The sequence below is a fragment of the Arthrobacter sp. APC 3897 genome (assembly GCF_030407495.1).
GTDB lineage: Bacteria > Actinomycetota > Actinomycetes > Actinomycetales > Micrococcaceae > Arthrobacter_B.
On sequence record NZ_JASDDG010000023.1, the window covers coordinates 1 to 57,045 of the forward strand.

A 57,045-nucleotide genomic window follows, 5' to 3' on the forward strand; every position below is an offset into this window, starting at 1 on the left:
GGCCGGGGCGGCGCTGTTACGTTGCCCATGATTGAGGCCGGCGGCGGGGTGAACGGGTTGGCCTCGTACTGGCCCGGAATCCGGTCAATGAAGTTCTTCCAGGACGGGCCGGCAATCTTGGAGCCGTCAATCTCCGGGTAGACCTGTCCGCCGATCTGCTTGCCTTCCATCGAGCCGCGCGCGTTTCCCCAGACATGGTTGCCGAGCCAGGAAGCCGTGACCATGCCGGTGCTGTAGCCCATGAACCAGGTCTGGGAGCGGAAGTCATTGGTACCGGTCTTGCCTGCTATCGGCTTGCCGTTCTGCAGGTAGTATCCGGAACCCTTAGTCATTACCTGCTGGGTAGCTGCGTTGACGCCCTGGGCAACTTCCTTCTTCATGACCTGCGTGCAGTCCTGGCCGGGTACCTCGAACTCCCGTCCGTCCGCTGCCGTGACCGATTCCAGGGCGCGCGGCTCGCATTTCAGTCCTTCGGCTGCAAACGTGGCAAAGCCGGTGGCCATGGACAGCGGCGAAGCGTCGCCGCCGCCGCCGAAGGACGACGGCGGGTTGACGCCGAGCATCTCATTCTTGCCCTCGGAGCTCTTGCCGTTGTGGATGCCGGAGGCAAACGCCATTTCCTGGAACTTGCACAGGTCCAGCTGGTTGATCTCCGCCATGGTGATGGTGTTCAGGGAGTTCGCCAGACCGTCGATGACGGTGGTGGTCTTGTAGTTGGTGTCACCGTAGTTGATCGGGGTCCAGGGTTCCGGGATGCCGTAGCGTCCACCCGGCAGACAGCTGGCGTTCCAGGTGTATCCGGCCGGATAGGTGCGCTTGCTGCCGTTCAGCGTGGTGTTGAGGGTCTTGCCGGCATCCAGCCAGGCGGCCACGGTGAAGGGCTTGTACGTTGATCCGGGCTGGAACCCGCCCATGCCGCCCAGCGGCTTGTTCGGGTCGCCGTCCTGATTCAGGTCAACGTTGAAGTTGATGACGGAGTTGCCGGCACCCTGTTCCGGCGAATAGCGCGTGTTCTGCGCCATGGAAAGGATCTTGCCGGTGCGCGGTTCCATCGACACCATCGAATGGCCAATCTCGGGGTCCGTGGTGTCGGGGTTGGCGGTTTCGTTGATGGCCGTCTGTGCGGCATTCTGAATTTCCGGGTCAAGGGTGGTCTTGATGCTCAGGCCGCCCCGGTAGAGCAGCTTCTGCCGGTCCTCCGAGGTGGCACCGTACCTCTCATCATTGAGAACCAGATGCATGACGTAGTCGCAGAAGTAGGGTGCCTGGACGGCGCCGGTGCAGTTGCTGGGGACCGGTGTGATGTCCAGTCCCAGATCCGTGGCAACAGCGGCGTCGTGCTCTTCCTGCGTGATGCGGCCCTTGTCAAGCATGGCGCGGATGACGATGTTGCGCCGCTGCATGGCGAGCTCGGGATTGCCGGTGGGGCTGTAGACGGACGGGCCGTTGACGACGCCGGCCAGCAGGGCTGCCTGCGGGATGTTCAGCTCCGAGGCATCCACGTTGAAGAAGTACTTTGATGCGGCCTGGACGCCGAAGGTGGTACCGCTGAAGGGCACAATGTTGAAGTAGCCCTCCAGAATCTCATCCTTGGACAGCTGCTTTTCCACGGCAATGGCCAGCTTCATCTCACGCAGCTTGTCCCCGTAGTCCTTGCTGCCGGACAGCACCACTTCCTGCTTGTTCTGCAGATTGGTGTCAATGATCACGCTGTTCACATACTGCTGCGTGATGGTGGACGCGCCGCGGTTGGTTCCGGACGTGAGGTTGGAGGCCAGGGCTCCGATGACGCCCTGGACGTCCACGCCGCCGTGTTCGTAGAAGCGGTCATCCTCAATGGCAAGCATCGCGTCGATCATGGTGGGGGAAACCTGGTCCAGCTTGATCGGCTGGCGGTTCTCCTCATACATGGTGGCAATGAGCGAGCCGTCATTGGCGTAGATTTTGGACGGCTCGGCCAGCGCGCCGGCCTGCAGTTCCGACGGGAGATCGTCAAAGAACTGGATGGAACCGGACGCGGCTGTTCCCGCGGCGGCGGCGGCGGGAACCAGAAGACCCGCGGCCAAAACACCACACAGCGCGCTGACGCCGAAGAAGGCGACGATCTGGCCGAGGGTGGTAGCCGTATCAAAGAACGGAGATTTGCGAGCTGCCATGCGCATCAGTCTACAAGCACGGGTTAGTCTTTGGATTATGAGCAAATGGGAATATTTCATCACGCCGCTTCCTCTTCACACACCGGGAGCTGTCCTTAACATGCACGGCGAAGAAGGCTGGGAACTCGTCCAGATCACGCCCGCACCCAACGGAACGGGTGCCGTGGCGTACATGAAACGCGAGAAATCGCAGTGACGGAGCTGAACGGGGCGGTCTCCGCCGTTGAGCGCAGGCTGGCGGAACTGGGCATTGAGCTGCCCGGCGTCGCAGCGCCTGTGGCCGCTTATGTCCCCGCCGTCGTCACCGGGAACTACGTCTACACCTCCGGGCAGTTGCCTTTCGTGTCCGGCGTGTTGCCCGCAGCCGGCAAAGTTGGAGCCGGGGTGTCTGCCGAGGACGCCGCGGGGTACGCCGCAACCTGCGCCGTCAACGCGCTGGCTGCCATCAAGGCCCAGATCGGAGATCTGGACCGCATCAGCCGCATCGTGAAGGTGGTGGGCTTCGTGGCATCGGATCCGTCCTTTACCGGGCAGCCAACCGTCATCAACGGTGCATCAGAACTGCTGGGGAAGGTCTTCGGCGAGGCGGGCGCGCATGCCCGCTCCGCCGTCGGGGTGGCCGTGCTGCCGCTGGATTCCCCCGTCGAAGTAGAAGTGATCGCTGAATTTGCCTAATCCATCTGTACGGCTTTTCCCGGTTCCCCCGTATCTTCGGGGAGCCGCGGAAAGCTGGCTTGAACACGGTGACCGTGCACCGCGCAAGCCCCGCCTGGCGTCCTCAGTGGTGCTGGTGCGGGACTCGCCGCGCGGCGCCGAGACCTATCTTGCGTACCGGCGCGGCGAATCGCCGCTGGGCCGGGTCGCGTTTCCCGGCGGCAGCATCGACCCGGAAGACGACGACGCCGTCACATGGTTCGGTCCCGCACCGGCCGCCTGGGCCAAGTCGCTGGGCATTGACGATCCCAGGCTGGCCCGCAGGCACGTGGTGGCAGCCATCCGTGAACTGTTCGAGGAAACCGGCATCCTGTTGGCCGGGCCGGACGAATCAACGCTGCTGGAGGCTAACCGGGGTCCGGACTGGATGTCCGCCCGGGTGGCGCTGGCAGCCGGAGACAAGTCGTTTCCGGAGCTCCTCACCCGCCGGGGACTGGGCCTGCGCACCGATCTGCTCCGGCCGCTGGCCAACTGGCAGACGGCTGATTTTGCGCTGCGCCGGTTCGACACCCGCTACTTCGCGGTTGTCCAGCCGATGGGGCAGGGAGCCTCGCTGCTGGAGGGCAAGGGCAGCTGGGGACAGTGGCGGCCCGCTGCGGAGGAGATCGCAGCCCGGAACACCACCGCCCTGGGCGATGAGATCGGGCTCCCGGACACCACCGGACTCACACTGTCTGAACTGACGGTGCCCCCGGTGGAACTGGTGCTGGAGAAGCTGGCCGGCGCCCGCGGCTGCATTGCGTACCTTGCCTCCCGCCGCCCGGCAGCCGTCTTTCGGCCCGAGCTGGTGGAAGCCGACGGCGGTTACTGGCTGTCCGTTGCACTCAGCGGCGCCGGGGAAGGCTCCGCCCAGCACGGGCGCTGACGCAGGCACGGAAACTGGTCCCCGGACATCGTCAAACTAAACACAAACGACGGCGCCGCCCCCGGTACAGGGGAGCGGCGCCGTCGTTTGCTGTCTTACGGTCGGGAAAGACCTAGCGTGAGCGCTGGCGCAGGCGCTGTACGTCCAAGATGACGACGGCGCGGGCTTCCAGACGCAGCCAGCCGCGCTGGACGAACTCGGCCAGAGCCTTGTTCACCGTTTCACGTGAAGCGCCAACCAGCTGGGCCAGTTCCTCCTGCGTCAACTCGTGAGCCACCAGGATGCCGTCAGTGGCAGGGCGGCCGAAGCGGTCCGCCAGATCCAGCAGTGCCTTGGCAACGCGGCCGGGAACGTCCGAGAAGACGAGGTCCGCAAGAGACTCGTTGGTGCGGCGCAGCCGGCGGGCCAGGGCCTGCAGCAGCTGGACGGACACCTCGGGGCGCGTTTCCAGCAGTGCCTTCAGGTTGTCGTGCCGCAGTCCGGCCAGACGCGTTTCGGACACGGCGGTGGCGGTTGCGTTGCGCGGACTCGGATCAAACAGTGCCATTTCGCCGAAGAGCTCGCCCGGGCCGAGGATGGCCAGCAGGTTCTCACGGCCGTCCGGTGCCGACCGGCCCAGCTTGATCTTTCCGGACACGATGAAATACAGCTGGTCGCCCTGGTCACCTTCGCGGAAGACTGATGCCCCGCGCGAAAGGTCAACCTCAGTCAACTCGTCGGTCAGAGCTGCGAAGACGTCGTCTCCCAATGAGGCGAACAGTGGCGCACGGCGCAGTACCTCGATATCCATGAAATCTCCTGTAAATAGTTGTCCCTTTCATTATCTTCTCGCACTACGGCCCCATGTGACACCTGTAATAGCTTTGTTCGCCCACGGATGATAAAAAGGACGCCCCTGCGCACTGCCCTACCGGGTCCGGCGCGGACGGAGTCTTCAGTTTGGGCCGCTAAACTCGGGAGGCAGGGACAGTCTCGAAGAGTCCCCGGAACACCCCCTAGACTGCGCTTGGAGCTGTTTGTGCTCGGATTTTCACTGCTAGACATCATCCTGCTTTTGGCGCTGCTGTTTTACCTCCTCGCAGGGCTAAGGAACGGTCTTGTGGTGACGCTGGGCGGCATTGTCGGCTTTGTGGCCGGAGCCGTGGCGGCGTTCTTCGCGATACCGATGGTCACCCAATGGGTGCCCGACGACGGCTGGCGCCTGACCGCCGTCATCGCCACCATTGTGGTGCTGGTCCTGGGCGGGCATGCCGCCGGCGCTGCGCTGGGCGGATCCATCCGGCGCTGGATGAACTTCCCGCCGCTGCGTTTCCTGGACCGGCTGCTGGGCGGGGGCGTGAACCTGGCCGTCTCAGCCCTGGTGATGTCCGTGCTCGCTTTCAGCGTCAACACGCTCGGTGTGCCCTTCCTGTCGCAGCAGATTACCTCCTCGAAAGTGCTGAACGGCATCGAGGAGGCCACTCCTGACCGGGTAAAAACCTGGACTGCAGAGGTGCGTTCCTTCACACTCGCGGAAGGCCTGCCCACCATCCTGGACAGCGCCGCCCCGGACACGGTGGTGGCTCCCGATGAGGCGCTGTCCTCTGCAGCACTGCAGAAGTCGTCGGAGTCTGTCGTGAAGATCACGGGAACGGCCTATCAGTGCGGGCAGAACCAGACGGGCTCGGGTTTCGTGGTCGCCGATGACCGCGTGATCACCAACGCCCACGTGGTGGCAGGGGTGTCCCGGCCGGTGGTGCAGGTCCCCGGCGGCGGGGCGCTGCCGGGGGAGGTGGTCTATTTCGACAGCGCCCGTGACCTGGCCGTGCTGGCAGTGGACAACCTCGACGCCGCGCCCATTCCGGTGGGCGATGTCCTTCCCAACGGCACCACCGCGGCGTTTGCCGGGTACCCGGCCGGCGGTCCGTTCCGGCTGCAGGCGGCGAACGTGGAACGGCTCTCCGACGTCTCGGTGCGTAACATCTACGGATCCGACCCCGAGGTGCTGGAGGTCTACACCCTCGCCGCGAACGTGCAGCAGGGCAACTCGGGCGGGCCGCTGCTGGACATCGACGGCCAGCTGGCCGGCGTCATCTTCGCCAAGACCACCGGCGACCAGCCGATCGGCTATGCGCTGTCCCTGAGCGAGGTTGGGCCGGTGGCGGAGGCCGCCGCCGGGTACTCCGCACCGGTCTCTCCCGGACAGTGCATCTCCGGCGAGTAAAGGACCGGGAGCCGGCTTACGCCTGCGCTTCTCCGTCCAGCCGCGCGGCCAGGTAATCCACAGCCAGCTTGTATCCGGCAATTCCGGCACCGCAGATCACAGCGTCCGCCACCGCTGAGACGTAGGAGTGGTGCCGGAATTCCTCCCGCCGGTGAATGTTGCTCAGATGGACCTCAACCACGGGCAGCCCCACACCGGACAGCGCATCCGGGATGGCAACTGACGTGTGGCTGTACGCCGCCGGGTTGATGATGATCCCGTCAGCCAGCCCGGGGGCTCCGTGGATCGCATCGATCAGGTCGCCCTCATGGTTGGACTGGATGCAGTCCGCGGTCCAGCCGTGGGATTCCGCGGCGTCCAGCGCCAGGGCCTCCACGTCGTCGAGCGTTGTGGTGCCGTAGATTCCGGGTTCACGGGTGCCCAGCAGGTTCAGGTTGGGGCCGTTGAGGATCAGCAGGTTGCGGGTGCGGGAGACTGTCATGGCTTAACTATGCGCCAACCTGCGCCTGCGCCGCGGCCTCATCCTGGCGGCGCGTCATGCGTCCCGCCGCCAGGGCGCCGGCAATGGTCACCACGGACATCAGCGCCAGCACGACGCCGGGATGCCACCACGCGCTGTCCGTTGCCTTGGCGAACGCCTGCGTTGCGGCCGGAGCGAAGCCGGCCAGGATCCCGGCGAAGCTGTAGGCCAGGGACAGGGCGGTGAAACCGGTGCGGGCCGGGAAAAGATCAGCCATCAATCCGCCCAGGGCCGCCCACGCGGCGGTCGGGGCAATCCCGCCGATGAGGATGGTGAGGATATACGTGGTCTGGTCCGCGGTGCTGATGAGCCAGTACAGGGGGAAGGAAATCAGCAGGGTGGCGAAGGCACCGGCGGCAACCATGCGGGCCGAACCGATCTTGGTGGCCAGCCAGCCGAACGCCGGGATGGTGGCCAGCTGCAGGACCGAGCCCACCAGTGCCGCATTGAGCACGGTGGTGCCGGACAGGCCCAGCTGTTCGGTTCCGTAGGCCTGGGTGTAGGTGGTCATCAGGAAGTAGGAGCCGATGCCCAGCAGGGACGCTGACGTGGCAACCAGGACTGCCAGCCGCTGGGTCTTCAGCACGTCCAGGACCGGAACGCGGGGAACGGCGCGGTGGCCGGCAACATCCTTGAAGACGGGGGTTTCCTCGATGGCAAACCGCAGGTACAGGGCAATGGCCATGAAGGGGAAAGCCAGCAGGAACGGAACCCGCCACAGGCCGGCTTCCATGGTTTCCTGCGGGACGCTGGTCAGCAGCAGGAAGATCCCGGTCACCATGATGGTTCCCACGGGGGAGCCGATCTGCGGGATTGCTGCGTACAGGGCCCGTTTGCGGGGTTCAGCGTGTTCGGTGGCAATCAGCACGGCTCCGCCCCACTCACCGCCCACGGCCAGGCCCTGGAGCAGCCGCAGCGTGACCAGCAGTGCCGGGGCCCAGATGCCGATGGCGTTGTAATCCGGCAGCAGGCCGATGATCCCGGTGGCCGTGCCCATCAGGACGATGGTCCAAATGAGGGATTTCTTGCGGCCGATGCGGTCGCCAAGATGACCAAAAATGACGGCGCCGAGCGGGCGGGCAATGAAACCGATGCCCAGGGACAGGAAGGACAGCAGCGTGCCGATCAGCGGATCGACCTCCGGAAAGAAGATCCGGTTCAGGATCAGGGCAGCTGCGGTGCCAAAAACGTAGAAGTCGTAGGACTCCAGGGCTGTTCCGACAAACGACGCTCCGGCGACCTTGCGTGCCATGCGGCGGGATTGCGGCGTCGGGTCCGGCAATCCGGAGGAAACGGGAGTGGACAGCGGGGAGGAAGTGCTGGAAGTGGACACGAGCACTGATTCTGCTACCCCGTGCCCGGTGGTGCCAACTCAATGAGTTCCATCTCACCCGCCGGGTCACTGGGGAAGCTGGAACTGCAGCAGGCTCCGCCTAGCGCACGAGGCTGCCGAGCAGGGCGCGTCCGCCGCTGAGCAGCGCTGCTGAGACTCCCGCGGGGTCCGCCACATAACCGTGGACCATGGCGCCGTCGCGCAGCATCAGCAGCTGATCCGCCAGGGCATCCGGGTCCGCGGCTCCCAGCTGCGCCACCCTGCTGCGGACCTCGGCGTGCAGCCACTGCCTGTGATCAAGGACCACGGCACGGACCGGGGAGGCGGGGTCCGGATACTCTGCGGCGGCATTGATGAACGGGCAGCCGCGGAAGCCGGGAATGCAGGCCTGCGCGCCCATGACCTCCGCCAGTTCCAGCAGTCCGGTGCAGGGGTCGGGGCTCAGCGCCGCGGCGGCTTCACGGGTCCGCTCCGACTGTCCCTGCAGGTACGCCACCACCAGCTCTTCCTTGGTGCGGAAATAGCGGTAGAACGTCACTTTGGTGGTTTCCGCCGCAGCGATAATCCGGTCCGCGCTCACGGCACGGATGCCTTCGGTGTAGAAGAGCAGGGCGGCGGCATCCAGGATGCGGGTGCGCACCGGCGCAGTGGCGGCCATGGGTCCTCCCGGGGTTGCGGTTTGCGGCGAAGGCGCGTTTACTTGGGGTCCAAGTAGACGTACTAGTTAGTCTACCTGATACCCCCGACCCAGAGGAGTTGCCATGAGCGCTTTGTACACCGCAGTTGCCACCGCGTCCGGAGACGGCCGCAACGGAGAAGCCCAGACCAGCGACGGCCAGCTGAAGGTCAACCTGGCCACTCCCACGGAGATGGGCGGCTCCGGCGACGGCACCAACCCGGAGCAGCTCTTCGCCGCCGGCTATGCCGCCTGCTTCCTGTCCGCCCTCAAGATGATTGCGCGCGCTGAAAAGGCTCCGATCGCCGATGCCGCCATCACCGCCGACGTGAGCATCCACAAGCAGGAAGTCGGCTTCAAGCTGGGCGTTGCCCTCCATGTGGAAATGTCCGGCGTGGACCAGGCCACGGCCGAAAAGCTGGTGGACGCCGCTCACCAGGTCTGCCCCTACTCCAATGCGACCCGCGGCAACATTGACGTGGAACTGGACGTCACCACGGCCTAACAGCCGTGGCGGGACAGCCGCGTCCCCGAACACACAAAAGGTGCACGCCCCGGTCCGGGGGCGTGCACCTTTTGGTTGAGCTGGTGTTTCGGTGCCGGAGACTACTTCCGCATCGACTCCGCGATCTGCTGCATCACGGTGTTGTCCGCCAGCGTGCTGGAATCCCCGGCCTCACGGCCCTCGGCCACGTCCTTCAGCAGGCGGCGCATGATCTTGCCGGAACGGGTCTTGGGCAGCTCCGGCACCACCAGGATGTGCCGCGGCTTGGCAATGGGACCAATTTCCTTGCCCACGTGGTTGCGCAGGGTGGTCACAATGTCGTCGTCGTCCTTGGCACTGCCGCGCAGGATCACGAACGCAACCACCGCCTCGCCCGTGGTCTCGTCGGACGCACCGACGACGGCGGCTTCCGCCACCGAGGGATGGCTCACCAGTGCGGACTCAATCTCCGTGGTGGAGAGCCGGTGTCCTGACACGTTCATGACGTCGTCCACCCGGCCGAGCAGCCAGATATCGCCGTCCTCGTCCTTCTTGGCGCCGTCTCCCGCGAAGTACATGTTGTCGAACCGCGACCAGTAGGTTGCCTTGAAACGTTCCGGATCGCCCCAGATTCCGCGGAGCATGGCCGGCCACGGCTCCTTGACCACCAGGAAGCCGCCGGAGCCGTTGGGCACCGATTCGCCCATCTCATCCACCACGTCGATGGAAATGCCGGGGACCGCCACCTGAGCGGAACCGGGCTTTGTGGCGGTCACGCCGGGCATCGGTGCAATCATGTGCGCACCGGTTTCGGTCTGCCACCAGGTGTCCACAATGGGGGCCGGGACCTCCTTTTTGCCGCCGTTGCCGCCGATGACGGTGCGGTACCACATCCAGGCCTCGGGGTTGATGGGCTCGCCCACGGACCCCAGGACTCGGATGGAGTCCAGATTGAACTTTCCGGGAATGTCGCGGCCCCACTTCATGCAGGTGCGGATGGCGGTGGGTGCGGTGTAGAGGATGGAAACCTTGTACTTCTCCACCAGCTCCCACCATCGGCCCTGGTGCGGGGTATCCGGGGTGCCCTCATAGATGAGCTGCGTGGCGCCGTTGATCAGCGGTGCGTAGGTGACGTAGGAATGCCCGGTGACCCAGCCAATGTCCGCGGTGCACCAGTAGACATCCGTCTCGGGCTTCAAATCGAAGGTGTTCAGGTGTGTAAAGGCGGTCTGCGCCAGGTAGCCGCCTGTGGTGTGCAGGATGCCCTTGGGCTTGCCCGTGGTGCCGGAGGTGTACAGGATGAACAGCGGGTGTTCGGAATCATGTCCCGCGGCGGTGTGCTCGGCGCTCGCGGTGCCGACGACGTCGTCCCACCAGAGATCCCGGCCCTCGGTCCACTCAACCGGCTCGCCGTTGCGCTTGACCACGACGACGCTGGTGACGGTGTGCCCCTCCTTCACCAGGGACTCGTCCACTGCCGGCTTGAGCAGGCTGGGCTTCCCCCGGCGGTAGGATCCGTCCGCGGTAACGACGAGCTTGGCCTCGGCGTCGTCGATCCGGCTGCGCAGGGCATCGGCGGAGAACCCGCCGAAGACCACCGAGTGCACCGCACCGATGCGGGCACAGGCGAGCATGGTGATGACTGCTTCCGGGATCATCGGCAGATATACGGCCACCCGGTCGCCCTTGGAGACGCCCAGGGATTCGAAGGCGTTTGCGGCTTTCTTAACCTCTTCGGTGAGCTCGGCATAGGTGTAGGTGCGGGTGTCGCCGGGCTCGCCCTCGAAGTAGATGGCCACGCGGTCTCCGCGTCCCTCTTCCACATGCCGGTCCAGGGCGTTGTAGGCCGCGTTGATTTTTCCGCCGCCGAACCACTTGGCAAAGGGGGCGTCGGACCAGTCCAGGGTTTCGGTGAAGTCTTCGTCCCAGGTCAGGAGGCTGCGGGCCTGGCGGGCCCAGAACTCGGGACCTTCGGCTGCCGCTTCGTCATAGACCGATTGCCGGGCAACCGCGCCCGCGGCGAAATCCGCGCTGGGCGGAAAACTGCGGCGCTCATGGAGCAGGTTCTCCAGTGCGTCGCCTTGCTGCTTGACGGGGGACTGTTCAGACATCATGAACCCTTTCGCTTAGCTGTCGCCCACGGTCCAGCCCGGATCGAGGGGCTGCCGTAGCGTTGCCATTACCCTAACGCCGATCGGCCGCCCGTGTGTCAACCGTCACATCCACGCCCGGCAACGGGGGTATTTGTGCGGTGAGCGGTAGATCACGGCCTGTGTCGCCGCGGCAGTTCGGCTAGTCTGCGGTGCCGGCGTTGACTAGGCTGTGCAGAGAAGCAACCGCTTTTCACCCCTGCAGGCGGCTCGTCCTGCCGCGGACAGCAGATGTTCCGCGGCCCGCAGACGGCGGCCGCGAATGGAGAAACGAATGAACCAGCCCCCCGTTGAGAACGACGCCCGAACGGCGACGGAGACTCCGGCACCGTCGGAGGTTTCCTCCGCCGGCGAGGACAACGCCCGGACTGCAGTCCTTGGTCCGTTTGGCCTGCGCGACACAGTGGTCGGGGGGGCCGTCCTCCTGATGCTGATTGGTTCCCTGCTGCCCTGGAGCTTTGCCTTCGGCCTCGAAGCCACTTTCTGGTCCCCGCTGACCCCGTTGTTCTTCCTCGGGATCGGCATCATCCTGCCGCTGCTCGTCGCCGGGCTCTTTGCCGCCCGCCGGATGGCCCCCGAACTGAAATACCGCGTTGGCTCGCTCTCCGTGGACCAGTTTGGTTCCGTTGTAGCGGTTCTGGCGGTGGCCTTCTTCTTCCTGCAGGTGGTCAGCGTGTTCTCGATTGCCGCCCTGGTTACCCTCATTGGAGCCCTGGGCCTGGTGGTTTCCACTACGCTCGCACCGCACATCCCGCCTTTCTCCCGCGAATTCGGTGAGCGCCCCGAGGCGCCGGCCCACGTCATGGCCCGCGACGCGGTCCGGCTGCGCCGCCGTCCGGCCAAGCCCGCATCTGAGGGGACCGCATCCGAGGGGAACGCAGCCGCCGCGGCTGTTCCCGAAGCCGGTAAGAACGCCGACAACAGTGCCGAGCCCGCAGAATCCCGCTTCGCAGGAATGGGCAAGGGCATGGGCAAGCTGGCCCCGGCCGGATTGTTTGGCCGCAAGGCTAACGACGGGCTAACCCCCAACGCTGATGCCCCCGACGCCGGTGCCCCCGCCGTCGACGGCGTCCCGGCAGATGCTGCAGCCGCCGGTTCCGGGGCCGCCGCGTCGGACGCAGCACCCGCCAACCCGGCCCCGACGGAATCCGCCGCCGGCCGGAACGCCGCAACTTCCGCGGCGGCAGCTTCGGCTCAGGGTCCCGGTTCGGACCAGGCCCCGGCTTCGGCTCAGGCGGCAGCATCGCAGGCCCCTGCAGGGTCGCAGGCCCCTGCAGGGTCGCAGGCTCCCGCTGCGTCACACACCCCCGCACCGGCGCCGGGCAACGGGGACGCCCTCGCGGCCACCACGGTCAACCCCGTGGTTCGGGCAAAGTCCGAGGACGCTGCACCCGCCACACAGGCATCGGCCCAGGTGCCGTCGTCGGGCAATGAATCCATCAGTGCCACCCGTGAAGAGTCCGAAAACGTGGTGGAAGCCTTCTGGTTTGCCGTGGGAACCCCGCGCCAGATCGTGGACGAACGCACCGGACTGCCGCTGTTCATGTTCCATCCCGGCGACTGGGAACTGGGTCTTGAAGACCGCGGCACCGAATTCCTGGTCCAGGACAAGCGCACCGGCCGCATCGGCGTGCTGCGGGACCTGAGCAACATTGAGCGCGTTGGTGAGGATTCCGGCGAGTAGCCCGGAAACCTCCATCACCCGCCGCAGCGCAACAGAAGGACACCAACCACGTGGCAAAGGCAACCGGGAGCGATTCCTCCCTGCTGGCACTGAAACGCAGGGCCCGGAAAATCAACCGGATGCTGGGGGAGCTGTATCCCTACGCCGTGGCGGAACTGGATTTCACCAACGCGTTTGAGCTGCTGGTGGCCACCGTTCTGTCCGCCCAAACCACGGATATCCGGGTCAACGCCGTGACTCCGAAGCTCTTTGCCCGTTATCCGGATGCCAGGGCGCTGGCCGAGGCGGATGAGGCGGAGCTGCAGGAGCTGATCCGGCCCACCGGGTTCTTCCGCGCCAAGGCCGCCAGCATCAAGGCCCTCTCCACCCGGCTGGTGGACGAATACGACGGCGAGGTGCCGGACAAGCTGGAAGAGCTCGTTACGCTGCCGGGAGTGGGCCGGAAGACGGCCAACGTGGTGCTCGGCAACGCCTTCGGCATCCCCGGAATCACGGTCGACACGCACTTTGGCCGGCTGTCCCGCCGGTTCGGTTGGACGACGGCGAAGGACCCCGTAAAGGTCGAGGAAGATGTCGCCGAGTTGTTTGAACCCAAGGACTGGACGCCCCTGTCCAACCGGGTGGTCTTCCACGGCCGGCGGGTCTGCCACGCCAAAAACCCCGCCTGCGGCGCCTGCGCCGTGGCCGCGCTGTGCCCGTCCTACGGCGAGGGCGAAACGGATCCGGTAAAGGCGAAAAAGCTGCTGAAGTATGAGCTGGCTCCGGGCCGCGAAGAACTGCATGCCCGGATGATGGCCGCGGAAACCCGCGCCCAGCTGCGCGCCGCAGGCTACGGACTCGAAGCATGAGCGCCTACGCTGATCTGAAGGAGCTGGGCGTTTCGGCCTCGGCCCGCAGCACCAGCTTCGATGCGAATCTGGAGCTGTTGCGGCGCAGCGTGGATCCGGCCACGGCCCGCCGTGCCGCGGTGCTGATCCTCTTCGGCAACCTGGACGACAAACCCTCGGACTTCCGTTCAGCCGGTGTTCCGGAAGAATTGGACGTGCTGCTGGTGGAACGGGCAGCCACCCTGAATGACCATCCCGGCCAGGTGGCTTTCCCCGGCGGATCCGTGGACCCGGCGGATTCCGGCCCGGTGGATGCTGCCCTGCGTGAAGCGCAGGAGGAAACGGGACTGGACCCGGACGGCGTCGTTGTTCTGGGCACCTTGCCGGAGGTGGGTCTGCCGGTCAGCAACTTCCTGGTCACCCCTGTGTTGGGCTGGTGGGACCGGCCCACTCCGGTGGACGTGGTGGACTACGGCGAGTCTGCGTCCGTGTTCCGGGTGCCGGTGGCGGACCTGCTGAACCCCGAAAACCGGCGTACCGCGGTGATGAGCCACGGCCGGAGCAGGCACCGCTCACCGGCGTTCCTCGTGAACGGTGTCCTGGTGTGGGGTTTCACCGGAATCATCCTCAACGGGGTGCTGGAGGAACTGGGCTGGACCCTGCCGTGGGACGAAAGCCGGGAGATCATTCCGGCTCTGTAAACAGCACGGCGGCGTTCAACCGGAAGCACTTAGGCCTAACCGGTCCTTTCTGCAGCAGGAGGCCGGGACGGCGAAGGTGATTCGAGGACAGTCACGGCCAGCTGGACACGGTTGGTGACGTTCAGCTTCGTGAAGGCATTGGCGATGTGGGTTTTGACCGTGGCAATGCTGACATAGAGTTCAGCGCTGATTTCGGCGTTGGTCAGCCCCCGGGCAACGGATTGGGCAATGAGGTGTTCGCGCTCGCTGAGGACCGCCAGCGGATTGTGCTGCGAGGCGGGCTCTGATGAGGCGGGCTCCGTTGAGCCGCCGGATGAGGCCGCTGCGGCCGCAACGATCCGTTTCAGGACGCCGGGGGAGAAGCGCAGGTTGTCGCCGGCTGCCGCCCTGACAGCCGAGACCACGTCTGCCGGAGGTGTGTCCTTGAGCAGGAATCCGCTGGCACCGGCACGCAGCGCGGACAGGATGAAATCATCAGTGTCGAAGGACGTCAGGACGATCACCCGGGGCGGCTCCGGAGCCGCAGTGATGCGTTCCGTGGCGGCGATGCCGCTGAGGCGCGGCATCCGGATGTCCATGAGGACGACGTCGGGCGACAGCTCGGCGGCAAGCGGAACAGCGGTGTCGCCGTCGTCCGCTTCACCGATGATGGAAATATCCGGCACTCCGTCGAGGATGAGCCGGAGCCCTGCGCGGATGAGGGGTTCATCGTCCACAATCAGGACCTTGATAGGCACGGCGCTCACCAGGGAACCTGCACGGCGGTGGTGTAGACCCCGCGTTGAGCACCCGACACAAAGGAGCCGCCGGAAAGCCGGGCACGCTCAGCCAGTCCAATCAGGCCAAGTCCCTCAGATGAAGCAGGCCTGGATCCGGAAACCGGATTGCTGACCGTCACGGTGATGCCCTCCCCGGGTGCACCCCTGAGGGACACGGCCACGGGATGGCCGGGCGCATGTTTTTGGGCGTTGGTGATGCCCTCCTGTGCCACCCGGTACAGATGCCGGGAGGCGGCCTCGGCAGGACCATCCGTTCCCGCTGCCAGCAGCGCCGGTTCGATGCTCAGCGTGATGTCGGTGCCGGCGGCCCGGGCTGATTCCACGAGCGCCGGAATGGAGGAGATGGTGGGCTGGGGCGCGGCGGCCTCCGGCTCCTCACGAAGAACGGTCAGGACCTGCCGCAGCTCCGACGCGGCTTTGGCAGCGGTCTCCCGGAGGACACCGGCCGTGGACCGGATGGTCTCCGGATCCAGATCGGTGCGGTACTCCAGGGCGCCGGCGTGCATGCTGATCAGGCTCAGGCGGTGCGCCAGGGTGTCGTGCATCTCCCGGGCGATCCGGGTGCGCTCGGCCAGCCGGGCCTGATCCGCCCGAGCATCCTGTTCCCGGCGGGCGCTGTCCGCCTCCTGATGCAGGGACACGATAAGTGCTTTCTTGGCGCCGCGGTTCAGCCCGATCAGCACCAGGACGGCGAGCATGGCCAGCGCTGTCAGAAGGATCCAACCGTAGTCCTCGGCGCGGTTGGCCGGGTTGACGGCGAGGTCGGCCGCCACCGCTGCGATAAAGACAAGCGCGGTGACGGCCAGGAGGCGCGGACGCCGCAGAGCCGCGATGCGGACAATGCACAGGCAGGCCGCGGGGAATGCCAGAGTGGAGAGTCCGCTCAGAGCAATGATGGCAAGTCCGGCACCCACCGGCGCCCGGCGCAGGGCCAGGGGGAGGAGCCCGACGGCGGTGAGGCCCAGGAAGAAGTCCAGGAACATCAGTCCTGCGAAAGGCAGCGGATCGGCGTCATCGGGCGGCAGCGCTGCGCCGCGGACAACGAGGAAAACCAGGAACCCTACAACTGCGGCGGCCGCGGTAATGCCGGCCGTCTTCCATGTGCTGGGGCGTTGAGTCGGGAGCGGCATTCTAGGAATCCTAGTGAGCGGCCTGCCGGAGGACAATTAGCCAAAAGCATGAAGTCTTTTTCGCCGTGTGGCCGGACGGCGGGAGCCGAATGGCCGAAGCGGACGGGAACCCTGAGCGGGCAGGCTTCAAGGATGACTTTCTCAGCTGACCATCCTGCCGCCGCTCCCGCCTATCCCTTTCACCGGCTGCCCCGGTCCCAGCCCGGCTACCGGTGGTGGCACCCGCTGACCACCGCAGTGTTGACGGTTGTCCTGTTCCTGATGCTCACACTGCTGGCGGCGGGTGCACTGGCGGTGGCGGGAATCTTTGTGCCGGGAGTTGCCGGCACTGTGGACCGTGCCCTGTCCGCAGAGTCGGATCTTGGCGACCCTGGGCAGCTCGCCGTTCTGTTCGGAGGGGTTTGCCTGCTGTGGCCCGCGGCGGCGCTCGGCGTGCGGTGGGGCGGCAGACGTTCCGCAGGAACACTCTCCTCAGTCGCCGGGCGGCTGCGCTGGCGGTGTTTTCCCAGGCCGCTGGGCCTGGCCGCCGGCCTGTTCGTAACCGTGAACGCCCTGAGCCTGCTGGTGCCGAAGTCTCTGGGAGCCAGCGGCGGAGCAGCGGAAGGCGGCGGATCTTCAGGCAACGAGTGGCTTCTGCTGCTTGTGGTCCTGGCACTGGTGCCGGTGCAGGCAACCGCCGAGGAATACGTGTTCCGCGGGCTGCTGATGCAGGGCATCGGATCCTGGCTGCGCCATCCTGCCTTCGCGATCCTGCTGCCGGTTCCCCTGTTTGTCCTGGGCCACGGTTATGGACCGGCGGGACAGATTGATATTGCCGCCTTTGCCCTTGCCGCCGGCTGGATCACCTGGCGCACCGGCGGGCTGGAAGCGGCCATTGCGCTGCACGTCATCAACAACGTGGGAGTATTCGCGCTGGGTGCCGCCGGCCTCGGGGACCTCAATGCCACCGACCTGCCGCTGGCTGCCCTGCCGTTTTCGCTGGCTTTTACACTCGCCTACGCACTTATCGTGGTCCGCTGGTTCCCGCCGCCTGCTGCAGCGCCGCTGCGGGAGAAGCGTTACTTGGCCTCGGCGTAGGAGTCCACGGTTACGGCCACCACCGGGAATTCCAGCGGGATCCGGCCAAACAGCAGGCGGGTGGCCGCCGCCGCGGCGTCAGTAACCAGGGCGCTGACCTCCTCTGCCCGGTCTGCGGGCACGTGGAGCATCACTTCGTCGTGCAGAAAAAACACCAGCTGCCCGGCCGGCGAGGAGCCCGACGCCGCCCGCAGCCGCCGTCGTATTTCCGCCAGCCAGCACAGCGCCCACTCCGCCGCCGTGGACTGCACCACAAAGTTGCGGGTGAACCGGCCCTGTGAGCGGGCCAGATTGTCGGCGCGGCGCTGCTCTTCGGCGGACGCGGTTTGCTGGGCGCGCAGCCAGCGTTCGGAGACCGGCGGCGAGCTGCGGCCCAGGTGGCTGCTGACCACCTTGCCGGACTCTCCGGCCCGGGCGCCGCGCTCCACCACGTCGATGGCCTGTGGATAGGACCGGGTCAGGGCAGGCATGAGCCGTCCGGCCTCGCCCGAGGTCGCTCCGTACATGGCCCCGAGCATCGCCATCTTGGCCAGGGCCCGGTCCCCGTTGAAGTTCTGGTCCGCAATGCCCTGGTACAGGTCCTTCCCGCGGGCCGCTGCAGCCAGCGCGTTGTCCCGGCCCAGCGCGGCCAGCACGCGGGGCTCCAGCTGCGCGGCATCGGCGACAATCAGCCGGAAGCCCGGATCCGGCCGCACTGCGTCGCGCACGTACTTGGGAATCTGGAGGGCTCCGCCGCCGCGCGAAGCCCAGCGTCCGGAAACCACCCCGCCCACCACGTATTCGGGGCGGAACCTGCCGCCGTCCACCCAGGCATCCAGCCAGGTCCAGCCGTTGGCGCTCAGCAGCCGGGAGAGCCGCTTGTATTCCAGCAGCGGCGCAATGGCGGGGTGCTCATGCTGCTGCAGTTCCCAGGAGCGGGTGGTCTTCACCTCTATGCCGGCCCGGTGCAGGGCACGCAGCAGCTCCTGCGGGGAATCGGGATTGAAACCGGGGTTGCCCAGCTTGTCCCGCAGTTCGGCGGCGAGCTGTTCCAGCCGCAGCGGCCGCTGTCCCTCCGGCGGGCGCGGCCCCAGTTCGGTCTCCAGCATGGCTTCATGGATGTCACGGCGCCAGGGCAGGCCGGCATGCTCCATTTCCACGGCAATCAGGCCGCCCGCGGATTCGGCCGCCAGCAGCAGCGTCAGCCGGCGGGGTGATGCGGAACCGGCAACGGCGGCCAGCTGATCCTGAAGCTCGGACACCTGGTCCTCGAGGGACGGCCCGCGTTTGCCGGCCAGCGGATCGAAGCCCTCAAACTCTTCGAACAGGGAGCTTTGGTTCGGTGCGGCCTGCACCGGCAGCAGCTGGCGGGGCAGCTGGTCTGCGTCCTCGCCGGCCGATTCGGTGCGCAGCTTCTCGAGGTAAGGGGACGGCGGGACGGCTTCGGAAAACCGCAGGATCCCACGGACCAGGGCCAGGTCATGGCTGCGCTCCACGGTGATGCCGGCCTCCAGCAGCCGGGGATAGATGTCCCGCGTGCTGCCGAAAACCCAGCGGACGTTCTGCGGCCGGTCCTCATAATGCCGCACCGCGGCGGCCAGCTGCGCCGGGACGACGACGGCGGGAGCAGCCCCCGGCCGGCCGGCGTCGTCGGTCTCCTGCAGCAGCAAAGACCCGGCGGCTTCGCCCGGCCCGGCGGCGGTGAGGACAACATGCATGGTTCCATTCTCCCTGCCGGCCGGCCGTGCCCGGGTCCGCCCAACATGACGAATAAGAACAGGCGTCACACCGCATTACATTCGTCACACCAACATCGTTTATATTAGGTATGGCAACCCTAACTCGCGTGGTCTTTCAACGCTCGTGGTTCGCTGCCCTTCCGCTTCTGGCCCCGCGACGATTCAGGTTCCATATGTCCACAGTGCAAGACCAGCGCCCCATGCCTCCGGCAATGCGCGGGGAGAACCTGGTGCTCCGCTACGGCAGTTCACCCGTGGTCCGGGGCGTTTCGCTGACGCTGGAACCCGGCCGGGTCACCGCGCTCGTGGGTCCGAACGGCAGCGGGAAATCGACCCTGCTGCGCTCCCTGGCCCGGCTGCACCGCATCGACGGCGGAACCATAAAACTGGGTGCCGGAGTTGACCGGCCGGAAGGCGAAGCGTCCCTGCTCAGCGCGCGGGAGTTTGCGCGTGAGGTCACGTTGTTCGCCCAGTCCCGGCCGGCTCCCCAGGGGTTGACGGTGAGCGAGGTGGTTGCCTTCGGCCGGCACCCGTACCGTCGCAGATTCGCCGGGCTTTCCGCCGCGGACCGCAGTGCAGTGGACCGTGCCCTGCGCGCCACCGGAGTCAGGGACATGGCGCAGCGGCCGGTCGGGGAACTCTCCGGCGGCGAAGTTCAGCGCGTCTGGCTCGCCGCGTGCGTAGCGCAGGAGACCGGCGTCGTCCTCTTGGACGAACCCACCAACCATCTTGACCTCCGCTACCAGATCGAAACCCTCGATCTGGTTCGCGACCTCGTGGATGACCACGGCGTTGCCGTCGGCATCGTGCTTCACGACCTGGACCACGCCGCGCGGATTGCGGATCACCTGCTCCTGCTCTCAAACGGCCGCATCCATGCCGCCGGCAGCCCGCTCGAGGTCCTGACCGCCGCGAACATCAGCGAGGTCTATGAACTCTCCGTGGAGGTCACCCTCGACCCGCGCACCAACCATCTGCGCATAGACCCCGTTGGACGCCATGCCAACCGCACAACCCACGTTCCTGCTCCGCCACGGGGCACCATCCGAGAGGACCTCCCATGATCCGTTCCCGCACCTTCGCACGCACAGCGGCTTCACTCGCCGTTGCTGCGCTTGCCCTCAGCGCCTGCGGCACCACCGAAGTCAGCGAAGCCGCCGATGTGGCCTCCGCAACGTCCGAGAGCTGCGCCGCCGACACCACCACTACTTCCACCGGTGCGGTCTCAATGACCGACGGCGTTGGCCGCACGGTGGAGCTCGACAAGCCTGCCGAGCGCATCGCCGTGCTGGAGTGGCAGCAGATCGAGGACGCGCTCACCCTGTGCGTAACACCTGTGGCTGTCTCCGACGCCGAGGGTTACGGAACGTACGTCAGCGCCGAAACCCTGCCCGAGGGCGTTGTGGACATCGGCACCCGCGGCGAGCCCGACATGGACGCACTCTACGCGGCGGACCCCGATCTGATCATCGTCGAGGCGTACAGCGCCGACGACGAACTCATCGCCCAGCTGGAGGAACGCGGCGTTCCCGTACTCGCCACTGTTGGAGCTGACGGAGCGGACCCGATTGGCAACATGAAGAACGTCTTCACCATGATCGCCGAAGCGACCGGCCGCACCGACCGCGCCGCCAACGTGCTGGGGGACTTTGACGCACACCTGGCGGCGGCCAAGGACAAGGTCCAGGCCGTTGACCTGCCCACCACCGATTTCCTCTTCTTCGACGGATGGATGGAAGGCGGCAACGTGGTGATCCGCCCGTACGGCGAAGGTGCTCTCTTCACGGCACTGGGCGAGGAGCTTGGCCTCACCGCGGCCTGGACGGATGAGATTGATGCCTCCTACGGCAGCGGCGGCGTCGATCCCTCCTACGGCCTGGGCCAGACGGACATCGAGGGCCTCACCGCCGTCGGCAACGCCACCTTCTTCTACTCCGCCGACGAGGGCGCCGACGGGTACGTCAGCGAGTTTGAGAAGAGCCCCATCTGGACTTCCCTTCCTGCCGTGAAGGAAGGCCGCGCGCACGCATTCCCGGCCGGCGTCTGGGGCGCCGGCGGCCCGCTGTCCAACCAGCAGGCCATCGACGCGTACGTCGACATCATTACCGACCAGGGTTGAGCCGTTCCACCCGGACAGCACCGCCCCGCACGGGACACGATCCGGTCCCGGACGCCGGTCTCCGCGCACGAGTGAGCGCCGGAGCGGGCGCACGGGCGGGCGGGGCTGCCGTATTGGCCGCCCTGCTCGCCGCCGTCGTTCTTGCGGGCATGTGGCACCTGACCCAGGGCACTTCCGGTGTTGGCATGCTGGACCTGGTGCGCCTGGCCGGCGGTGCCCGGGAGGAGATTGGCGGCGTGCCGGTCAGCGACATCCTGACCGGTTCCCGCCTGCCGCGCCTGCTCGCCGGGGTGGGGGTCGGTTTCGCACTGGGGGTTGCCGGAGCGCTGCTGCAGTCGATCTCCCGGAACACCCTCGCGTCGCCGGACACACTCGCGGTCACCGCCGGTTCCTACTTTGGGCTCACCGCCGTCGCCGCCTTTGGCCTGGCTGTTCCGCTGTGGGCATCCGGCGGGGTCGCGTTTGCGGGCGGGCTGGCCGCTGCCGCGCTGGTGCTGGGGCTGGCCGGGACATCCGCCGGCTCGGGAACCACACGGCTCATCCTCGCCGGGTCCGCAACGGCCATGGCCCTGGACGCGGCCACCGCGATGCTCCTGATCCTCTTCAAGGAGAACACCACAGGTCTGTTTGCCTGGGGCAGCGGATCCCTTGCACAGCTGAACCTCGATGCGTCCGTGCGTGCAGCACCGGTCATCATTGCCGCGCTCGCAGGTGCCCTGCTGCTGGCCCGGCGGCTGGACGTGCTCGGCCTCGGCGACGACACCGCGTCTTCACTCGGCGTGCCGCTCCGTTCAACCCGGACCGCCGCAGTTGTTGCCGCCGTAGTGCTGACGGCCGTCTCCGTGACGCTTGCCGGACCGATCGCCTTTGTTGGCCTGGGAGCACCGGTGCTTGCGCGGCTGCTTGCCGGCCGGTTTCCGGTGCTGACCCGCCACGTTTTCCTCATCCCCGTGTCCGGTCTCCTCGGTGCCCTCCTGATCCTGCTGGCAGACGCGACGCTGCGGGCCCTCCTCGGTGCAGAAGGCGCTTCGTCGATTCCCACCGGCATCCCCACCGCGCTGCTGGGTGCGGTGGTCATCGTGATTCTCGCCCTGCGGCTGCGGGATTCCGGCCCGGTGCGCCAGCCTCCGCAGGCGCGCGGCGGGCTGCGCACCCGCCGCCGCTTCGTGCTCGTGCTGACCGTTGCCGGGGTGCTGCTGGCAGCCGCGGCTGTGGCGGGACTGCTGGCCGGCAGCCTGTGGCTGCGCACCGGAGATGTTGCCCTCTGGCTGAACGGCATGGCGCCGGACCTTATTGGGCGTGCCCTCGATGACCGGATGCCGCGTGTCCTGGCGGCTCTGCTGTCCGGCGCCGCGCTCGCCCTGGCGGGCTGCGTGGTGCAGGGCACGGTGCGTAATCCGCTCGCCGAACCCGGCATCCTCGGCATCACCGCCGGGGCGGGGCTCGGCGCCGTCATAGTCGTCACCATGTTCGGCGGCGGGCGGCCGCTCCTGATCCTCACAGCGGTGGCGACGGGACTGGCCACGTTCGGCCTGATTGCCCTTCTGACCTGGCGCGGCGGGTTCCTACCGGACAGGTTTGTCCTGATCGGCATTGGCTGCGGTTACGGGCTGAGCGCCCTGACAACCTTCTTCCTGCTGCGCGCGGACCCCTGGAACACACCGAGGATCCTCACCTGGCTCTCCGGCACAACGTACGGACGAACGCTGCCCGACGTCGTCCCGGTGGCGGTTGCGCTCGCCGTCGCCGTGCCGCTGCTGTTCGGCATGCGGCGCCAGCTGGACCTCCTCGCAGTGGATGAGGACACCCCGCGCATCCTGGGCGTGCGGCTGGAACGGACGCGGCTCGGGGTGCTGTCCGTCGCGGCTGTTCTCGCATCACTGAGCGTGGTGGCCGTTGGAGCGGTGGGCTTTGTCGGACTGGTGGCTCCGCATCTTGCCCGGGCACTTATCGGGGCCCGGCACGGGCGCCTCATCCCCGTGTCCATGCTGCTCGGGGCGCTGCTCGTCTGCGTTGCGGATACGCTCGGCCGCACGCTCATCGCCCCCGCTTCCATTCCCGCCGGGCTGATGATCGCGCTGATCGGTGCACCCTATTTCATCTGGCTGCTGCGCCGTTCACGCTAGGTGCAGCCGGTTTAGGATGCCGGCCGGGGCAGGAAACCGCGGATTACGGTGCTGATCAGCTCCGGGTGCTCGGCCAGCAGCCCGTGCGATGCACCCGGCACAATGCACAGCCGGGCGCCCGGAATGGACGCTGCGATCAGGAGCGTGTGGTCCGGCCGAATCGAGTCGCGGTCCCCGGCCATGATGAGGGCCGGAGCAGTGATGCGGGCGAGGTCTGCCGGGTCAATGTTCGGCTCAGTGGTCCAGAGGCGGAACAGCTTATCGAGGACGACGTCGGCATGCCCCGGTCCGTCGGGGGAGAGCCGTTCGTAATGCAGGCGTTCGACGTCGGGCTTGGCCGCCGGAAGGGTGCCGGTGCCGGCATCCGCGCCGGTGTCGGGCACCGGCGCAGGATCAGGCCGCGCAGGGATAAGGACGAGCTGCTTGTGCTCCTCCGCGGCGCTGAAGGCCGAGGGATCCAGATTGGCACTGACAGCGGTCAGCGAACGGACCCGGTCCGCCTGCTCCATGGCCAGGAGCAGGCCAAGGATGGCTCCGTCGCTGTAACCGATGACATGGACTGCTTCGAGATTCTGGCTGTCGAGGTACGCGATGGTGTCGGCGAGTCCGCGGGCGTAGCTGTATTCGCCGTCAATGTCGGCGGAGCGGCCGTGGCCGGGACGCTCGAAGGCATGCACCCGATAGTCCGGGACCAGGGAATCGGAGAGCTCCCGCATCGCTTCCAGGGAGCAAAAACCGCCGTGGAGCAGGAGGACCGGGACGCCGTCGCCGGCAACTTCGGCATAGAGGTCCACGCCATTGATGCGGAGGTATGTCACGTCCGGCTGAGCTCCCTGTTTCACGTCTGTATTCACCGCTGATGCAGCCCCTTCATCCTCCCATGCGGGCTGCGGGCCCTGTGCATCCACGCTGCTCCTCCACACCGTTCCTCCACACCCTGATGGCAACCTCCGCTTGTCCCCAGCAGCGCTGGGGCCCGCTGTCCTCCTGCCGCGGCCGGGCAACTCTTGGGACATGAGCGAAGAACAGTTGTGGGTGCCGTCATCCGGGGCCCGAAAGAGCCGCCGGCCGCGGGCAACGATCCCGGCAGAGAAGATGCGGGCGCCGGGTCGGTTTAGCCTGCGTGCAGAGGATGACCCGGGGCATTCGGCAGCCCCGGCTCCAAGCACCTCGGCATCGGTCATCCTGGTCACTTCATCCCAGCGGCTCCAGGATGAGGTCGCCAGGATAGCCGCGGCAGCAGGGGTGGAGTTGGAAGTAGTGCCGGATGCCCCGGATGCGTTCCAGCGAAACCCCGAGGTGGTGCTGCTGGGCAGTGACCTGGCGGGTATGGGCACCGGGCGCCGCATGCCGCCGGACAGGCACGGGCGCCGACGGGCGGAAACCATCCTGGTGGGGTTCGAACAGGACACGGATTTGTGGAGGCAGGCGGCCCGGCTCGAGGCCGCCCGTGTAGCAGTGCTTCCGGCGGCTTCAGGCTGGCTGGCAGAATATCTCGGCCGCAGGCGGGAACACAGTTCGGGTTTTGTGCTGGGCGTAGTGGGCGGCAGCGGCGGCGCCGGGGCATCCACCCTCTCGTGCTGGCTGGCACAGGAAGCCGCCGAACACCGGTTGGAAACTCTGTTGGTGGACGGCGATCCCCTCGGCGGCGGACTGGACGCCAGCCTGGGAAGCGGTGAAGTTCCCGGAGTGCGCTGGCCTGATCTGGCGGAAGTGCGCGGCGCGTTGAATCCTGTGCAGCTTATCTCTGCGCTGCCGCAGGTGTCGGGGTTTGCGCTGCTCGCCGGCGGTTCCGCGGATTCCGCTGCCGGCGACGGTGAGGACGGGCCGGGGTATCCGGGAAGGCAGTCTCCGGCTGAGGCTCCCGCAGAGGAAAGCATCCGGGCGGTCATGGAAGCAGCCCGTGCGGCCTTTGCCTTCACCATTGTGGACTGTGCACGACATTCGCCCGGCCAGTTGCTGCTCTCCTGCGACGCACTGCTGGTGGTGGTTCCGGGACGGCTGCGGCCCGTACTCGCGGCCCGGATGCTCAGCCGGAGCCTGGGCAGCGCCGTACCCAAAGCAGCAGTTGTCCGCGGGCCGCTGGGTGACGGGCTGGACGACGCCCGTGCAGCTGACGCCGCCGGGTTGCCCCTGGCCGGGTACCTGCCCGCTGCCCGGCGGCTGGAACACGCCGAGGCGCGGGGCCTCCTGCTGCAGCGCGGCAGAAGCCGCAGCATCCGGCGGGTGACCGGACAGCTGGTGGAACAGTTTGCCGCCGAATTGCCTCAATCCGCTGCCCTCATGCAAAGGTCCCCGTCATGAGCGGCCCCACCGGGCGCCGCGCCGCCCATGGCCTCCCCCCGGACCATCCGGTGTCCCCGCCCGGCGATTCACCGATGGTCCGGGAAGTTCGCCGGAGGATGCTGGATGACGGTGAACCCGTCACTGCGGCCCGTTTGGCGGCCGCCGTGCACTCCAGCGGGCGGCTGCTCGGTGCCGAGGGCGCACTGCGTGCCGTTGACCGGGTGCAGGCGGAACTGCAGGGCCTCGGCCCGCTGCAGGAACTGGCGTTGCTTCCGGGCATCAGCGACATCCTCGTGAACGGTCCGGACCGGGTATGGGTGGACAGCGGGCACGGGCTGGAACTGACCGGGCTGCGGTTCGAATCCGACGCCGAGGTGCAGGGACTCGCCGCCCGCCTGATCGCTGCCGGCGGACGGCGGCTGGATGACTCCAATCCCTGCGTGGACGTGCAGCTGCGCGGTTACCGGGTCCACGCGGTGCTGCGTCCGGTATCCACCGGTTCCACGCTGCTCTCCATCCGCATCCGGCGCACGCTGACCTTCACCATGGAGGAACTGCAGGCCGGCGGAACCATAGATCCAGAGAGTGCCGCAGTGCTCCGGCGGATCATCGCGTCCCGGTTGAACTTCCTGATCAGCGGGGCTACCGGCACTGGGAAGACCACGCTGCTCTCCACCCTGCTGTCGTTGAGTCAGCCGCATGAACGGCTGGTGCTGGTGGAAGACGCCGCAGAGCTGGATCCCCGGCATCCGCATGTTGTGGGCCTGCAGAGCCGGCACGGCAACGTTGAGGGGGCAGGCTCGGTGGATCAGGCCGAACTGGTGCGCCAGGCCCTGCGGATGCGGCCGGACCGGTTGATCGTGGGGGAATGCCGCGGCGCGGAGGTCCGGGAACTTCTGGCTGCCATGAACACCGGTCACGACGGTGCCGGCGGTACCATCCATGCTAATTCGGCGGCCAGCGTTCCTGCCCGGCTGGCAGCTCTCGGGGCGCTCGCCGGAATGAGCAGCACTGCGGTCACCCTGCAGACTGCCAGTGCCCTGGATGTGGTGGTGCACCTGGCCCGCGGTGACTCCGGCCGCCGGGTTGCTGAGATTGCCGTGATCACGGCATCGCCTGACGGCCGGCTGCTGGCGGTGCCGGCGCTGCGGCCGCTGCTTCCGGCGGACAGCGCAGGGCGGCACGGTGAAGGATGGGCCCCGCTTCAGCACCGGATCGGCGCTTCAACGGAGGAAACGGCGTCGTGCCCCGACGGGCAGCAACCCGCCCGGGAGGGTGACCGGGCCACGGAGATTTCCGTTTCATGACCGGTTTGTGGGTTACCGGGCTGCTCGTGCTGTCGGTGCTTTTACTGCTGTCCCCTTCCCGGACTCCGCCGAAGCCGGGCCCTCTCCCCGGACGCCCGGTCCCGGGTGCCGGGCAGGCAGCAAACCGGTCTCTGCGGCGCCCGTTTCTGCGGCGGCTGGTTTCGAACTCCCTGCGGTCCCCAAAGGATCCGTCGCTGCAAGAGGTGCCGCTGCTGATCCATCAGCTGACCGGTCTGCTGGCAGCCGGACGTGCTCCGCACCAGCTCTGGGCCGACGCAGCAGCTCTGCAGGCGGCAACCGGCAAGGACCCCGCTGGTTCCCTGTCTGCCCGGATGCTCCCGGTGTTGGAAGCCGCCGCGCAGTCCGCGTCCCTGGGGCTCAGTCCGGTGCCGGTTTTCCGCGCCGCGGCGGAGGAACAAGCCGGCACGCCAGGGAAGATGCGACGGCGGGGCGGGGATCGTGCCGCTGTATCCCCGGCAGGGTTGTGGACCGGGCTTGCGGCATGCGTCAGCGTGTCGGAACGCAGCGGTGCACCCCTGGCCGGTGTCCTCAGCCGGTACGCCGCGCAGCTGGAGAGTGCTATGGATAACCAGGCGGCGCGGGAGACCGCCATGGCCGGACCTCAGGCAACCGTCCGGCTGCTGACCTGGCTGCCGGTGGGAGGGCTGGGCCTTGGCTATTTGCTGGGGGCAGATCCTGTGGGCATATTGCTGGGCAGCCCTCTTGGCTGGTTGGCAGGGACGGCAGGCGTTGCCCTGTCCCTGGCAGGACGGTTCTGGTCACGTGCGCTCGTGCGTCAGGCAGCAGGCGTGTAATGGCCGGAACCCTGGTGGCAGTACTCCTTGCTGCCGCCGCTGCGCTGCTCCTGCTGCCGGGATGGAATACTGCGCCGGTACCGGGCTCGCCGAACGGGGCCGGTCCGCAAAATACACAGCGGCATAACAAGGGCGCCGGCCCGGGCATAGAGGATCCGGCACTGATGCTGGACCTGACGGCAGCCATGCTGGAGGCAGGCCAGCCCCTGCTCCACGCCCTTTCGATATTGGCGGAGGTAGTGGAACCGGAAACCTCATTGTGTCTAGCCAGGGTGCAGGCTGCCCTGGAGCTGGGTGCTCCCTGGGCGGCAGCATGGGAGCTGGCGGCACCCGAGCGCAGCAGGCTCCCCGAGCCCGCAGTCCACCTACGCGAAGCCCTAAGATTTGCAGCTACCACCGGAGCGCCGTCGGCCGCAGTCCTGGTGGCGGAGGCGGCGCAGATACGCCGGCGCAGGGCCCGCGACGCGGAACGCCGTGCGGCAGCCTTGGGGGTCAGGCTCGTGGTTCCGCTGGGGCTGTGTGCGCTGCCTGCATTCGTGGCACTGACTGTGGTGCCGCTCCTGCTCTCCCTGCTGCCGTCGCTTCCGTAGGGCTGCAGGAAGCGGGGGCTGCGCATCCTCCACAACCGTCTTGCCCGCAGGCGTTGTCCGGAACGGCGGCATCCTCTCTGGTTCCGATGCGACGGCCGATAAAGGATCAAATCACCGCCTCAACAGCGGAACAGTTACAACCCGCAGCAATGACATTAGGAGGAATCATGCCAGGTCTAAGCAGATCCGTGACCACCGTCCGGCGTGCCCGGAACTACAACGATGATTCGCACAAGGGAGCGCCGCACACCGGAGCGTCGAACGTACAGACGGACGCCCCCGGGGTCTCAGCGGAGCATAGTCCCGGGGCGCCGGCGTCCGGGCATCAGCCCTGCGGCCGGGGAACCGGAACAGTGACTGTGCTCTACCCTCGAGCACCGGAGAACGCGTCTCCGGTTCCCCAAAACCGGGCGGAGCGCCGCCGGAGAAGCTTCTACGACCGTGAAGCGGGAATGGCAACAGCAGAATACGCGATTGCCACCTTGGCGGCCGTTGCCTTTGCCGCTCTGCTCGTGGCCGTCCTGGGCAGCGGGGAGGTGCGGTCCCTGCTCATGGGACTGATCCGCAGTGCACTCACCCTTGGGTGACGGATGGAGCGAAAGCATCTCCCGGAATCCCCGGCACGCGGAGCGGTTACCGCCGAACTGGCTGTGGGTCTGCCCGCCGTCGTGCTGCTCCTGGCTGCCGTCCTGACCGGAGTGGCAGCGGGAGCCACCCAACTGCGGGTGGAAGAAGCTGCGCGGGCGGCGGCGCGGGAGATCATGCGCGGAGACGCCGACGAGGCAGAGGCTGCCGCCCGGCGGATCGCAGGACCCGGTGCGCGGATCACCGTCACGGCCGACGGCGAGTGGATGCGGGTGGAAATCGGGACCTCCGTCGCGGCTCCGCTGCTGGACCGGCTGCCGCTGGAGCTGACCGGCTCTGCGTCGGCGCTTCCGGAGTCCCTGCCGTCCGGGAGCTGACCGAACCGGAGGAACCGCACCGCCGGGTCACCGGGCAGCTCCGGACCAATACCAGAAGAAAGGATGAACTTAGGGTGGAAAAAGTGCCATCGGCCGCTGCAGCCGGGGAAGGAGGGGAAACCGAGCAGGGCGCGGGCACGGTTCTGGTGCTGGGTTCAGGACTGTTGCTGCTGATCCTGTGTGCAGCCGTCCTGTTGCTGCTGCAAAGCGCGGTGGGCGCGAGCAGAGCGGCCACCGCGGCGGACCTGGCGGCACTAGCGGCCGCCGACACGGTTCGTGAGCTTCGGAGCGGCGAGCCGTGCGCGGTGGCCGCGGAGGTCGCCGGGCGCAACGGCGCCGTGCTGGCAGCGTGCACGGTGGACACCGGGGAGCGGACCGTCCAGGTGGAAACCCGGGTACCCGTCCCGCTGCTGCCGCAGCCCGCCACCGGGCATGCCCGTGCCGGACCGCCGCCATGAGTACCGCCGTGAGCGCTGCGGACCTAGCCCGCCTGCCGGACCGGAGCCGCTGCCGCCGGCGCCGGAGCAGCGACGGTGCCGGGTGCGGATTCCCCGCTGCGGGCGTTGTCCAGCAGCACCTGCAGCAGGGTCACCGCACCGGCCTTGGACAGCGGATTGTTCTTATTGCCGCATTTCGGGGACTGCACGCAGGAGGGGCAGCCGCGCTCGCACTCGCAGGCGCGGATGGCGTCGCGGGTGGCGGTCAGCCACAGCTCCGCGGCTTCATAGGCCCGTTCCGCAAAGCCGGCACCGCCCGGGTGCCCGTCGTACACGAAGATGGTGGGCTTCTCGGTGTCGGCGTGCAGTGCGGTGGAAACGCCGCCAATGTCCCAGCGGTCGGAGGTGGCGATCAGCGGCAGCATTCCGATGGAGGCATGCTCGGCGGCGTGCAGGGCACCGGGAAAGTCCGCGGGAATCAATCCGGCACCGGTGAGCAGATGCTCGTCGATGACAAACCACACGGCTTTGGTGAAGAGCTCCTTGGCTTCGAGGTCCAGGGGTTCTTCGCCGAGGATCTCATTGGAGATCAGGGCCTTGCGCTGGAAGGAGACCACCTGGGTGGTGACCTTCACGGTGCCGAAGCAGACCTGGATTTCGCCCCAGCGCGAGGTCCGTTCGGTTTCAAGGACCTGGATCTGGGTGACGTCCCGGGCCTGGGTGTAGAACTCGGGGTTGCCGCGGGTGACCATGGCGCAGTGGTCCGCTTCATTGAGCTCGTCCACCAGGAACGTCTGGCCCTGATGCACGTACACGGCGCCGGTGTGGGCCTGGTACTGGCTCTGCGGGGAGTCCATGGTGCCCAGCAGCATTCCGGTGTCGGATTCCACGATGTTGATCGGCCCGCCGCCGTCCGCCCGCAGGTTTACCAGGGCGGCGGCGCTTTCCGAATGGGTCCAGAACCAGCCCGAAGGACGGCGGCGCAGATAGCCCTGCTCCACCAGCTGGTCCAGCAATCCGGCAGCCGTGGGGCCAAAGAGCTCCCGCTCATCGGGGGTCAGCGGGATTTCGGCGGCGGCGGCGCAGAGGTGCGGCCCGAGCACGTAGGGGTTGGACGGATCAAAGACGGTCGCTTCCACCGAGATATCGAAAATCGCCTCCGGATGGTGCACCAGATACGTGTCCAGCGGGTCGTCGCTGGCCACGAAGGCTGCCAGTGCGTCCTGGCCGGAGCGGCCGGCGCGCCCGATCTGCTGGAACAGGGACGCCCGGGTGCCGGGCCAGCCGGCCACCAGCACGGCGTCGAGCCCGGACACATCGATGCCGAGTTCCAGGGCGGAGGTACTGGAAATTCCCAGCAGCTCGCCGCTGCGCAGCCGCCGTTCCAACTCGCGCCGTTCCTCGGGGAGGTAACCGGACCGGTACGCGGCCACCCGGTCCGGCAACGAGGGATGCACCTCATCCAGCAGCCGCCGGGTAATTGTGGCAATGGTTTCGGCGCCCCTGCGGGACTTGATAAAGGCAATGGTCCGGACCTGGGCAGCCACCAGGTTGGCCAGCAGGTCCGAGGTTTCGGCAATGACGGTTCGCCGGGAACGCGCACCGTTCTCACCCTTGAGCTCGGTCAGCTGCGGCTCCCAGAGCGCCACGGTGGTGGCGCCGTGCGGAGAGGCGTCGCGGGTGACGGCGGTGACCTCGCCACCGATCAGCCTGCCAAAGGAAGCGGCCGGATCCGCCGAGGTAGCGGAGGCACCGATGAACACCGGATCGGCGCCGTAGTAGCGGCAGATCCGGCGCAGCCGGCGCATGAGGTTGGCAACGTTGGAACCGAATACGCCGCGGTAGCTGTGGGCCTCATCGATGATGACGTACTTCAGCCGGCGGAAGAACCTGGCCCACCAGGTGTGGTTGGGCAGCACGCCGAAGTGGAGCATGTCGGGATTCGCGAGCACCAGGTTGGCGTGGTCCCGGATCCAGCGCCGCGAACCCGGGTCGGTGTCGCCGTCGTACGTTTCAGCGCGCACGGTGGGAAGCTGCAGGGCATTCACTGCGGAAAGCTGATCAGCGGCCAGGGCCTTGGTGGGGGCCAGATAGAGGGCCACCGATCCCGTTGGCTCAAGCGTGACCCGGTCATCCAGTGCCGTGCGGTGAATTTCATCCAGGGCCGGCAGCAGATAGGCCAGGGATTTTCCGGAGGCGGTGCCGGTGGAGATGATCGTGTGCTGCCCGGAGTGCGCGGAATCTGCCGCTTCAATCTGGTGCCGCCATGGTTCGTGGACGCCCACCCTGGCGTAGGCGGCGACGACGTCGGGGTGTGCCCAGTCCGGCCACGGAACGGGAACGGCCTGGCGGGCGGGGATTTCGTGGACATGGACCAGCTGTTCCGGGTCGGCGCCGGAGCCGAGCAGGGGGATCAGGGAATCATGTAAGGCCACTGTGCCATTCTCCCACCGGCCGTCCGGACAGCGGCTGTTAAACGCGCCCGCTCAGCTTCAGGCTGAACGGGCGCAGCCCGCCGCAAACCCGGGCCGCGCTGGCCTAAAGCCGCGGTTCAAACATCACCACGCTGGCAAGGTTTTCCCAGCCCAGGTAGGTGTAGAGTTCCAGCCCGTCGGCCGTGGCCACCAGCAGTCCTGTATCGGCGTCGTGTTCCATGGCCACCGCGGTGAGCGCCCGCGTCACGTAGCTGCCCAGCCCGCGCCGGCGGAACCCGGGCTCGGTGACAATCCGGTCGTAGACTGCATAGCCATCCACGATGGCCACGCTGCCCCGGGCCGCCGGCTCGCCGCCCGCCGTGACGGTAACGGTGCCCACGGTGCCCCCGCGCACCGTTTCGGATTCAAATCCATCCAGCGGCAGCGGGTCTTCAATGTCCTGTCCCGTCATATCCAGTGTCATGAAGACCTCGTTCGCGGACCGGACATTGAGCCCGTACACCAGGGCGGCACCGTGGATTTCATTCACGCGTGCAGTGACGATGGTGAAGAGCCGCCCGGGACTCTTCCGCGCCGAAGAAGCCAGTGCCGCAAATTCGTCATGGGAGGGTTCCAGCGCGAAGTACTCCCAGTCGTTCGTTTTGTCGTGCAGGAAAGCTGCCGGAAAACGGCCCTCCCGGCGGGTCCGGTAGCCGCGGGCCTGCGCCCAGCCGCTCACCCAGGTCTCCAGCAAATCATCGTCCAGCAGGCTCATGAATGAACACTAACGGGGGCGGCAGGTGAAAGGTATGTGCGCTGATGAAAATCGGGGTCCTGCGCCGGTCTACCCTTAATGAGTGGCCTTGAACCGAATTGCACTGTATTACGCCTTTACGCCCCTTTCCGATCCGGAGGCCGTGCGCCTCTGGCAGCGTGCCCTCTGCGAGAAGCTGGGACTGCGCGGCCGGATCCTGATCTCTCCCGACGGCATCAACGGAACCGTGGGCGGTGAGCTCGACGCCGTGAAGGCGTATGTGAAGGCTACCCGCGAGTATCCGGCTTTCAAGAAGATGGACATCAAGTACTCCGAGGGCGGCGCGGAGGACTTCCCGCGGCTGAGCGTCAAGGTCCGCCGGGAGATCGTCAGCTTCGGTGCCCCCGGAGAGCTGAAGGTTGATGAGAACGGCGTGGTGGGCGGAGGCACCCATCTGCGGCCCGAAGAGCTGCACCAGCTGGTGGAGGAAAAGAAGGCCGACGGCGAAGAGGTGGTCTTTTTCGACGGCCGGAATGCCTTCGAAGCACAGATCGGCAGGTTCAAGGGGGCCGTTGTTCCCGACGTCGCCACCACGCATGACTTCATCGCCGAGCTGGACTCCGGCAAGTATGACGACCTCAAGGACAAGCCCGTGGTGACCTACTGCACCGGCGGCATCCGCTGCGAGGTGCTGTCCTCCCTGATGGTCAACCGCGGCTTCAAAGAGGTTTACCAGATGCAGGGCGGGATTGTCCGGTACGGCGAAGCCTACGGAGACAAGGGCCTGTGGGAAGGCTCGCTCTACGTCTTCGACAAGCGGATGCACATGGAATTCACCGAGGATGCCGCCACCATCGGCAAGTGCGTGCGCTGCGAGGCTCCCACCAGCAAGTTCGAGAACTGTTCCAACCCCTCCTGCCGCAAGCTCACTCTGTACTGCGCAGAGTGCGCCTCGGACCCGTCCACCCTGCGCTGCCCGGACGGCTGCATCGAGTAGAAACGGCTTCGCCGGGCCGCCTGCAACGCCGTCGGGCAGCGTTGCTAGGCGGTAGCCGGTTCGGACATCAGGCTTTCACCGGCCGGCAGTGCATCGCGGCGGAGGCAGGTGCCGCGGTCCAGGACCACGGTGTCCCCCACCCTTGTCTGGAAAACAGCACCGGTTTCGGTCCGCCACATGCTGGTGGTCAGCTCGTCGCCGGGAATTACCGGTGCGGCAAAACGGACGCTCACTGAGCCGAACGCTTCAACGTCGGACCCAAGCATGCCTTCCAGGAGGGCACGGCCGGCGAATCCCATGGTGCACAGGCCATGCAGGATGGGCTTCTCAAAGCCGATCATGGCGGCCATCGCCGGGTCCGAATGCAGCGGGTTGCGGTCTCCGTTGAGCCGGTAGAGCAGGGCCTGGTCAGGGGAGGTCTTTTGCACGTCCACAAGATCTGCCGGGCGGTCGGGCAGTTCCCATCCGTCATGCGGCGCCGGCTCGGACCCGAAGCCGCCCTCTCCGCGGATAATCATGGAGGTCACCGAGGTGGCTGTGAGCTCCCGGGTCTCGGCATCGAGCAGATGAGTGGTCAGCTCCACCACGGCATTCTTGCCCTTGTCCCAGGCGCCGCTCATGAAGCTGCGCGGAATCACGGTTCCGGACGGGGCCAAGGTGCGGTGCAGTGTCACTGTTTGTCCGCCGTGCAGGATCTGGGAGAGCTTGAAGTCCCCGAGTTCATCCATGGAGCCGCCTGATCCGCCCAGCAGCACGGCGAAGGTGGGCAGTACGCTCTGGTCGATTCCCCGGGAGTTTTCCGTGGTGAAGGCGAGATTCGCCGTCTGGTCGCGGGCGCCGGCACCCACGCTCAGCGCGTACAGGAGCGCGTCCTTTGACTCCCAGGAGACCGGAGCCCCCTCACTGACTTTTCCAATGTTCTGACGGTGGATCGTCATGGCTGTCCCTCTCATGAGACGACGGGACCCGGTCCCGGCGGGATAATGCGCAGATAGTATGGCGCGGATCACTTGCAGTAATGCTATAACGGGGTTCTAATTTTCAGTTTGCCGCCGGCAGGACGTCCTCCGGGCGGGCCACGGTACCCCGGCGGATGTTCCGCTCGGCGGGGGTCTCCGGAATCCACCGGGCCGGCGCACGGCGCAGCATCAGGGCCACCGCCACTGACAGGGCAGCGAAGATGAATACGAAGATGAACGCTGAGCTGATGCCTTCCTGTGCAACTGCCGCGGTGGCCGGGTCGGTGTGGCTGGCCAGGATGTACGCGCCAATGGCAACGGCAGCGGACTGGCCGATGTTGCGGATCATGGTGTTGGTGCCGGCGGTTTCCGAAGTGTGGGTTTCCGGGACCACTTCGATGAGCAGGTTCGGCAGCGCGCCGTAGGCAAGCGATATCCCGGTGCTGTTCAGGACCATGGCAATGATGAACATCAGCACGCTGCCATAGGTCAGCAGGATGATGGGAATGACCAAAGCGACCACCGCCAGGCCAATGATGAAGACTGTGCGGGCGCCGTACCGGAAAGCCAGCTTGCCGCCCAGCGGTGAGAAGAGGTAGCCCACCAGCAGAGTGGAGCTGATCAGGACGCCGGCACCGGTGGGGGAAAGACCAAGCCCGTATCCCGACGAGGCGGGGGACTGCATGATGAGCTGCGCAGGAACATTGCCTCCGCCCAGTGGGCCGACGGCGGCGAGCACGGTGGCGGTCATGGCCAGCGCAATTTGGCGGTTCTTGAACATCCGAAGGTTCACGATGGGGGATTCCACCCGCAGCTCCCACCACGCCCACACCGCGGTGGCGGCGGTCCCGATGCTGATCAGGGCGATGAACTGGGCCGATGCAAAGCCGGTTTTGGATGCGCCGGAGAACGCCAGCAAAATCGCAGACACGGCGACGGGCAGCAGCAGCGCGCCCAGATAATCCGGTTTTTCCCTGCCGGGCAGCACGGTGTCCCGGGGGATTACCCACTGGATGCCCGCTGCGGCCAGGACGGAGACGACGGCAGCGAAAATAAAGATGCCGTGCCAGGAGAAGGCATCAATCATGAATCCGGCGATCAAGGCTCCCCCTCCGCCGGCGATGAGCGCCGAGGCCCCCACCATGGAGATGCCAACGGGGACGCGCTTCTCGTCCAGATGCTCGCGGGCCAGCCCGAAGGCCAGGCCCAGCACTGCGCCTGTCACGCCCTGGATGGCCCGGCCCAGGATGATCATGCCAAGGGATCCGCCGAGCAGGGAGATGACTGAGCCGACAGCGGCGATGGCCAGGGCAATGACCATGACCTTCCGCCGGCCGTACAGGTCCCCGAAGCGTCCGCCCAGGACACCGGCGGACGCTGAAACCAGCAGAAAGGCCGTGACCACCCAGGCCACCGTGTTGGCGTCCACCTGAAAGTCCCGCATCAGGGTGGGCAGCGTTACGTACATCATGGACAGTTCAAAGGCCGACACAATTTCGGCCAGCACCAGGACCAGGACAACCGCAGTAAAGCCTGGACGCTTGAGCGTGCTCGCGGGGAAGGACATACGGGTCCCGCCTTTCGGGATGGGAGAGAAAAGCAAAGGGCCGGCATGCGCCGCACATAATGGCGTGGCGCATGCCGGCTGCGGTGTGTTTCGCCGGCTGCTGCCTAGGCGGTGGCTGAAACCACGTCTTCGGGATTGGCGGCGGTGCCGCGGCGGATATCGCGCTCACCGACCGTCTCGGGAACCCACGGCTTGGGGTTGCGGCTCAGCATCAGTCCCATGATCACGGAGAGCACGGCAAAGGCCAGGACCAGGAGCAGTGCTGCGCTGATGCCCTGCTGGGAGATGGCCTGGGTAGCCGGGTCCGTGTTCTTGGCAAGGATGAAGGCGCCGATGGCAATGGCGGCGGACTGGCCGACATTGCGGATCATGGTGTTGGTTCCTGCGGTTTCGGAGGTGTGGGTTTCCGGAACCACCTCAACGAGCAGGTTCGGCAGGGCCCCGTAGGTGAGGGAGATGCCGATGCCGTTCAGGCTCATTGCCACGATGTACATGGCCACGCTGCCATAGGTGAGCAGGATGATGGGAAGCACCAGGGCCATCAGCACCAGCCCGGCAATGAACACGATCCGTGCCCCGTACCGGAAAGACAACTTTCCGCCAACCGGTGAGAGGGCGAAGCCAACAAGCGCGGTGAGGCAGATGATGACGCCCGATTCGGTGGGCGTAAAGCCAAGCCCGTATCCCATCGCGGTGGGGGACTGCATGATCATCTGCGAGGGAACGGACACGCCGCCCAGGGGGCCGACGGCGGCGAAGACGGTGGCAGTCATGGCCAGGGCGATCTGGCGGTTCTTGAACATCCGCAGGTTCACGATCGGGGATTCCACCCGCAGTTCCCACCAGGCCCAGACGGCGGCCGTGGCAGCCCCCAGGCCCATCAGGCCCAGGAACTCCACCGACAGGAAGCCGGCCTTGGAGCTGCTGGAGAGTCCCAGCAGGAGGGCGCTGACGGCGATGGGCAGCAGGACGGCGCCCAGGTAATCGGGCTTCTCCGTGGTGGCGGCGTTGGTATCGCGCGGAATAATGAGCTGGATGGCGACGGCGGCAATGGCCGCGAGGACAGCGGCGAAGACGAAGATTCCGTGCCAGGAGAAGAGATCAATCATGAAGCCGGCGATCATGGAGCCGCCGGCACCGGCGATGAGGGCCGAGGCGCCGATCATGGAAATACCGACGGGTACGCGCTTTCCATCGAGGTGTTCACGGGCCAGGCCGAAGGCCAGGCCCAGGACCGCGCCGGCTACGCCCTGAATGGCACGGCCGAAGATGATCATGCCCAGCGAGCCGCCGAGCAGGGAGATCAGCGAACCAATCGCGGCGATGACCAGGACAATCACCATGACCTTGCGCCGCCCGTAGAGGTCACCGAAGCGCCCGCCCAGCACTGCGGCAGAGGCCGAAACCAGCAGATACGCGGTGACAACCCAGGCCACGGTGTTGGCGTCCACCTGGAAGTCCCGGATCAGGGTGGGGAGCATGACATACATCATGGACAGTTCGAAGGCCGAAATAATCTCAGCCAGAACCAGGACGGTAACTACTGCTGCAAAACCTGGGCGCTTTAGGGCGCGGGTGGTGGAGGACATCGGTGTCCTGCCTTTCGTGAGGGAAAAGGAATGCGGCGGCGCCGGCGGATGAGAGTATCCGCCGGCGGTGGAGCAGACGATCTTCTGGAAAGGTGGTGCGGTGGCGCAGTGGTGCGGTGGTGCTGTATTCGGGGTTACCCGTTGCCGTAGGCGACGGACTTGGTCCAGAAGAACTCTTCGAGTCCTTCCAGGCCGCCTTCATTGCCCATGCCGGAGTGGCCGATGCCGCCGAAGGGGCGTTCAGCCACAGCGTTGGGGGCGCCGTTGACGGTTACTTCACCGGTTTCAAGCGCCTCGGTCACGCGGACGGCACGGCGGGCATCGCCGGTCCACACGTAGCCGGAAAGCCCGTAATCGGTGCTGTTGGCCAGGGCAATGGCCTCCGCTTCGTCGCTGAAACGGGTGATGGCCAGGACCGGTCCAAAGACTTCCTTCTGCGCCAGCTCGCTGGCCGGGTCCACGTCAGCGAGGACCGTGGGCGGATAGAAAAAACCGTCAGCGAGGTCCTCGGCAAGCCGCTGCCCGCCGGTAACCAGCCGGGCACCGTCTTCCTGGGCCTTGGTGACCATCGAGTGAATCCGCTCGATGGCAGCTTCGTTGATGACCGGACCGCAGATCGTGTCCGGCTCCTGCGGGTTACCGGTCTTGAAGGATGCTGCGATGGCGCCGATGGTTGCCACGAAGGAGTCGTAAATGGAGTCCTGGACCAGCAGCCGGGTAGGCAGGGCGCAGGCCTGTCCGCTCATGATGCCGAAAGCCAGGAAGGTAGAGTGCATGGCGGCGGCCTGAAGGTCGGCGTCAGCGAAGATGAGGTTGGCGGATTTGCCGCCGAGCTCCAGGATCACCGGCTTGAAGGTCTGTGCACAGGCCGCGGTGATCTTCCGTGCGGTTTCGGGGCCGCCCGTGAAGGTCACCTTCTTGACCAGCCGGTGCTCCACCAGGGCCGAACCTGCCTCAGCCCCGCCGGGAACCACGTTGAACACGCCCTCGGGGATGCCTGCTTCGGTGACCAGATCGGCAAAGAGCATGGAGGTGAAGGGTGTCAGCTCGCTCGGTTTGACCACCACGGTGTTTCCGGCGGCCAATGCAGCCGGAACCTTCATGGCCAGGGACATCAGCGGAGCGTTCCAGGTGATGATGGCACCGATCACGCCGTAGGGCTGGCGCAGGGTATGGCCGAAGGAGCCGCCCGCACCGGCCACGGAGGTGATCCGGCCCAGCGGAAGCTTGTCAGCCCAGCCGCCGTAGTAGCGGATCCATTCCACCGCCGCGGAAACCGTGGGATAGGCGTTGGAACGGGCAATGCCGTTGTCGGCAATGGCGAGATTGACGAAGTCCTCAGTGCGGTCCTCGACCAGCTGCGCCAGCTTGAGCAGCGCCTTGGCGCGGGTTCCGGCAGGGGTTGCCCGCCAGACCGCGAAGGCTGCGTGGGCGGCATTGACGGCGTCGTCAATGTCCGCTGCACTTGCCAGCGGGACCTGTGCCTGGGCTTCGCCGGTGGCGGGGTTGATGTGGGTGTGCGTTCCGCCGCCAGTGCTGCGTGCTTCGCTGCCAATACGCAGCGTGACGGGAGGCAGGACAAAATCGGTGCTGACGGTCATCTTCAGTTCTCCGGTTCGTAGCGCAGCATGGTGATTCCCGCTTCGGGGTAATCGCAGAAAACGGGCTTAACCCGCATACCCACCTCAATGTCTTCGTGGGCCACGTTGACGAGTTCGGTGGAAAACCTGGGCCCTTCGTCCCACTGCACCACCGCGAGCACCAGGGCGCCTTCCTTCGCGAAGTGCGGTGCCACCGGACGGGTGGAGACCGTGTAGGTGTACAGGGTTCCGGCTCCGGATATTTCCCGCCATTCCAAATCATCGGCGAGGGTGCCCGGGGCCAGGGGACGGGGGTAGAAGATGTACTCGCCCAGCGAAGGCGAGTACTGGATGCGGATGCGGTGTTCGGCCAGGGCATCCCAGAACGGCTTCGTCAGGGGCGTCGGGACCGGCATGGGACGCTGCAGGTCCGGAAGAGTGTATGAGGTGCTCATGGTGTGTACTCCTAGTTGCCTTCGAGAATCAGTGCCGTTTGCTCGCTCATGATGCCGCCGTTGCCGGTCACGAACGCCCGGTTGCAGTCGGTCACCTGTGCTTCACCGGCACGGCCCATGATCTGGCGTGCGCCGTCGATCACGTGGTGCATACCGCCGGCAATGCCGGCCTGCCCGAAGGAAAGCTGCCCGCCGGCGGTGTTCATCGGGAAGTCTCCGCGGAAGGTCAGATCATGCTCGTTCACGAACTGCATGCCCTTGCCCTTCTCGGTGAAGCCGGCATCCTCCAGGCTCATCAGCACGGTGATGGAATAGCAGTCGTAAATGGAGACCATGTCCACGTCGCTGCGTGCAATGCCTGCCATGCCAAACGCCTGATCGGCTGCGTGGATCATCGGCGAATGCATCAGGTCCCGCGCATAGGTCGGTGTCTTGTAGGGAACCCGTTCTCCGAAGCCCTTGATCCATACCGGGCGGTTCTTGGACTTGGCAGCGAGATCCCTGTTGCCAATCACCACGGCGGCACCGCCCTGGCATGGCATCACGATTTCGAGCATGTGCAGCGGGTCCGCCACCATGGATGATGCGAGCACGTCCTCAATAGTGATGGGCTGGCCGTGGAAAACGGCGCCGGGCGTGGCGCAGGCGTTGGTGCGCTGGTCCACGGCAATTTTGGCCATGGCCCGCTCGTCGTAACCGAACTCATGGCCGTACCGTTTGGCAATCTGCCCGTAGGGGCCGTTCTGCCCCAGGTTTCCGTACGGGATCTCAAATTCTGCCTGCGGGGACCCGAAGGCGTTGGATGAGGCGCCGAAGTACATCTTGTCCGTCATTTCGAACGGACGGCGGGCATCGGTCGGCACATCGTGGGTGCCCGGGAAGGTGACCAGTACGGCGTCGCACAGTCCCAGTTCCACAGCCGCAGCGGCCCGCCACACTCCGGCCGCGGAACCCGCGCCCCCGAGGTCCACTATCTCGGCAAAGTTGGCGTTGATGCCGAGGTACTCCGTGATGGTGGAGGGCACAAACATGTCCGCCTCCCCGATCATCGGCGTGACGATGCCGTTGACGTCGGTGGCGTCCAGCCCGGCGTCATCCAGTGCAGCCTTGGAGAGCCGCGCCCACTGTTCCAGGTTGAAGGTCTTCTCACGCTTCAGCTTGCGCTCCGGCGGCAGCTCAAAATAGCCCAGGATTGCGGCTTCTCCACGAAGTCCCATACGTTTGTTCTCCTCATTGCTGGTATACGAAAGTGTTCTGGTGCACCCGGGCGGGTGCAGGGGCCGGATGTACGACGGGGGCCGGCCCGGTGCGGACGGTTAGCCGGGACCGGCCGGGACGGGAAGTCGCAGCGGCGAGATTCTGATGCCCAGTTCGGGGTAAAAGGAGCCGGCACCGAGCGTTTCCAGCAGCCCGGGGGAATCCGGTCCGGCCCAGGGCTCGTCCCCAGCGGTAATGCCCAGGGCTTTGAGGCCCGGGTTTCCGGCGCCGGCGGCAAGCTCCTGCAGGATCAGGTCCGCGCCGTCCGACCACCGGAACACGGCGGCCGCCGGTTCGCCGGCAGGAAGTCCGGGCAGCCCGTGCCTGTCTGCGCCGAGGACATTGACGAGCACATGCTCCGCACGCTGCAGGTCAGCGACCTGCCCGAAGACAACGGGCAGCCGGGCGGGAGTGCAGTGGCCTTCCGCCCAGGGACGGTCCGCGGTGAGCTCGTTGGCATCTGCCAGGTTCTCGAGCGCTTCGGACGTCTGGACCATCTGCGTCAGAAACCCGAGCCCGGTGTCCCGGGGATGCAAAAAGGCTTCCTGCCAGAGCGGATGATCGGTGTTGACCAGGATCGGCTCGATTCCGGCCCCCTGTGCCCCCGCAATTGCCGCGGAGATGTCCCGCACCTTGAAGGTGATGTGGTGGGGGGCCGCGTTCCCTGCGTTTTCGGCGAGGAACCGTGCAATGAAGGACGTGGAAGAGCTGCCGGGTTCCAGCAGCTCCAGCCGCATGTCTTCAGCGAGGGCAACCTGGCAAGGGTTGAACGCCGGGAGGCTGAATCCGCCGGCAAAACGGGCGCCAAGCTCCCGGTGCAGCATTTCCCCGGCCATCCGCCAACCCGGCACGGCAAAGGCGACGTGGTCCAGCTCGTGGGCGCTCACGGAGACACCCCGCCCGTGCAGGCTAGGGGCGTCCCGCTTCGACCTGGTCCAGCCGCAGCCCGATCATTTCCACAAAGCGGGCGAGGACCCGGTTGGCGTCCTCCAGCGTTTGAACGCCGGCCAGCAGCCGGCCCACCATGTCCATGAGGACGGCCCAGACCATGGCCGTGATGTCCGCGGCCTCGTCCCGGGACAGTGTCGAGAAATCGGCACGGAACGGTTCCTCGAGCAGCAGCACCAGCTGCTGCATCAAGTCGCGGACGTTCGGATCGGAGGAGGTGCGCAGCATCAGGATGGTCTGATAGAAATTCGGCCTTCTCTGGAAGGCGCTCAGGGCCTGCTGCAGGCGCCGGGTGACCCGTTCGATGGTGCCCAGGCTGTCCGGCACGGCCTCGTCCGCTGCCCCGAACGGCACGCTCCAGTCGTACACCACCGTCGCGTACAGGTGTTCCTTCGAGGAAAAATACCGGTACAGGGTTCCGAGTGCCACGTTCGCTTCGGAGGCCACATCGCGGATTTGGATTGACTCGTAGTCGTTGCTGCGGAGCAGGTTTTTCGCAGCATCGAGAATCCGCTGCCTGCGCTCCATCTGGTAGGCCGGAAGGTCCATAGCTTCGCGCGTTAGCTGACGCACCATCACTTGCCTCCCGGCTGAATTCCCACGGAAATTGCAACGTTATCACCGCCTCCCGGAACCCTGAGTTGTGGCTCACCGTTTACTGGTCCTTCCAGCGGATCAGCGCATCCAGCGCCTCGATCTGGTTGCCGGATACCCGGAGGGGATTGATTTCAAGTTCCTCAAGTTCCTCACCGAGCCCCACGGCTACCTGGGCGATCTTGAAAATGGCCTCGGCCAGCTCATCAAGGTCCGTTGCTTCACCGCCGCGGAACCCGGTCAGCAGCTCGATGCCCTTGAGGGATTCGAGCATGCGCCGGATCTCGGCCGGGCCCACCGGCAGCAGGCGCACCGCGGAGTCCTTGAGCAGTTCCACCATGACGCCGCCAAAGCCGACAGCGAGCACGAGCCCCCAGCGGGGGTCACGGACCACGCCCACCAGCATTTCGGTGCCGGCAGGACGCATCGGAGATACCGCAACGCCCTGTACCCGGGCTTCCGGCGCCAGTTCGGCAACGGAAGCACGGATGTGCCGATAGGCCCCGGCCACGGCGTCTGCATCAGCGAGCATCAGCCGGACACCGCCCACCTCGGTCTTGTGCGCGATGTCCTCCGACGCAATCTTCAGTACCACCGGGTAGCCCAGGTCTTCTGCGGCAGCCACGGCTTCCTCCGCCGAGGAGGCGACAACGGCGGGCACGTAGGGCACACCGTGGCTGCGGAGGAACTCTCCGCTCTCAACCTCGGTCCAGGATTCCGCACCGGCCGGTTTGGTGATGGGGGCCGCGGCCGGCGGTTCGCCGTCGGCCGCCAGTTCAGCGGCCCGCTGTCCCCACCAGGCGGAGCGGGCAGCGGCGGTGATGCCGCGGTCAAACGAGTCGGAGGCATGCGGGAAACCGTGCTCCGCGGCAAAGGCCCGGCCAAACTCGGTCACCTCGGTGGGCAGGAAGCTCATGGCAATGACGGGTTTGGGGGAGGACGTGAGCTGGCGGAGCATCTCATCCTGCGTGGCCCGGCTCATGTCCGCCATGGCCTGGTTGACGGGCCAGGAGCCGTTGACCACCACGAAGTCATAGTTCGGGTCATCGATGAAGCACTGGGCAGCCTTGGTGAGGATGCTCGGGTCAATTGACACGTATCCGGTGGTGTCCATCGGGTTGTTCACGGTGGAGAAGACTGGAAGGCCTGCGTCATGCAGCCCCTGTACGGTGTCGGGGTGCGGAGCGGGAAGCTCCAGGCCGGCGCCGTCGGCCTTGTCTGCTACGAGCGCGCACATGGCACCGGAACCGGTGACAACGCCCATGCGCGGTCCGGGCAGGGCCCCGTAGGCCTCGATGAGGCCGGCAGTGGCCACAAGGTCCTCGATGCCTTCCACCCGGATGACTCCGTGCTGGCGGCAGGCTGCATCAATGACGGTGTCGTCGCCCACCAGTGAACCGGTGTGCGCTGCGGCCACCCGCGCCGAGGCTTCGCTGCGTCCGGCCTTGAAAATGACAATCGGCTTGCCGGCGGCGCGGGCACGGGCGGCCACGTCGAGGAACTGTGCAGGATCGGAAATTTGTTCCAGATAGGCCGCGATGACCTTGGTGTTTTCGTCGTCCACCAGCAGGCTCATGACGTCGATGGCGGAGATCATGGCTTCGTTTCCCACGGTTACGGCTGTGGAGCAGCCGACGCCGCGCGACGCCATGTAGGGCAGCAGGTAGATGGCCAGTGCACCGGACTGAGTGGCAACTCCCACCCCGCCGCGGATCATTGGCATCTGGGTCATGTGGCTGAAGGCGGCAACCTTTGAATGAGTGTTGAGGAACCCCAGGTTGTTCGGTCCCAGGATCAGCTGGTCCGCTGCCCGTGCCCGCTCCACCAGGCTGGCCTGCAGGGCGGCGCCCTCGGCTCCGGCCTCTCCCAGCCCTGAAGCGAGCATGATCAGGTTGCGGATGCCCTTGACCCGGGCCTCCTCCAGGATGGTGGCCAGGGAATCCGTTCCGGTCAGGACAATCGCCAGATCCGGTGTTTCAGGAAGGTCGGCAATCGTGGCAAAGGATGCCTGGCCGTGGCAGTCCTCGCCCCGGCGGTTGACCAGGTAAAGCTCGCCCTCGAACCCGCCTGAGACCAGGTTGCTGTAGGTGAAGTGTGACCAGGTGGATCGGGTGTTGGCGCCGATAATCACAATGGATTTGGGCTCCAGGAGTTCCCGCAGGCGGGCGGGATCCAGGGTGCGCGGGCTGTCGGTCTCGCTCGTCAACGTTGTCATGCGAAACGGTTCCTTCCGGTGAAACTTGGTTGAGGGTTCACTGCGTTGGGTGGAGCGGCGGATCCTGCTGTTTGCGGATCAGCCGCGGGGAAGACCAAGAATGCGTTCAGCGATGACATTGAGCTGGATTTCCACCGTTCCGCCGCCGATCAGCACCTGCGGAACGGAAAGCTGGCCGGTCACTGCCTCACCGGGAGCCTGGGCGAAGAGCGCTCCGGGGCCGGCCAGGGCCAGGACGTGGGAAGCGGCCTCCCTGGTGAGCCGGGCGTGTGCAACCTTCGCCAGCGAAGACCCGGCGCCGGGTGCCATGCCGTTGACCTGGCGGAGGGTCTCGCGCAGGTTCAGGGCGCCGATGGCCGAGCTGAACGCTGCAATCCTGCCCAGGGAGGACAGTGCCTCGTGCTCGCGGCCGGCATAGGTGCCCTGGGTGATCATGGACCGCAGCGCGTCCTCGGTACCCACTGAAACACCCGAGGAAATCTGGGTCCGCTCGTTCTGCAGCGTCATGGCGGTGATGCGCCAGCCCTGGCCGGGTTCCCCCAGCAGGTAGGCGTCGGGCACGAAGACGGAGTCCAGGAACACTTCGTTGAACTCGGCGTCACCGGTGGACTGTTTCAGGGGCCGGACATCCACGCCGGCGCTTCGCATATCAACGAGGAAGTAGCTCAGTCCCTTGTGTTTGGGCACCTCGGTGTCGGTGCGGGCCAGGCAGATGCCCCAGTCAGCCTCATGGGCGCCGGACGTCCAGACTTTTTGTCCCCGCAGCTCCCAGCCGCCGTCCACCCTCACTGCCCGGGTGCTCAGCCCGGCGAGGTCGGACCCTGCACCGGGTTCGGAGAAGAGCTGGCACCAGATCAGCTCACCGCGCAGGGTGGGCAGCGCAAACTGTTCCTTGATTTCCTCACTGCCGTAGGCCAGCACCGTGGGCATCGCCCATTCGCCGATCACTGAGGAAGGCTGTGTCATCCCGCGGCGGGCGTACTCCTGGGAAATGACCACCTGCTGGGCGGGGGTGGCTCCCATTCCGTAGGGTGCAGGCCAGTGCGGGGCGGCGAGTCCCTCTTCGGCGAGGAAAGTCCGCTGCGATCCGCGGGAATACCAGCGCCCGCCGTCATGCTCATTAGCCAGCGTCCGGGCATGGTCAAGCAGCTGGCCGATCCGGGCGCGGAAGGCAGGATCCTCATCGGGCAGTTCAATGTCAATGCGGCGGTCCCGGACCAGGGCGGCGCGGCCCAGCGACGCGCCTGCGTCGTTCAGGGCCGGCACCAGGGCGGCCAGCGTCATGGCCCGCCGCCAGTACAGGTGGGCATCATGTTCCCAGGTGAAGCCGATTCCGCCGAAGATGGTCACGGCTTCCGTGACCGCCTCCGCCGACGGCGTGACCGCCGCCTGAACTGCGGCGCCGGCAGCGAGCTTCTGCTGGTCTTCATCCTGCTCCAGGGACACGACGGCGGACCAGGCTGCCGCCGCGGCCAGCTCGGCTGTGATGAGCAGGTTGGCGCACTTGTGCTTGACGGCCTGGAAGGAGCCGATGGCCGAACCGAACTGTTCGCGCAGCTTGGCATATTCGGTGGCGGCTTCCACAGCCCAGCGGGTCACGCCCGCTGCTTCCACGGCGAGCAGGCAGGCCTGCAGGGTTTCCACACGGGTTGCTCCGAGGCCTTCCAGGATGGCATCGGAACCCACGGCCACGGAGGAGAGTTCGAGGATCCCGGCGTCACGGGTCAGATCCGTGCAGGCCTGGACCGTGCGGCTGATACCGGCGCCGCGGGCATCGAGCAGGGCAAACCGGGTGGTTGCGCCGTCGTTGAAGCCAATCACCAGAAGGTCAGCTGACTGGAGGGAAAGCACCCGGGCAGTTCCCTCCAGGACCCAGCCGCCCCCGGCCGCGGCAGTACCGGTGATTGCGGACGCAGGGACGAGGGCGCCGCGCGCGCCTTCCGCGAAGGAGGCCAGGCCGTTGGCTGACGCTTTGCAGTCACCGGACGCCGCGACGGCCGCACTGGCGAGCACCGTTGAGAGGTAGGCGCCGGGCACCAGGCGGCGGGCAAATTCCTCCACCACAATGGCCGTGTCAGCCACCGATCCGCCCTGTCCGCCGTGCTCTTCGCCGATATGCAGCGCGTGCAGCCCGTTGGCGACGAGGTCATCCCAGAAAGGTGCCGGTTCGCCCGCGCCGTAGGCATCAAGCTGTTCACGGGTGACGTGCGTGTCGGCGAAGCGCCGGGCGAAATCGGCTGCAACGGCGCTAAGGTCCGAGTGCTCTTCGGTGAGGGCAAACGCCATCTGGGGACTCCAATGTCATAGCGCACCGTGCCGCGCCGGGAAGGCGCTCGGTGCATGTATTCAAACCTGAACTGAAACTGGACTCTAATTCACAAATGTGATGTAGGCAACACTTTGCTTGGTTGGTCTTACCGTCCCGATTACTCCTTTCCATCGAAACGTCGTCGGGTAGCATGTCCCGCACCCCTGACACTGACGTCCGGGGCACGCGGACCCACAGGGGAGCAGGCCATGACGCAGGAGCAGAGCAGGCGGACGGACACCACGAAGGATCCGGCGCCGCCGGTGAATGAAGAGTGGGACAGGATCGTGGATGTCCTGGTGGTCGGCACCGGGGCGGCTGCCCTTACTGCCGCAGTCACCGCGGCGGAGGACGGGCTGGACGTCCTCATGGTGGAAAGCACCGACGTGTGGGGCGGCACCACCGCCGTTTCGGGCGGGGGACTGTGGATGCCCAACAATCCGCTGATGAGGAAGGCAGGTGTTTCGGACAGCACCGACAAGGCCCTTACTTATATGGAGACGGTGATCGATGATGTTGGCCCGGTGTCCTCCCGTGAGCGCAAGCTGGCATTCCTGACCGCAGTTCCGGACGTAGTCACCCTGCTCGGCGCACTGGGCGTGCAGTGGATGCGGTCCAAGGACTATCCGGACTACTATCCCGACAAACCCGGCGGCATGATCGGCCGTTCTCTGGAAGTCCGCCCGTTTGACACGAAACTGCTTGGCGCCTGGTTCAAGCAGTCCCGGGCCGCCAAATCCGGCATTCCTGTGCCGCTGATGACTGACGATGTCTGGGAGCTGTCGCGGGCCTGGTCCACACCCGGCGGGTTCATCCGCGGAGCCCGTTTTGTTTTCCGGACCCTGGGCGGGCTGGCCCGCGGCAAACGGCTTTACGGGTTGGGCGGCGCCCTGTCCTGCTCCCTCATGCACATCGTGCGCCAGCAGCAGACACCGGTGTGGCTGTCCTCGCCGCTGACCGATCTGATCCAGGATGACGACGGCGCCGTGGTGGGCGCCGTCGTCACCCGCCGCGGGCGCAGCATTCGGATCCGGACCCGGAAGGCAGTAGTGCTGGGAGCCGGCGGATTTGCCCGCAATGCACAGTGGCGGAAAAAATACCACGGGCTGGAGCAGGAGTACTCCTCCGCGCCGGAGGGTGACCGGGGCGATGTCATTGACCTGGTGGCCCAGCGCGGCGGAGCCCTCGCGCTGATGGACGACGCGTGGTGGGGACCGTCCACGGTGGCCCCGGGCGGCGGCGTCGCGTTCTCACTCGCCGAGCGTTCCATGCCGCACTCGCTGGTGGTGGATGCCTCGGGGCAGCGGTACCTCAACGAATCCGAGTCCTATGTCGACTTTGGGCACCACATGCTCGAACGCAATGAGACAGTGACGGCCAACCCGTCCTGGCTGGTGATGGAGGCGCGGCACCGGCGGCGCTATTTGTTCTCGGCCATCATGGCCGGAAAGAAAAAGTGGGTTGCCGAGGGGCTGCTGCTGCAGGCCGGCACGGTGGAGGAGCTGGCGGACAAGATGGGTGTTCCGGCGGCAGGCCTGGCGGCTACGGTGCAGCGGTTCAACGGATTTGCGCGGACCGGGGTAGACGAGGATTTCGGCCGGGGCAGCACTGCCTATGACAACTACTACGGTGATCCCGGGGTGAAGCCCAACCCCAACCTGGGAGCCCTCGAGAAAGGGCCGTTCACCGCGGTCCGCCTTTACCCCGGGGACCTGGGCACCAAAGGAGGACTGGTCACGGATCCGGACGCGCGGGTGCTCCGTGAAGACGGTTCGGTGATCCAGGGCCTGTACGCAGCCGGAAACACCACTGCCTCGGTCATGGGCCGCACCTATCCCGGGGCGGGCGCCACCATAGCCCCGGCCGCGGTTTTCGGATATCTGGCGGCACGGCACGCTGCCGGCAGGCAGTCCCTCGCGGCGGGCATCGCAGCGGAGCCGGCCGGTTCGGAAACGGCTGCCCTGCAGGGGGCCTAACCGGAGCAGCGTCCCGGAGCACCTGCGCGGAAGCCGCGGCCGCCAGCCATAAACTGGAGAGGTGACTGATTTCGCCGGTGTCCCGGATGCACCCCAGAGTTCCGACCTGCCACTGCTTCAGGGCCTTGCCATGGACTTGGCGGCTGCCCGCTACACCGTGGACGGAGTGGCGGATTTCCTGGGGGAATCCGCTGCGGCGGCCCTGGGCCGGGACCAGCTGGTGCCCGCGATCCTGCGCTGCCGTGAAGAGGCGGCCACAGCGAGTCCGGCTCCGGTGTCCGCCCTGATTCAGCTGTGGCTTGCCGGAGAAGACGCGGCCGCGGCAGCACTGGACGCCGCCCTGCCCCGCACCGGCACCCGCGGGCTGCTTGCCCTCGGACTGGTCGAACCCGTGCCGAGCGGTGGGGTCCGCGCCGCGGTTGACCTCCGCCCGTATGAAATAGACGATGACGAAGACAGCGCAGACCTCTGGGTGGCCAGCGACCTGGGCGCCCACCAACGGCCAGGGGTACTCCGTCACGACCACGTGCTGGGCATCGGGCAGGCCTCGCTGAGCCTTGCCCAGCTGACCGTCCGCCGCCCGGTGGAACGCGCCCTGGACCTGGGAACGGGCTGCGGGATCCAGGCGTTCCACCTCCTCCGTCACTCCCGTCATGTCACGGCAACGGATATATCGGAACGGGCGCTCGCCTTCACCCGTTTTAACCTGCTGCTGAATGCGGACGTCCTGGATCTGGACCCCGGGCGCCTGGCGGACCGGGTCTCGCTGCGCGTGGGCAGCCTGCTGGAGCCGGTGGCCGGAGAACAGTTTGACCTGGTGGTTTCCAATCCGCCGTTTGTCATTACTCCCCGCCCGCGGACTGAGGACCCCCGGGACCGTTTCACGTACCGCGACGGCGGCCTGGCCGGCGACGAGATCGTGGCCACGCTGGTCCGCACCCTGCAGGATGTGCTGGTTCCCGGCGGAACGGCACAAATGCTGGGTAACTGGGAGATACAGGACAGTGATCTTCCCTACAGTGAGTCCCCGGAAACGCAGGAAAACGGGTCCCCGAACTGGCCTGAACGGATCGAGTCCTGGCTGCCGGCGGACACCGACGCCTGGGTCATTCAGCGTGAAACCCTGGCGCCCGCCGAATACGCGGAAATGTGGCTGCGCGACGCAGCAGAGAATCGAAACCGCGCCGAATACTTGGCCTCCTATGCTGCTTACCTCGAGGATTTCGCCTCCCGGAGGGTGGAAGCCATCGGCTTCGGATCCATCTTCCTGCGCCGCCGGTTGGTCCCGGACGCCGTCCCGCTGCGGCGCTTTGAGGAAATCACGCATCCGCTGGAACAGCCCGTTGGGCCGCACCTTGGCGCCGCCGTCGAGCGCTTTGACTGGCTGGCCGCGCATTCCTCGCTGGCGGACGCGCACCTGGAGGTGGCCGACGACGTGACGGAGGAACGCCACGCACGGCCGGGGGCCGAGCATCCCGGTGTCATCCTGCTGCGCCAGGGAGCGGGGCTGCGGCGCACCAATTTGATGAGCACGGAGCTGACCGGCTTTGTCTCCGCCAGTGACGGAGAACTGTCCGTGGGACAGATTATCGGGGCGCTTGCAGTGCTGCTGGAGCGTCCGGAGCCGGAGTTTGCCGCCGGGCTGGAGGCCGAGGTCCGCAACCTGGTGCTGGACGGATTCCTGGTGCCGGCAGCCGATTGAGGCCCGGAGCAGCACCTCCGGCTTTTCGGTAGTCTCGTCAATAACTCCCATTCAATGCGGCTACCCTAGTGCTGGGGCATCCCGCATACTGTCTGAGGATGAACCGGGCCAGGCAGCAAAGCCCGGACACAACAACCCATACCTTGAGAACCACCTTCGTACGTAGGAGAACAGTGCCAGTTAAGGCGACGGACAAGAAGACCGGCAAGAAGAAGCTTGTAATTGTCGAGTCTCCGGCCAAGGGCAAGACCATCGCCGGGTATCTCGGCGAGGGTTTCGAGGTGACGGCGTCCATGGGACATATCCGGGACCTGCCGCAGCCCTCCGACCTGCCGGCCGAGTTGAAGAAGACGGCCGTCGGCAAGTTTGCCGTGGACCTGGATAAGGACTTCGAGCCGTACTACGTGGTGTCCACCGACAAGAAGAAGAAGGTTGCCGAGCTCAAGGCTGCCCTGAAGGACGCCGACGAGCTCTACCTCGCAACTGACGGTGACCGCGAAGGCGAAGCCATTGCCTGGCACCTGCTCCAGGTGCTCAAGCCCAAGGTCCCCGTTCACCGCCTGACCTTCCCGGAAATCACCAAGGAAGCCATCCAGCGCGCACTGCTGGAAATGCGCGACGTCGATGTCGCCATGGTCGATGCCCAGGAAACCCGCCGCATCCTTGACCGCCTTTACGGGTACGAGATCTCCCCGGTGCTGTGGCGCAAGGTTGCCCGCGGCCTGTCCGCCGGCCGCGTGCAGTCCGTGGCCACCCGCCTGGTCGTGGAGCGCGAACGCGAACGCATGGCCTTCCGCCCGGCGTCCTACTGGGACCTGCTGGGAACCTTCGCCACCGGTGCTGCTGAATCCTTCAAGGCCAAGCTGGTGTCCGTGGACGGCGCCCGCGTGGCCACCGGCAAGGACTTCACTGACCTGGGCGAGCTCAAGGCCAAGTCCGTGGCCCATCTGGACGAAGCGGCAGCCACCTCGCTGGCCGCCAACCTGGAATCGTCGTCGTTCACTGTCCGCTCCGTGGACACCAAGCCGTACACCCGCCGTCCGGCCGCGCCGTTCACCACGTCCACCCTGCAGCAGGAGGCCGGCCGCAAGCTGCGCTACTCCTCCAAGGTGACCATGCAGGTGGCGCAGCGCCTGTATGAAAACGGCTACATCACCTATATGCGTACGGATTCCCCGGCGCTCTCGGACCAGGCCATCAACGCCGCCCGCCGCCAGGCCTCCGAGCTGTACGGCCCCGAATACGTACCCGAAGCCCGCCGCGTGTACAAGGGCAAGTCCAAGAACGCGCAGGAAGCCCACGAGGCCATCCGTCCCGCCGGTGACTCCTTCCGGACCCCGGCACAGGTTGCCTCCTCTCTGCGGGGCGACGAATTCAAGCTCTACGAACTGATCTGGAAGCGCACTGTCGCCTCGCAGATGGCCGATGCCAAGGGCTCCACGGCATCCGTCCGTCTCGGTGCTGTAGCTTCCGACGGGCGGGACGCCGAGTTCTCCGCTTCCGGGACCGTCATCACGTTCCGCGGCTTCATGGCCGCCTACGAAGAGGGCCGCGATGCGGTCCGCGACGACGACGCCGACGGCACTGATGGTGCACGCCTTCCGGTCCTGAAGGCCGACGACGTGCTCACCGCAGCCGAGCTGAACGCCGTCGGGCACGAAACCTCGCCGCCGCCGCGCTACACCGAGGCGTCCCTGGTGAAGGTGCTCGAGGAACTGGGCATCGGCCGCCCGTCCACCTACGCCGCGACCATTTCCACGATCATGGACCGCGGCTACGTCACTAACCGCGGCCAGGCGCTGGTGCCGAGCTGGATTGCCTTCTCGGTGGTCCGCCTGCTCGAAGAGCACTTCACGGACTACGTGGACTATGACTTCACCGCCGAGCTGGAAGAAGACCTGGACCGGATTGCCCGCGGCGAAGCCGGGCGCGTGGAATGGCTGAACCAGTTCTACTACGGTGACCGCGTGGACACCGGCCTGCACACCATCGTCAACGATCTCGGTGAGATCGATGCCAAGGCGATCAACTCGATCGAGATTGCCCCGGGCATTGTGCTCCGGGTCGGCAAGTTTGGCCCGTACCTGGAACGTCCGCTGCCTGCGGACGCGCCGGAGGGCACCGAGCCGGAGCGTGCCAACGTCCCCGAGGACCTGGCACCGGATGAGCTGACCGCCGAAAAGGCGATCGAGCTGATGGAGACCGCCGGACCGGAAGAGCGTGTCCTGGGCGAGGATCCGGAAACCGGACGTACCATCGTGGCCCGCAACGGCCGCTACGGCCCGTACGTCATTGAGCTCATCCCCGAGCCGACCGCCGAGGAACTGGCGAACCAGCCGGTGGAGTATTACAAGAACGGCAAGCCCAAGCCGCCGAAGAAGCCCGTGAAGCAGAAACCGCGCACCGGTTCGCTGTTCAAGTCCATGAGCGTGGACACCGTCACGCTTGAGGAAGCACTGAAGCTGATGAATCTTCCGCGCGTGCTGGGCACCGACGCCGAGGGCAACGAGATCACCGTGCAGAACGGACGCTTCGGGCCGTACCTGAAGAAGGGCACGGATTCGCGCTCCATCGGTTCCGAAGAGGAGATTTTCACCATCACGCTGGAACAGGCGCTGGAGATCTACTCCCAGCCCAAGCAGCGCGGCGGCCGGCAGGCGGCGGCTCCGCTGGCGGAGTTCGGCACGGACCCCGTCTCGGAGAAGCCGATTGTGGTCAAGGACGGCCGGTTCGGTCCGTACATCACCGACGGCATCACCAACATCACGGTGCCGCGGTCCACGGCCATTGAAGAGCTGACCCGGGAGCAGGCCATTGACCTGCTGGCGGAAAAGCGCGAAAAGGGTCCGGCCAAGAAGCCCGCCGCCCGCAAGCCGGCTGCCCGCAAGCGCGCAACAGCGAAGAAGTAGACCGCGAAGAATGCTCAGGCCTGTAACGCAGCCGCCGCGCGGCGGCTGCGTTACAGGCCTGATGCGCTGAAGCGGATAATAGGGTTATGCGACTAGGCGTGCTCGACATCGGCTCCAACACCGTCCACCTCCTCCTGGTGGACGCGCACCCTGGTGCGCGGCCGGTGCCGTTTGCCTCCCACAAGCGTCCGCTGTCACTGATCGCGCACCTGGACGACGACGGCGCCATCACCGAAACGGGCCAGCGCGAGCTGATCAATTTCGTAGCCGAGGCCGGAGACTTTGCCCGCCGGCACCGTGCCCAGGACCTGCTGGCGTTCTGTACCTCGGCCATCCGGGAGGCCGCCAACGGCGCGGCGGTGCTGGCCCGGGTTGAGGCCGAAAGCGGCGTGCACCTGCGCGAACTCAGCGGTCCCGAGGAAGCATCCCTGACCTTCCTGGCTGTCCGCCGGTGGTATGGATGGGGCGCCGGAACGCTGCTGGACCTGGACATTGGCGGCGGGTCCTTTGAGATGGCGCAGGGACCCGATGAGCTGCCCGAAACCGCCCTCTCCCTCCCGCTGGGAGCCGGCCGCCTGACCCGGGACTGGCTGACGGGTGACCCGCCCACCGCCAAGAGCATCAAGAAGCTGCGCAAGCACATCCGCAGTGCGGTCCGTGATGCTGCCGCGGAATTCGAACCCCAGGGCAGGCCTGACCTTGCCGTTGGCACGTCCAAGACCTTCCGGTCGCTGGCCCGGATTGCCGGTGCCGCGCCCTCCGCGGCGGGTCCCTTTGTGCGTCGGCAGCTGCAGCGCACAGACTTGGGATTATGGACCAAACGGCTGGAGACCATGAGCATCGATGACCGCAGCAATCTCGGCGGGGTATCCCCGGTCCGTGCCGCCCAGGTGCTGGCAGGTGCCATGACCGCCCATGCAGCCATGGAGGCCTTCGACCTGCCGGTGCTGGAGATCTGCCCGTGGGCCCTGCGGGAAGGCCTGATCCTGCAGCGTTTCGACACTCTCCGCTTTGAAGCGGACGGACCTCTGCCCGACACTCCGCAAACGGAGAGCATCCCCCAAGTCATGGAGTCCGGCTCAGGAGCCGGACGCAGCCTCATCTACGGAAAGTCCAGCTGAATGCCTTCTTCACCCCAGACACCACCGGCGGAGGAGAGCAGCGCCCAGGTCATCCCCGTGGCCCTCTCCAGCGCTTCCGTCTATCCGCTGTCCGTGCACGACACCTTCGCCATCGCCCACGACCTGGGCTATGACGGGGTGGAAATCATGGTGACGGGAAACAGCGACAGCCAGAACCCGCAAATCCTGAACAGCCTCAGCGAGCGTTATTCGCAGCCCATCCTGGCCATTCACGCGCCCACGCTGCTGCTCACCCAGCAGGTGTGGGGCAAGGCCTGGACCAAGATTGAGCTCTCCGCCGCCATGGCCGCGGAGGTTGGAGCCACCACGGTGGTGGCCCATCCTCCGTTCCGCTGGCAGTCCGGTTATGCCGAGAACTTCGCCGAGGGCGTGCGGCACATTGCCGAGCAGTACGGTGTCACCATTGCCGTGGAGAACATGTATCCGTGGCGGGTCCGAGGGCGCGAAGCCAAAGCCTACCTGCCGCACTGGAACCCCATTCCGGAACCGTACGAGCACGTCACCTGGGACTTCTCCCACGCGGCCATCGCCGGCATGGACTCCTACGAGGAACTGCGCAAGCTCGGTTCCCGGCTGCACCATGTGCACCTCACGGACGGTACGCCCAACGGCCGCGACGAACATATGCTTCCCGGAGAGGGAACGCAGCGCTGCGCCGAAGCCCTGCAGCTCCTAAGCGAAACCGGTTATGACGGCGTCGTGGCCATCGAAGTGAGCACCCGGAAGGCCAAGGGAGCGGGGGAGCGGGAGGACCAGCTGAAGCAGACGCTGGACTTTGCGCGGATGAACCTGGGACAGGTTTCGGAGTAGCCCGCCACTCCGCAACCCGTGTCACGGAAACATGGCAGCGCGCGGCGCCGTGACAGAATCGGGAACATGGATACCGGAGATACCCACCTGACCTTTCTGGGCTGCGGCTCAATGAATGAAGCCATCCTGAGCGGAATCCTCGCCGGCGGGCTGCCGGCCGCCCAGGTGACGGCCACCGTGCGGCGCCCCGAGCGGGCGGCCGAGCTGCGCGAACGCCACGGGATCAACGTGCTGGCCAACAATGAGGACGCCGAAGCCAACCGCACCGCCGTGGCCGGCGCCGACGTCGTCATCATTGGGGTCAAACCCGTGGGCGTTGCGGCACTGCTGGAGGAGATTTCTTCCGCTCTGCCGGCCGGCGCCGTGGTGATCAGCGTGGCGGCCGCGGTGTCGCTGCAGATGCTGGAGGCCGGTCTTCCAGCCGGCCAGCCGGTCATCAGGTCCATGCCCAACACCCCTTCGAAGGTGGGGCGCGGCGTGGTCTCCATCTCGGCCGGAAGCAGTGCCACCGAGGCAACCATGGCGCTGGCCGCCGAGCTGCTGTCAGCCACCGGCCGCGTGGTGCAGGTTCCCGAAGACCAGGTGGATGCTGTGTCCGCGGTCAGCGGATCAGGCCCCGCCTATGCCTTCTACCTGGCCGAGGCCATGGCCCGTGCCGGCGTGGAACTGGGCCTGGACCCTGAGCTTTCAACGGTCCTGGCGCGGGACACCGTTGCCGGTGCCGGCTACATGCTCGCCGAGCCCGGCGCCGATGCCGCTGCCCTGCGCCGCGGCGTGACCAGCCCCAACGGCACCACCGAAGCTGCCATCCGGACCTTCGACGAGGAGGACCTTCCCGGAGTCATCGCCCGGGGAGCGCGGGCGGCAGCGGAGCGGGCAGCAGAAATCACTGCCGAACTCTCGGCCGGGAAGTAACGCCCGGGCGCCGCCTCAGCCTCCGCCCGGGCGGACGCCGCGCTAGGGCCGGGCGGCGAACCGTTCGAGCAGATCCACGTGGCCGGAGACGATGAGCATGTCACGGGAGGAAACCCTGGTGTCCGCGCGGGCATAGGTGAAGTCCTCGCCCGGGGACTTCACGCCCACCACGGTTACTCCGTATTTGGACCGCACGTTGGACTCGCCGAGGGTGAAGCCCTGGGTTTCACGGGGCGGGTACATTTTCACGATCGCAAAGTCGTCGTCGAACTCGATGAAGTCCAGCATCCGCCCG

Annotated in this window: 49 protein-coding genes (1 of these 49 only partly in view); 26 read left to right on the forward strand and 23 right to left on the reverse strand. The window is 66.5% G+C overall.

Features of this window, described 5'->3' with window-relative positions:
* Nucleotides 1–2,156 (reverse strand): transglycosylase domain-containing protein (locus QMA10_RS11860; RefSeq protein WP_290168616.1); only part of this gene is annotated, 2,156 nt, incomplete at its 3' end.
* A gap of 37 nt (nucleotides 2,157–2,193) precedes the next feature.
* Here QMA10_RS11860 and QMA10_RS11865 point away from each other — a divergent pair.
* Genes QMA10_RS11865 through QMA10_RS11875 form a run of 3 tightly spaced genes read left to right on the forward strand, consistent with a single transcriptional unit; the run spans nucleotide 2,194 to nucleotide 3,735 of the window.
* The gene (locus tag QMA10_RS11865; protein WP_146067190.1) at nucleotides 2,194–2,352 is read left to right on the forward strand and encodes a DUF4177 domain-containing protein; all 159 of its coding nucleotides are present in this window, start codon (nucleotides 2,194–2,196) and stop codon (nucleotides 2,350–2,352) included.
* Nucleotides 2,349–2,831, forward strand: a complete 483-nt coding sequence (locus tag QMA10_RS11870) for a RidA family protein (RefSeq protein WP_290168620.1) — start codon at nucleotides 2,349–2,351, stop codon at nucleotides 2,829–2,831. Before QMA10_RS11865 ends, QMA10_RS11870 begins: the two co-directional genes overlap by 4 nt.
* Nucleotides 2,824–3,735 (forward strand): NUDIX hydrolase, encoded by a 912-nt coding sequence (locus QMA10_RS11875; protein ID WP_290168622.1) that lies wholly within the window; start codon nucleotides 2,824–2,826, stop codon nucleotides 3,733–3,735. The genes QMA10_RS11870 and QMA10_RS11875 overlap by 8 nt, the downstream gene beginning before the upstream one ends.
* 112 nt (nucleotides 3,736–3,847) lie before the next feature.
* On the opposite strand, the gene QMA10_RS11880 is transcribed toward QMA10_RS11875, so the two are convergent.
* Nucleotides 3,848–4,525, reverse strand: a complete 678-nt coding sequence (locus QMA10_RS11880) for a Crp/Fnr family transcriptional regulator (RefSeq protein WP_104053107.1) — start codon at nucleotides 4,523–4,525, stop codon at nucleotides 3,848–3,850.
* A 228-nt stretch (nucleotides 4,526–4,753) separates the two neighbouring features.
* On the opposite strand from QMA10_RS11880, the gene QMA10_RS11885 reads away from it, so the two are divergent.
* The gene (locus QMA10_RS11885; RefSeq protein WP_290168624.1) at nucleotides 4,754–5,938 is read left to right on the forward strand and encodes a MarP family serine protease; all 1,185 of its coding nucleotides are present in this window, start codon (nucleotides 4,754–4,756) and stop codon (nucleotides 5,936–5,938) included.
* 16 nt (nucleotides 5,939–5,954) lie between these two features.
* Here the strand turns inward: QMA10_RS11885 and aroQ are convergent, their stop codons facing one another.
* The 3 genes from aroQ to QMA10_RS11900 form a co-directional block, all read right to left on the reverse strand.
* Nucleotides 5,955–6,419, reverse strand: a complete 465-nt coding sequence (gene aroQ / locus QMA10_RS11890; RefSeq protein WP_290168627.1) for a type II 3-dehydroquinate dehydratase — start codon at nucleotides 6,417–6,419, stop codon at nucleotides 5,955–5,957.
* A 7-nt stretch (nucleotides 6,420–6,426) separates the two neighbouring features.
* The gene (locus tag QMA10_RS11895) at nucleotides 6,427–7,791 is read right to left on the reverse strand and encodes an MFS transporter (RefSeq protein ID WP_290168628.1); all 1,365 of its coding nucleotides are present in this window, start codon (nucleotides 7,789–7,791) and stop codon (nucleotides 6,427–6,429) included.
* Between the two features lie 100 nt (nucleotides 7,792–7,891).
* Nucleotides 7,892–8,449: a TetR/AcrR family transcriptional regulator gene (locus QMA10_RS11900; protein ID WP_290168630.1), complete on the reverse strand. Its 558-nt coding sequence runs from the start codon at nucleotides 8,447–8,449 to the stop codon at nucleotides 7,892–7,894.
* Nucleotides 8,450–8,552: 103 nt separating this feature from the next.
* Here QMA10_RS11900 and QMA10_RS11905 point away from each other — a divergent pair, with 103 nt between their 5' ends.
* Entirely contained in the window at nucleotides 8,553–8,972 is a 420-nt protein-coding gene (locus tag QMA10_RS11905; protein ID WP_290168632.1) for an organic hydroperoxide resistance protein, read from the forward strand.
* Nucleotides 8,973–9,073: 101 nt separating this feature from the next.
* Here the strand turns inward: QMA10_RS11905 and acs are convergent, their stop codons facing one another.
* Nucleotides 9,074–11,062 (reverse strand): acetate--CoA ligase, encoded by a 1,989-nt coding sequence (gene acs, locus QMA10_RS11910; RefSeq protein ID WP_290168634.1) that lies wholly within the window; start codon nucleotides 11,060–11,062, stop codon nucleotides 9,074–9,076.
* 313 nt (nucleotides 11,063–11,375) lie between these two features.
* Between acs and QMA10_RS11915 the strand changes: the two genes are divergently transcribed.
* The 3 genes from QMA10_RS11915 to QMA10_RS11925 are packed head-to-tail and all read left to right on the forward strand — an operon-like array spanning nucleotide 11,376 to nucleotide 14,313.
* Nucleotides 11,376–12,785, forward strand: a complete 1,410-nt coding sequence (locus tag QMA10_RS11915) for a hypothetical protein (protein WP_290168636.1) — start codon at nucleotides 11,376–11,378, stop codon at nucleotides 12,783–12,785.
* A gap of 50 nt (nucleotides 12,786–12,835) precedes the next feature.
* Nucleotides 12,836–13,633 carry an endonuclease III gene (gene nth, locus QMA10_RS11920; protein ID WP_290168638.1) on the forward strand — a complete coding sequence of 266 codons (798 nt, stop codon included), beginning with the start codon at nucleotides 12,836–12,838 and terminating at the stop codon, nucleotides 13,631–13,633.
* On the forward strand, nucleotides 13,630–14,313 hold the full coding sequence (locus tag QMA10_RS11925; RefSeq protein ID WP_290168641.1) for a CoA pyrophosphatase: 684 nt from the start codon (nucleotides 13,630–13,632) through the stop codon (nucleotides 14,311–14,313). The genes nth and QMA10_RS11925 overlap by 4 nt, the downstream gene beginning before the upstream one ends.
* 35 nt (nucleotides 14,314–14,348) lie before the next feature.
* Here the strand turns inward: QMA10_RS11925 and QMA10_RS11930 are convergent, their stop codons facing one another.
* Nucleotides 14,349–15,059, reverse strand: coding sequence for a response regulator transcription factor (locus tag QMA10_RS11930; protein ID WP_290168643.1), 711 nt, complete (start codon nucleotides 15,057–15,059; stop codon nucleotides 14,349–14,351).
* On the reverse strand, nucleotides 15,056–16,222 hold the full coding sequence (locus QMA10_RS11935) for a histidine kinase (protein WP_290168644.1): 1,167 nt from the start codon (nucleotides 16,220–16,222) through the stop codon (nucleotides 15,056–15,058). Before QMA10_RS11935 ends, QMA10_RS11930 begins: the two co-directional genes overlap by 4 nt.
* A 132-nt stretch (nucleotides 16,223–16,354) precedes the next feature.
* Between QMA10_RS11935 and QMA10_RS11940 the strand changes: the two genes are divergently transcribed.
* The gene (locus tag QMA10_RS11940; RefSeq protein ID WP_290168645.1) at nucleotides 16,355–17,299 is read left to right on the forward strand and encodes a CPBP family intramembrane glutamic endopeptidase; all 945 of its coding nucleotides are present in this window, start codon (nucleotides 16,355–16,357) and stop codon (nucleotides 17,297–17,299) included.
* On the opposite strand, the gene QMA10_RS11945 is transcribed toward QMA10_RS11940, so the two are convergent.
* Nucleotides 17,281–18,996 (reverse strand): bifunctional 3'-5' exonuclease/DNA polymerase, encoded by a 1,716-nt coding sequence (locus QMA10_RS11945; protein WP_290168647.1) that lies wholly within the window; start codon nucleotides 18,994–18,996, stop codon nucleotides 17,281–17,283. The two genes, QMA10_RS11940 and QMA10_RS11945, sit on opposite strands and share 19 nt — an antisense overlap.
* Before the next feature lie 194 nt (nucleotides 18,997–19,190).
* Between QMA10_RS11945 and QMA10_RS11950 the strand changes: the two genes are divergently transcribed.
* The 3 genes from QMA10_RS11950 to QMA10_RS11960 are packed head-to-tail and all read left to right on the forward strand — an operon-like array spanning nucleotide 19,191 to nucleotide 23,262.
* Nucleotides 19,191–20,081, forward strand: a complete 891-nt coding sequence (locus QMA10_RS11950; protein ID WP_290168648.1) for an ABC transporter ATP-binding protein — start codon at nucleotides 19,191–19,193, stop codon at nucleotides 20,079–20,081.
* Nucleotides 20,078–21,136 (forward strand): iron-siderophore ABC transporter substrate-binding protein, encoded by a 1,059-nt coding sequence (locus tag QMA10_RS11955; RefSeq protein ID WP_290168650.1) that lies wholly within the window; start codon nucleotides 20,078–20,080, stop codon nucleotides 21,134–21,136. Before QMA10_RS11950 ends, QMA10_RS11955 begins: the two co-directional genes overlap by 4 nt.
* The gene (locus QMA10_RS11960) at nucleotides 21,133–23,262 is read left to right on the forward strand and encodes an iron ABC transporter permease (protein ID WP_290168652.1); all 2,130 of its coding nucleotides are present in this window, start codon (nucleotides 21,133–21,135) and stop codon (nucleotides 23,260–23,262) included. The genes QMA10_RS11955 and QMA10_RS11960 overlap by 4 nt, the downstream gene beginning before the upstream one ends.
* Before the next feature lie 11 nt (nucleotides 23,263–23,273).
* Here QMA10_RS11960 and QMA10_RS11965 read toward each other — a convergent pair whose 3' ends face one another.
* A complete protein-coding gene (locus QMA10_RS11965; RefSeq protein ID WP_290168654.1) occupies nucleotides 23,274–24,080 on the reverse strand; it encodes an alpha/beta hydrolase in 807 nt (268 codons plus the stop codon).
* 196 nt (nucleotides 24,081–24,276) lie between these two features.
* Between QMA10_RS11965 and ssd the strand changes: the two genes are divergently transcribed.
* The 7 genes from ssd to QMA10_RS12000 all read left to right on the forward strand — a co-directional run bounded on the left by ssd (nucleotide 24,277) and on the right by QMA10_RS12000 (nucleotide 29,680).
* Nucleotides 24,277–25,566, forward strand: a complete 1,290-nt coding sequence (gene ssd, locus QMA10_RS11970) for a septum site-determining protein Ssd (RefSeq protein ID WP_290168657.1) — start codon at nucleotides 24,277–24,279, stop codon at nucleotides 25,564–25,566.
* A gap of 74 nt (nucleotides 25,567–25,640) precedes the next feature.
* A complete protein-coding gene (locus QMA10_RS11975) occupies nucleotides 25,641–26,855 on the forward strand; it encodes a TadA family conjugal transfer-associated ATPase (protein ID WP_290168716.1) in 1,215 nt (404 codons plus the stop codon).
* Nucleotides 26,852–27,670 (forward strand): hypothetical protein, encoded by an 819-nt coding sequence (locus QMA10_RS11980; protein ID WP_290168659.1) that lies wholly within the window; start codon nucleotides 26,852–26,854, stop codon nucleotides 27,668–27,670. The genes QMA10_RS11975 and QMA10_RS11980 overlap by 4 nt, the downstream gene beginning before the upstream one ends.
* The gene (locus QMA10_RS11985) at nucleotides 27,670–28,260 is read left to right on the forward strand and encodes a type II secretion system F family protein (protein ID WP_290168661.1); all 591 of its coding nucleotides are present in this window, start codon (nucleotides 27,670–27,672) and stop codon (nucleotides 28,258–28,260) included. Before QMA10_RS11980 ends, QMA10_RS11985 begins: the two co-directional genes overlap by 1 nt.
* Before the next feature lie 167 nt (nucleotides 28,261–28,427).
* Entirely contained in the window at nucleotides 28,428–28,847 is a 420-nt protein-coding gene (locus QMA10_RS11990) for a DUF4244 domain-containing protein (protein ID WP_290168663.1), read from the forward strand.
* A 3-nt stretch (nucleotides 28,848–28,850) separates the two neighbouring features.
* Entirely contained in the window at nucleotides 28,851–29,222 is a 372-nt protein-coding gene (locus tag QMA10_RS11995) for a TadE family type IV pilus minor pilin (RefSeq protein ID WP_290168665.1), read from the forward strand.
* A gap of 74 nt (nucleotides 29,223–29,296) precedes the next feature.
* A complete protein-coding gene (locus QMA10_RS12000; RefSeq protein WP_356834831.1) occupies nucleotides 29,297–29,680 on the forward strand; it encodes an Rv3654c family TadE-like protein in 384 nt (127 codons plus the stop codon).
* 23 nt (nucleotides 29,681–29,703) lie between these two features.
* Here QMA10_RS12000 and QMA10_RS12005 read toward each other — a convergent pair whose 3' ends face one another.
* A complete protein-coding gene (locus QMA10_RS12005; protein WP_290168666.1) occupies nucleotides 29,704–32,094 on the reverse strand; it encodes a DEAD/DEAH box helicase in 2,391 nt (796 codons plus the stop codon).
* Between the two features lie 103 nt (nucleotides 32,095–32,197).
* Entirely contained in the window at nucleotides 32,198–32,848 is a 651-nt protein-coding gene (locus QMA10_RS12010) for a GNAT family N-acetyltransferase (RefSeq protein ID WP_290168667.1), read from the reverse strand.
* A gap of 82 nt (nucleotides 32,849–32,930) precedes the next feature.
* On the opposite strand from QMA10_RS12010, the gene QMA10_RS12015 reads away from it, so the two are divergent.
* The gene (locus QMA10_RS12015) at nucleotides 32,931–33,824 is read left to right on the forward strand and encodes a rhodanese-related sulfurtransferase (RefSeq protein WP_290168668.1); all 894 of its coding nucleotides are present in this window, start codon (nucleotides 32,931–32,933) and stop codon (nucleotides 33,822–33,824) included.
* Nucleotides 33,825–33,868: 44 nt separating this feature from the next.
* Here QMA10_RS12015 and QMA10_RS12020 read toward each other — a convergent pair whose 3' ends face one another.
* From QMA10_RS12020 to QMA10_RS12065, 10 genes are all read right to left on the reverse strand, one after another.
* Nucleotides 33,869–34,762, reverse strand: a complete 894-nt coding sequence (locus QMA10_RS12020) for a MaoC/PaaZ C-terminal domain-containing protein (RefSeq protein ID WP_290168669.1) — start codon at nucleotides 34,760–34,762, stop codon at nucleotides 33,869–33,871.
* A gap of 103 nt (nucleotides 34,763–34,865) precedes the next feature.
* Nucleotides 34,866–36,350: an MFS transporter gene (locus QMA10_RS12025; RefSeq protein ID WP_290168670.1), complete on the reverse strand. Its 1,485-nt coding sequence runs from the start codon at nucleotides 36,348–36,350 to the stop codon at nucleotides 34,866–34,868.
* Nucleotides 36,351–36,454: 104 nt separating this feature from the next.
* Nucleotides 36,455–37,939 (reverse strand): MFS transporter, encoded by a 1,485-nt coding sequence (locus QMA10_RS12030; protein WP_290168671.1) that lies wholly within the window; start codon nucleotides 37,937–37,939, stop codon nucleotides 36,455–36,457.
* A gap of 134 nt (nucleotides 37,940–38,073) precedes the next feature.
* Nucleotides 38,074–39,540 (reverse strand): aldehyde dehydrogenase family protein, encoded by a 1,467-nt coding sequence (locus QMA10_RS12035; RefSeq protein WP_290168672.1) that lies wholly within the window; start codon nucleotides 39,538–39,540, stop codon nucleotides 38,074–38,076.
* Nucleotides 39,541–39,542: 2 nt separating this feature from the next.
* Nucleotides 39,543–39,974 carry an OB-fold domain-containing protein gene (locus tag QMA10_RS12040; protein ID WP_290168674.1) on the reverse strand — a complete coding sequence of 144 codons (432 nt, stop codon included), beginning with the start codon at nucleotides 39,972–39,974 and terminating at the stop codon, nucleotides 39,543–39,545.
* A gap of 11 nt (nucleotides 39,975–39,985) precedes the next feature.
* Nucleotides 39,986–41,191 carry a thiolase family protein gene (locus QMA10_RS12045; RefSeq protein ID WP_290168675.1) on the reverse strand — a complete coding sequence of 402 codons (1,206 nt, stop codon included), beginning with the start codon at nucleotides 41,189–41,191 and terminating at the stop codon, nucleotides 39,986–39,988.
* Nucleotides 41,192–41,290: 99 nt separating this feature from the next.
* Nucleotides 41,291–42,118: a VOC family protein gene (locus tag QMA10_RS12050; protein ID WP_290168676.1), complete on the reverse strand. Its 828-nt coding sequence runs from the start codon at nucleotides 42,116–42,118 to the stop codon at nucleotides 41,291–41,293.
* Nucleotides 42,119–42,140: 22 nt separating this feature from the next.
* Nucleotides 42,141–42,755 carry a TetR/AcrR family transcriptional regulator gene (locus QMA10_RS12055; protein WP_290168677.1) on the reverse strand — a complete coding sequence of 205 codons (615 nt, stop codon included), beginning with the start codon at nucleotides 42,753–42,755 and terminating at the stop codon, nucleotides 42,141–42,143.
* Nucleotides 42,756–42,834: 79 nt separating this feature from the next.
* Nucleotides 42,835–44,988, reverse strand: a complete 2,154-nt coding sequence (locus QMA10_RS12060) for an acetate--CoA ligase family protein (RefSeq protein ID WP_290168679.1) — start codon at nucleotides 44,986–44,988, stop codon at nucleotides 42,835–42,837.
* Nucleotides 44,989–45,066: 78 nt separating this feature from the next.
* Nucleotides 45,067–47,274 carry an acyl-CoA dehydrogenase gene (locus tag QMA10_RS12065; protein ID WP_290168682.1) on the reverse strand — a complete coding sequence of 736 codons (2,208 nt, stop codon included), beginning with the start codon at nucleotides 47,272–47,274 and terminating at the stop codon, nucleotides 45,067–45,069.
* A 231-nt stretch (nucleotides 47,275–47,505) separates the two neighbouring features.
* On the opposite strand from QMA10_RS12065, the gene QMA10_RS12070 reads away from it, so the two are divergent.
* From QMA10_RS12070 to proC, 6 genes are all read left to right on the forward strand, one after another.
* Nucleotides 47,506–49,272 carry an FAD-binding protein gene (locus tag QMA10_RS12070; RefSeq protein ID WP_290168684.1) on the forward strand — a complete coding sequence of 589 codons (1,767 nt, stop codon included), beginning with the start codon at nucleotides 47,506–47,508 and terminating at the stop codon, nucleotides 49,270–49,272.
* Nucleotides 49,273–49,402: 130 nt separating this feature from the next.
* The gene (locus QMA10_RS12075; RefSeq protein WP_290168718.1) at nucleotides 49,403–50,974 is read left to right on the forward strand and encodes a methyltransferase; all 1,572 of its coding nucleotides are present in this window, start codon (nucleotides 49,403–49,405) and stop codon (nucleotides 50,972–50,974) included.
* A 173-nt stretch (nucleotides 50,975–51,147) separates the two neighbouring features.
* Complete coding sequence (gene topA / locus QMA10_RS12080) at nucleotides 51,148–53,883, forward strand: type I DNA topoisomerase (RefSeq protein WP_290168687.1); 2,736 nt, start codon at nucleotides 51,148–51,150, stop codon at nucleotides 53,881–53,883.
* An 86-nt stretch (nucleotides 53,884–53,969) separates the two neighbouring features.
* The gene (locus tag QMA10_RS12085) at nucleotides 53,970–55,004 is read left to right on the forward strand and encodes a Ppx/GppA family phosphatase (protein ID WP_290168689.1); all 1,035 of its coding nucleotides are present in this window, start codon (nucleotides 53,970–53,972) and stop codon (nucleotides 55,002–55,004) included.
* On the forward strand, nucleotides 55,005–55,835 hold the full coding sequence (locus QMA10_RS12090) for a sugar phosphate isomerase/epimerase family protein (RefSeq protein WP_290168691.1): 831 nt from the start codon (nucleotides 55,005–55,007) through the stop codon (nucleotides 55,833–55,835).
* A 66-nt stretch (nucleotides 55,836–55,901) separates the two neighbouring features.
* Nucleotides 55,902–56,750 (forward strand): pyrroline-5-carboxylate reductase, encoded by an 849-nt coding sequence (proC, locus tag QMA10_RS12095; RefSeq protein ID WP_290168693.1) that lies wholly within the window; start codon nucleotides 55,902–55,904, stop codon nucleotides 56,748–56,750.
* 42 nt (nucleotides 56,751–56,792) lie between these two features.
* On the opposite strand, the gene QMA10_RS12100 is transcribed toward proC, so the two are convergent.
* A protein-coding gene (locus QMA10_RS12100; protein ID WP_104101885.1) for a TrkA family potassium uptake protein crosses the window boundary here: on the reverse strand, nucleotides 56,793–57,045 show its final stretch. It continues 416 nt past the right edge of the window; the window shows 253 of its 669 coding nt (coding positions 417–669); its start codon lies beyond the right edge, outside the window; its stop codon occupies nucleotides 56,793–56,795.

What these genes read in the sequence shown, in the direction of transcription:
- QMA10_RS11915 (WP_290168636.1), top strand. Translation starts at nt 11,376, where the DNA reads ATGAACCAGCCCCCCGTTGAGAACGACGCCCGAACGGCGACGGAGACT.
- QMA10_RS12060 (WP_290168679.1), bottom strand. Translation starts at nt 44,988, where the DNA reads ATGACAACGTTGACGAGCGAGACCGACAGCCCGCGCACCCTGGATCCC.
- QMA10_RS11990 (WP_290168663.1), top strand. Translation starts at nt 28,428, where the DNA reads ATGCCAGGTCTAAGCAGATCCGTGACCACCGTCCGGCGTGCCCGGAAC.
- proC (WP_290168693.1), top strand. Translation starts at nt 55,902, where the DNA reads ATGGATACCGGAGATACCCACCTGACCTTTCTGGGCTGCGGCTCAATG.
- QMA10_RS11905 (WP_290168632.1), top strand. Translation starts at nt 8,553, where the DNA reads ATGAGCGCTTTGTACACCGCAGTTGCCACCGCGTCCGGAGACGGCCGC.
- QMA10_RS12090 (WP_290168691.1), top strand. Translation starts at nt 55,005, where the DNA reads ATGCCTTCTTCACCCCAGACACCACCGGCGGAGGAGAGCAGCGCCCAG.
- QMA10_RS11900 (WP_290168630.1), bottom strand. Translation starts at nt 8,449, where the DNA reads ATGGCCGCCACTGCGCCGGTGCGCACCCGCATCCTGGATGCCGCCGCC.
- QMA10_RS11880 (WP_104053107.1), bottom strand. Translation starts at nt 4,525, where the DNA reads ATGGATATCGAGGTACTGCGCCGTGCGCCACTGTTCGCCTCATTGGGA.
- QMA10_RS11985 (WP_290168661.1), top strand. Translation starts at nt 27,670, where the DNA reads ATGGCCGGAACCCTGGTGGCAGTACTCCTTGCTGCCGCCGCTGCGCTG.
- QMA10_RS11945 (WP_290168647.1), bottom strand. Translation starts at nt 18,996, where the DNA reads ATGCATGTTGTCCTCACCGCCGCCGGGCCGGGCGAAGCCGCCGGGTCT.
- aroQ (WP_290168627.1), bottom strand. Translation starts at nt 6,419, where the DNA reads ATGACAGTCTCCCGCACCCGCAACCTGCTGATCCTCAACGGCCCCAAC.
- QMA10_RS12055 (WP_290168677.1), bottom strand. Translation starts at nt 42,755, where the DNA reads ATGGTGCGTCAGCTAACGCGCGAAGCTATGGACCTTCCGGCCTACCAG.
- ssd (WP_290168657.1), top strand. Translation starts at nt 24,277, where the DNA reads ATGAGCGAAGAACAGTTGTGGGTGCCGTCATCCGGGGCCCGAAAGAGC.
- QMA10_RS11980 (WP_290168659.1), top strand. Translation starts at nt 26,852, where the DNA reads ATGACCGGTTTGTGGGTTACCGGGCTGCTCGTGCTGTCGGTGCTTTTA.
- QMA10_RS12030 (WP_290168671.1), bottom strand. Translation starts at nt 37,939, where the DNA reads ATGTCCTCCACCACCCGCGCCCTAAAGCGCCCAGGTTTTGCAGCAGTA.
- QMA10_RS11975 (WP_290168716.1), top strand. Translation starts at nt 25,641, where the DNA reads ATGGTCCGGGAAGTTCGCCGGAGGATGCTGGATGACGGTGAACCCGTC.
- QMA10_RS11865 (WP_146067190.1), top strand. Translation starts at nt 2,194, where the DNA reads ATGAGCAAATGGGAATATTTCATCACGCCGCTTCCTCTTCACACACCG.
- QMA10_RS11995 (WP_290168665.1), top strand. Translation starts at nt 28,851, where the DNA reads ATGGAGCGAAAGCATCTCCCGGAATCCCCGGCACGCGGAGCGGTTACC.
- acs (WP_290168634.1), bottom strand. Translation starts at nt 11,062, where the DNA reads ATGTCTGAACAGTCCCCCGTCAAGCAGCAAGGCGACGCACTGGAGAAC.
- QMA10_RS11935 (WP_290168644.1), bottom strand. Translation starts at nt 16,222, where the DNA reads ATGCCGCTCCCGACTCAACGCCCCAGCACATGGAAGACGGCCGGCATT.
- QMA10_RS11940 (WP_290168645.1), top strand. Translation starts at nt 16,355, where the DNA reads ATGACTTTCTCAGCTGACCATCCTGCCGCCGCTCCCGCCTATCCCTTT.
- QMA10_RS11925 (WP_290168641.1), top strand. Translation starts at nt 13,630, where the DNA reads ATGAGCGCCTACGCTGATCTGAAGGAGCTGGGCGTTTCGGCCTCGGCC.
- QMA10_RS12010 (WP_290168667.1), bottom strand. Translation starts at nt 32,848, where the DNA reads ATGAGCCTGCTGGACGATGATTTGCTGGAGACCTGGGTGAGCGGCTGG.
- QMA10_RS12075 (WP_290168718.1), top strand. Translation starts at nt 49,403, where the DNA reads ATGGACTTGGCGGCTGCCCGCTACACCGTGGACGGAGTGGCGGATTTC.
- QMA10_RS12065 (WP_290168682.1), bottom strand. Translation starts at nt 47,274, where the DNA reads ATGGCGTTTGCCCTCACCGAAGAGCACTCGGACCTTAGCGCCGTTGCA.
- QMA10_RS12020 (WP_290168669.1), bottom strand. Translation starts at nt 34,762, where the DNA reads ATGACGATCCACCGTCAGAACATTGGAAAAGTCAGTGAGGGGGCTCCG.
- QMA10_RS11950 (WP_290168648.1), top strand. Translation starts at nt 19,191, where the DNA reads ATGTCCACAGTGCAAGACCAGCGCCCCATGCCTCCGGCAATGCGCGGG.
- QMA10_RS12070 (WP_290168684.1), top strand. Translation starts at nt 47,506, where the DNA reads ATGACGCAGGAGCAGAGCAGGCGGACGGACACCACGAAGGATCCGGCG.
- QMA10_RS12040 (WP_290168674.1), bottom strand. Translation starts at nt 39,974, where the DNA reads ATGAGCACCTCATACACTCTTCCGGACCTGCAGCGTCCCATGCCGGTC.
- QMA10_RS12045 (WP_290168675.1), bottom strand. Translation starts at nt 41,191, where the DNA reads ATGGGACTTCGTGGAGAAGCCGCAATCCTGGGCTATTTTGAGCTGCCG.
- QMA10_RS12085 (WP_290168689.1), top strand. Translation starts at nt 53,970, where the DNA reads ATGCGACTAGGCGTGCTCGACATCGGCTCCAACACCGTCCACCTCCTC.
- QMA10_RS12035 (WP_290168672.1), bottom strand. Translation starts at nt 39,540, where the DNA reads ATGACCGTCAGCACCGATTTTGTCCTGCCTCCCGTCACGCTGCGTATT.
- QMA10_RS12025 (WP_290168670.1), bottom strand. Translation starts at nt 36,350, where the DNA reads ATGTCCTTCCCCGCGAGCACGCTCAAGCGTCCAGGCTTTACTGCGGTT.
- QMA10_RS11955 (WP_290168650.1), top strand. Translation starts at nt 20,078, where the DNA reads ATGATCCGTTCCCGCACCTTCGCACGCACAGCGGCTTCACTCGCCGTT.